The 44,324-nt window shown below is 44.1% G+C and carries 32 protein-coding genes; 25 read left to right on the top strand and 7 right to left on the bottom strand.

What is annotated here, in order from left to right; genetic code table 11:
- Window positions 1-127: 127 nt before the first annotated feature.
- The gene (locus PLE34_RS15625) at window positions 128-2,665 is read right to left on the bottom strand and encodes a TonB-dependent receptor (RefSeq protein ID WP_324558452.1); all 2,538 of its coding nucleotides are present in this window, start codon (window positions 2,663-2,665) and stop codon (window positions 128-130) included.
- A gap of 220 nt (window positions 2,666-2,885) precedes the next feature.
- Window positions 2,886-6,293 carry a HEAT repeat domain-containing protein gene (locus PLE34_RS15620; protein ID WP_324558451.1) on the bottom strand — a complete coding sequence of 1,136 codons (3,408 nt, stop codon included), beginning with the start codon at window positions 6,291-6,293 and terminating at the stop codon, window positions 2,886-2,888.
- Between the two features lie 216 nt (window positions 6,294-6,509).
- Between PLE34_RS15620 and PLE34_RS15615 the strand changes: the two genes are divergently transcribed.
- On the top strand, window positions 6,510-7,277 hold the full coding sequence (locus PLE34_RS15615; protein ID WP_324558450.1) for an EcsC family protein: 768 nt from the start codon (window positions 6,510-6,512) through the stop codon (window positions 7,275-7,277).
- Here PLE34_RS15615 and PLE34_RS15610 read toward each other — a convergent pair.
- Window positions 7,274-7,564 carry an ATP-dependent Clp protease adaptor ClpS gene (locus PLE34_RS15610; RefSeq protein ID WP_324558448.1) on the bottom strand — a complete coding sequence of 97 codons (291 nt, stop codon included), beginning with the start codon at window positions 7,562-7,564 and terminating at the stop codon, window positions 7,274-7,276. The two genes, PLE34_RS15615 and PLE34_RS15610, sit on opposite strands and share 4 nt — an antisense overlap.
- 195 nt (window positions 7,565-7,759) lie before the next feature.
- Between PLE34_RS15610 and PLE34_RS15605 the strand changes: the two genes are divergently transcribed.
- Window positions 7,760-9,904, top strand: a complete 2,145-nt coding sequence (locus PLE34_RS15605) for a cation:proton antiporter (RefSeq protein WP_324558446.1) — start codon at window positions 7,760-7,762, stop codon at window positions 9,902-9,904.
- A 199-nt stretch (window positions 9,905-10,103) separates the two neighbouring features.
- On the top strand, window positions 10,104-10,976 hold the full coding sequence (locus tag PLE34_RS15600) for a cupin-like domain-containing protein (protein ID WP_324558444.1): 873 nt from the start codon (window positions 10,104-10,106) through the stop codon (window positions 10,974-10,976).
- A gap of 8 nt (window positions 10,977-10,984) precedes the next feature.
- Here the strand turns inward: PLE34_RS15600 and PLE34_RS15595 are convergent, their stop codons facing one another.
- On the bottom strand, window positions 10,985-11,920 hold the full coding sequence (locus PLE34_RS15595; protein ID WP_324558442.1) for a transglutaminase domain-containing protein: 936 nt from the start codon (window positions 11,918-11,920) through the stop codon (window positions 10,985-10,987).
- Between the two features lie 207 nt (window positions 11,921-12,127).
- Between PLE34_RS15595 and PLE34_RS15590 the strand changes: the two genes are divergently transcribed.
- The 18 genes from PLE34_RS15590 (at window position 12,128) to PLE34_RS15505 (ending at window position 38,742) form a co-directional block, all read left to right on the top strand.
- Window positions 12,128-12,862 (top strand): (Fe-S)-binding protein, encoded by a 735-nt coding sequence (locus tag PLE34_RS15590; protein WP_324558441.1) that lies wholly within the window; start codon window positions 12,128-12,130, stop codon window positions 12,860-12,862.
- A gap of 35 nt (window positions 12,863-12,897) precedes the next feature.
- Window positions 12,898-14,280 carry a lactate utilization protein B gene (locus PLE34_RS15585; RefSeq protein ID WP_324558439.1) on the top strand — a complete coding sequence of 461 codons (1,383 nt, stop codon included), beginning with the start codon at window positions 12,898-12,900 and terminating at the stop codon, window positions 14,278-14,280.
- Between the two features lie 103 nt (window positions 14,281-14,383).
- Window positions 14,384-14,962 (top strand): LutC/YkgG family protein, encoded by a 579-nt coding sequence (locus PLE34_RS15580; protein WP_324558438.1) that lies wholly within the window; start codon window positions 14,384-14,386, stop codon window positions 14,960-14,962.
- A gap of 12 nt (window positions 14,963-14,974) precedes the next feature.
- Window positions 14,975-15,880, top strand: coding sequence for an alpha/beta hydrolase (locus PLE34_RS15575; protein ID WP_324558437.1), 906 nt, complete (start codon window positions 14,975-14,977; stop codon window positions 15,878-15,880).
- 239 nt (window positions 15,881-16,119) lie between these two features.
- Window positions 16,120-16,650 carry a gluconate 2-dehydrogenase subunit 3 family protein gene (locus PLE34_RS15570; protein ID WP_324558435.1) on the top strand — a complete coding sequence of 177 codons (531 nt, stop codon included), beginning with the start codon at window positions 16,120-16,122 and terminating at the stop codon, window positions 16,648-16,650.
- 16 nt (window positions 16,651-16,666) lie between these two features.
- A complete protein-coding gene (locus PLE34_RS15565; protein WP_324558434.1) occupies window positions 16,667-18,382 on the top strand; it encodes a GMC oxidoreductase in 1,716 nt (571 codons plus the stop codon).
- Window positions 18,383-18,624: 242 nt separating this feature from the next.
- Window positions 18,625-22,158, top strand: coding sequence for a PVC-type heme-binding CxxCH protein (locus PLE34_RS15560; RefSeq protein WP_324558433.1), 3,534 nt, complete (start codon window positions 18,625-18,627; stop codon window positions 22,156-22,158).
- A 189-nt stretch (window positions 22,159-22,347) separates the two neighbouring features.
- Window positions 22,348-23,535 (top strand): FG-GAP repeat domain-containing protein, encoded by a 1,188-nt coding sequence (locus tag PLE34_RS15555; RefSeq protein WP_324558431.1) that lies wholly within the window; start codon window positions 22,348-22,350, stop codon window positions 23,533-23,535.
- Between the two features lie 266 nt (window positions 23,536-23,801).
- Window positions 23,802-24,662 carry a sugar phosphate isomerase/epimerase family protein gene (locus PLE34_RS15550; protein ID WP_324558430.1) on the top strand — a complete coding sequence of 287 codons (861 nt, stop codon included), beginning with the start codon at window positions 23,802-23,804 and terminating at the stop codon, window positions 24,660-24,662.
- A 271-nt stretch (window positions 24,663-24,933) separates the two neighbouring features.
- The gene (locus tag PLE34_RS15545; RefSeq protein WP_324558428.1) at window positions 24,934-26,694 is read left to right on the top strand and encodes an alpha-L-rhamnosidase-related protein; all 1,761 of its coding nucleotides are present in this window, start codon (window positions 24,934-24,936) and stop codon (window positions 26,692-26,694) included.
- Window positions 26,695-26,806: 112 nt separating this feature from the next.
- Window positions 26,807-27,937 carry a Gfo/Idh/MocA family protein gene (locus tag PLE34_RS15540; protein ID WP_324558427.1) on the top strand — a complete coding sequence of 377 codons (1,131 nt, stop codon included), beginning with the start codon at window positions 26,807-26,809 and terminating at the stop codon, window positions 27,935-27,937.
- Window positions 27,938-28,585: 648 nt separating this feature from the next.
- Window positions 28,586-31,678, top strand: coding sequence for a SusC/RagA family TonB-linked outer membrane protein (locus tag PLE34_RS15535; RefSeq protein WP_324558426.1), 3,093 nt, complete (start codon window positions 28,586-28,588; stop codon window positions 31,676-31,678).
- A gap of 32 nt (window positions 31,679-31,710) precedes the next feature.
- The gene (locus tag PLE34_RS15530) at window positions 31,711-33,219 is read left to right on the top strand and encodes a RagB/SusD family nutrient uptake outer membrane protein (RefSeq protein WP_324558425.1); all 1,509 of its coding nucleotides are present in this window, start codon (window positions 31,711-31,713) and stop codon (window positions 33,217-33,219) included.
- Window positions 33,220-33,577: 358 nt separating this feature from the next.
- Window positions 33,578-34,609: a nucleoside hydrolase gene (locus tag PLE34_RS15525; protein ID WP_324558423.1), complete on the top strand. Its 1,032-nt coding sequence runs from the start codon at window positions 33,578-33,580 to the stop codon at window positions 34,607-34,609.
- Window positions 34,610-34,650: 41 nt separating this feature from the next.
- Window positions 34,651-35,658: a class 1 fructose-bisphosphatase gene (gene fbp / locus PLE34_RS15520; RefSeq protein ID WP_324558421.1), complete on the top strand. Its 1,008-nt coding sequence runs from the start codon at window positions 34,651-34,653 to the stop codon at window positions 35,656-35,658.
- A gap of 44 nt (window positions 35,659-35,702) precedes the next feature.
- Entirely contained in the window at window positions 35,703-36,173 is a 471-nt protein-coding gene (locus PLE34_RS15515) for a hypothetical protein (protein WP_324558419.1), read from the top strand.
- An 18-nt stretch (window positions 36,174-36,191) separates the two neighbouring features.
- Window positions 36,192-37,679 carry a sugar ABC transporter ATP-binding protein gene (locus tag PLE34_RS15510; protein WP_324558418.1) on the top strand — a complete coding sequence of 496 codons (1,488 nt, stop codon included), beginning with the start codon at window positions 36,192-36,194 and terminating at the stop codon, window positions 37,677-37,679.
- Window positions 37,680-37,794: 115 nt separating this feature from the next.
- Window positions 37,795-38,742, top strand: a complete 948-nt coding sequence (locus PLE34_RS15505) for an ABC transporter permease (RefSeq protein WP_324558416.1) — start codon at window positions 37,795-37,797, stop codon at window positions 38,740-38,742.
- Between the two features lie 124 nt (window positions 38,743-38,866).
- Here the strand turns inward: PLE34_RS15505 and PLE34_RS15500 are convergent, their stop codons facing one another.
- Window positions 38,867-39,241 (bottom strand): GxxExxY protein, encoded by a 375-nt coding sequence (locus tag PLE34_RS15500; protein WP_324558414.1) that lies wholly within the window; start codon window positions 39,239-39,241, stop codon window positions 38,867-38,869.
- A gap of 263 nt (window positions 39,242-39,504) precedes the next feature.
- Here PLE34_RS15500 and PLE34_RS15495 point away from each other — a divergent pair, with 263 nt between their 5' ends.
- Window positions 39,505-40,437, top strand: coding sequence for a sugar ABC transporter substrate-binding protein (locus PLE34_RS15495; protein WP_324558412.1), 933 nt, complete (start codon window positions 39,505-39,507; stop codon window positions 40,435-40,437).
- Between the two features lie 25 nt (window positions 40,438-40,462).
- A complete protein-coding gene (locus tag PLE34_RS15490; protein WP_324558410.1) occupies window positions 40,463-41,692 on the top strand; it encodes a Gfo/Idh/MocA family protein in 1,230 nt (409 codons plus the stop codon).
- 133 nt (window positions 41,693-41,825) lie between these two features.
- Here PLE34_RS15490 and PLE34_RS15485 read toward each other — a convergent pair whose 3' ends face one another.
- Entirely contained in the window at window positions 41,826-42,425 is a 600-nt protein-coding gene (locus PLE34_RS15485; protein ID WP_324558408.1) for a porin family protein, read from the bottom strand.
- Between the two features lie 262 nt (window positions 42,426-42,687).
- On the opposite strand from PLE34_RS15485, the gene PLE34_RS15480 reads away from it, so the two are divergent.
- Both PLE34_RS15480 and PLE34_RS15475 read left to right on the top strand, forming a co-directional pair.
- The gene (locus PLE34_RS15480; protein ID WP_324558407.1) at window positions 42,688-42,972 is read left to right on the top strand and encodes a type II toxin-antitoxin system RelE/ParE family toxin; all 285 of its coding nucleotides are present in this window, start codon (window positions 42,688-42,690) and stop codon (window positions 42,970-42,972) included.
- 12 nt (window positions 42,973-42,984) lie between these two features.
- Window positions 42,985-43,299 (top strand): HigA family addiction module antitoxin, encoded by a 315-nt coding sequence (locus PLE34_RS15475; RefSeq protein WP_324558406.1) that lies wholly within the window; start codon window positions 42,985-42,987, stop codon window positions 43,297-43,299.
- 95 nt (window positions 43,300-43,394) lie between these two features.
- On the opposite strand, the gene PLE34_RS15470 is transcribed toward PLE34_RS15475, so the two are convergent.
- Complete coding sequence (locus tag PLE34_RS15470) at window positions 43,395-44,108, bottom strand: DUF92 domain-containing protein (protein ID WP_324558404.1); 714 nt, start codon at window positions 44,106-44,108, stop codon at window positions 43,395-43,397.
- Window positions 44,109-44,324: the final 216 nt, after the last annotated feature.

Below are 44,324 nucleotides of genomic sequence, written 5' to 3'. Positions count from 1 at the left end.
GGTAAATACTCAAAAACATAAACAATAACAAACTGATTTTCATTTCCGAACATCCAAAATTCAGATTATTTCACCTATGATCCTTCGCCCGGAAGTTCATCTCACTACCGGATGGATGTGTTAACAGCTATAAAGCATACCGCAGGGTTATGCCAAAGGTCCTGGGGTCTCCGAGTACGGCAGCATAGTGTCCTGCATTGCCTGCTGCGGGCAATAGTTGCTCAAAGTAGTTTTTATCTAATAAATTGCGCCCCCATAAAAAGGCTGATAATCCCCCTGATATCCTGAATCCCAGCCGGGCATTCAACAGGGCATAGCCGTCAATATTCAGGTACTGGGAGGGCGATGCGCTTGAAGAGAAGCCGGAACGATAATAGCCGTCGGCAGCGATAAAGAATTTTCCTGCCTTACCCAGGAATATAGACGGGGTAGCAAATTCGCCGCCCAAAGAAGTGGTCCATTTGGAAATGCCGGGCAGATCGCCTCCTGAAATATCTTTAAATGCGGATGGTCCGCCGGTTTCTTCAAGTGGAACAGGGGCATTTTTAAAAGATACGTATATGCCTTCTGTATAAGCTAACGCGCCGTATAACGAAAAATGACTGTTGAGCCTCGTATTTCCATCAAACTCCACGCCACGTATACGTACTTTTTCCGCATTGGCGAGGTAGCCGCGGTTTACGCCTACCTCAGCGGTTTGTACCTGCGTCTGGTAATCCTTAATGTTGGTATTGTAAATCGTTAAGTTCAGCGTGGTACCTGGCGCCGGTGTGGTTTTTAATCCAAATTCTATATGTTGTACATACTCAGGTTTTATGGTAGCCAGGTCCAGCAATACCTCTCCGCCGGCAGTAGGCAATCCCCCGAGGTTAAGTCCTACAGACTTGTAATTGGTAGAATAGGTAGCGTAGGTATTAACCTGGCTGGCAGCCTTGAATGCAACGGTCAGTAACCCAGACAGGTTAGTGTTGCTGGTATTTGTATTAAAAGCCTGGTTAGTATACACCGCGTTCTTAAGAGCGATCAGGTCTGGATCATCCGTTTCCATTCCTCCGTAGGTTTCCCGGTTAAAATCTACTTTCTTCTTGTCGTAATTATAGCGCAGCCCGCCCAGCAGGTGCAAACGTTCGGTAATGGCAAAATCCAATTGTCCGAAAGCCGCGCCGCTAAAGGTGTTGAGAGATGATGTTGTTCTGATGCCATAGCCGTCAAAAAGCCCGGGTGTATTCCATTTGGGATTCGTTGTATTTTGTGAAAACCGCCATTGTGCAGCGCCGGATTCTTCTGTATGGTAAGGGTTTGTTTTAAGATCCTGGCCTATGGCAAACAGGCCGAATACGCCACTCAGACGGGAAGATAAATCGCCCGCATAGCGTATTTCCTGCGACCAGTTTTTATGTTTGGACGGAGCTTGCGATAAGGTTAGTACCGGAAGTCCGGTAAAGTCGCGGTCATTGGAAGGGTCCCATTTCCAGTAACGCCATGCAGAAGTGGAAGTAAGGGTGCCCGATCCGAGTTTAATATCAACATTCAGGGAAGCGCCACCGAGGTCGTTGCCCGACCGCCAGGTAGTATTGTGATCAATCTTCCTGTCGAAGGGATTGCGGCTGGGCAGATCATAATTCAGGTCGGCTATGATCTGCTCAAACTGGCGGTATGCGGGGCGTTGGGTAGTTACAACACCTGCCACCACCTGTGCATAGCCATCGGGGCGCTGACTGGTTGCATCTCCTGCCAGCGTGATCTCTATTCTGTCCGATGGCACGTATAGCAACTGCCCGCGAATGCCCAGGTTATTAACATCGTTTGTCTTCTTCTGCGTGGCTACGTTTTCAATCAGCCCATCCCGCTGCGTACCTGAAAAGGATAACCGCCCGGCAAGTTTCTTACCCAGAGCGCCTGTAACGGAGCTCTTGGCCTGGATAAATCCATAATTACCGTAGCTCACTTCAAAGTTAGCGCCAGGCTTAAAGCTGGGCTTGCGGGTTATAACGTTGAATGCCCCGGCTGTTGTGTTCTTGCCAAACAATGTTCCCTGGGGGCCACGTAATACTTCAATCCTTTCAATATCTATGAAGTCGAGCGTTGCCGCAGCGGGACGAGCATAGTAAACACCATCTACATAAAAGCCAACGCCGGGCTCTACGCCATCGTTGGTAAGTCCGTAGGTAGTGCCCTGCCCGCGAACGTTGAGCGCCGTGTTACGTGGATTGGAAGAATAGAGCTGAACAGAAGGGATCAGCTCTTTCAGCCTGTTTACATTAAAAGCCCCGGCATCTTCAACAAGCGCGCCGGTTACCACCGAAATAGGAATAGGAACATTCTGTAATACTTCCCTGCGGCGCCTGGAAGTGATGATGATCGTATCCTTCTGGTACAGCGGCTGCAATTGTATCAATACATTATTTACGTTGTTGTTTCTAACAATCAGTTCACGGGTCTCATACCCGGCAGAAGATATGATCAGGGAAAAGGGAAATGATTGCTGGTGGCTGTCAAAAGAAAACCGGCCGGTGGAATCTGTAACGGTGCCTGTGGTTGTTTTTTTGATGGTTACGCTGGCGTAAGGTACGCCCGTATTGTTTTCATTAACTACACGGCCGGTAAATTGTGCGAAGCCTGCCAGGGGCAATAAATATCCTAAAACCAGGAGAATATGTTTCATGTATTAAGTTTTGATTGACGGGTATAAATAATAACAGTAGTCTACTAAATTTGTAGAGTATATAAGCAAAAAAAATTACTTGAAAAGTACGTTGCAATGTAGTGTCAACATCGTTGATCCGTAGTGTGTATATGAGTCATATAATGAGGCTGTTCATTAATTATTATGCAAGATTATCATTTTTTTATTAGTCCACAAAATTTATAGACTTTATTTTTTTTTAATGATCTTCTTTCATTGTTGCCAGAAAGCTTACCACATCGCGTATTTCTTTTTTTGAAAGTATAAGTTTCATGTCGGGCATGCTGGATGGTGCGTTGGTTCTTTTGGCTATTTGATCCTTTTTGATAACACGCAAGGGTTCTCCTCCCATTTTCAGGGTAAGGCTTGTTTTGTCTTCCGCCTCCAGTATGCCCGACAAACTGGTACCATTTTTTAATTCAAGGGAAACGATGCCATATCCCGGGGCAAGCCGGGCGCCGGGGTTAATAAGCGATTCCAGGAGTTGTTGCCTGCTGATCCTCCCGGCAATACCGTTGAGCCGCGGACCGGCATTGCCGCCCCTGTCATCGTAAGAATGGCAGCGCATGCACTGTGCATTCTGATTGCGAAAGAAAACAGCTCTTCCTTTTGTTATATCCCCGCCGTACAAGCTGCCTGCATAGGAAGCGATCTGCTCATCGGGAGAAAATTTTTGGGTAATCGTTTTATACTTCGTCTTTAAGTCAGTTACACCAATACTGTCTATAGCTTCACCCAGTTCAAGATATAAGTCCGGCGACAGCTTTCCGGCGGCCATGGTAAGCAGCAGTGCTTCTATTGGTTTTTGCGCATTTTCTTTTGGCAGCTTTCCTAACGCAAGTATGGCCGCCTGTTTTTCTTCCATGGTTTTGTCCGCTATTACTTTCGATAACAGTGAAACCATAAGCCCTTTAGGAAGATCCATTTGCTGCAGCAGGTGAAGTCCTGCAACCCTTACATTCTTTTCCTTATCGGCAAGCGCCTGGCTTACCGCTTCACCCGCCCGGCTGTTGCCAAGCGCAACCAGGGTATTCAGCGCTTCAACGCGCATGTCGGGCGCCGGATCATTTTTTACCAGGGTAAACAGCAGGGGCAGCGCTTCGCCGGTGTTGAGTAGTTTCACGGCTTTTGCGGCGCTGAGGCGTACCACCAGTTCTTTATCTTTCACTAATTGTACCAACGGTACGGCCATATTTTTTTGCAACATGACGGAATCTCTTTCCACACCACCACGGTAATAGCCATCCACCCGGTCCAGCACCGATGGCTTTGCCCATACGCTCAAGGCGTCAATGGCTTCGGCTCTCATCTTTGCGGGAGCACCTTCTTTTAAAGTATAAGCGATTAATTGTTGCATCGCTTTTCCGGAGCCGGTGCGCAGGTTGGCATTAATGATGCGCCTGATCAATGCTTCGTTTGTAAAATGGGTGCTGCCGAGCAAATCGCCTAATGCGGGTAGCGCGTCTTTAATGGAGTTGTCGTCATTAATGGCCCTTGCCGCTTCCGTTACCACAAACTCATCCTTATCGTTAAGGAATTTTGCAATGCCGGCATTGCCCATCCGCCTGAGTGTTACCACGGCGGCTATCCGTAATGCACGGGAAGGGTTTTGTGCCAGGGCGACAACGGGGTCTGCTTTGCCTATACGGGCCAATGCCAGGCAACCGGCATGACGCAGGTAAACATCTTCATCATTGTTCTCCTCCAGCATAGTAATAACCGCGTTTATGGCAGGCGCGTATTTGATCCTGCCCAGCGCTTCTGCTGCAAAGAACCTGACCCGGCTGGCGGTATCTTTCAAAAGCGGGAGCAGCTTTTCTCCTGCAGCCTCGTATTTCATATCGCCCAGCCATTTGGCCGCCTGCGCTCTTATTTCGGGATCTTTATCCTGTAATAAAGACAATAACGGAACGGCATATTTTTTGTCTTTACGTGCCAACTGGCTCATGCCCCATATGGCGTTTATACGTGCCAGTTGGTTACCCGATATGGAAAATGTTTTCTGGAAAATTGCCGCACCATCTCCGCCACGCTTCACCAGTTCAAACTGTGCCTTTTGACGTACCCGCATATCCGGCTTTTCCAATATTGCTGCCAGCTCTTCTTCTGATTTGCCGGTAAAATTTTCGGATAATAGTTTTTTTGTTTCTATGCGTTCGGGAGAACCTGCCCCCTGCGGAGCATCCAGCCGCCAGATACGCCCATAATCGTGCGTATCCCAGCCGTCAATCCAGTCGGCCAGGTACAAAGAACCATCGGGACCGAAGTCCAGCCCGGTTACCAATACGCCGCTCAGTATTTTTTTGGTTTCACCCAGCTCGAAACCCGCTCCTTTAGGGTTGAGCTTAAAATTATGCACAGCAGAATTGCCGGGATTGCCCACAAACTCCGACACAAAAAATGAATTTTTATATTGCGCGCTTAATGCCGTACCCGGGTTGTATACAAAGCCGCTTGGACCGCTTACAAAATTGCTGATGCAGGGTATAATATAGGCTGCCTGCCCTTCGAACCGCGGCAGATGCATTTTTTCTTCCATCCACACTTTGTAGGTATTATTTTTAGGGTCGCGGTATTTGCCGTATTGCCAGTTGCTTCTCCAGCCCGCATCAGAGCCGTTAACGATATATACCAGCCTTTCTTTTTCACCGGGATGGTCGCCATCGTTGTCTTCGCTGATCAGGTTGCCATATTCATCAAAGGCAAATTCATGTGTGTTGCGGAGCCCGGCGGCAAATATTTCAAAATCACTGCCATCGGGATTGCAGCGGGCAATTACGCCACTGTTCGGGTATGCCCATACCTGCCCGTCGGTACCCTTGCCGTTAAATCCAATATCGCCGATCTGCCAGTAAATCCTCCCATCGGGTCCCATTTCAATGCCCGACATACCGTGCCCGCCAAAGCCGATGTGTACGCCATACCCATGGGATAAGGATACTTTTTCATCGGGAATGCCATCTCCATCCTTGTCCTTTAATTTCCACAGGTCAGGTGCAACGGCAACATACAGGTCATTATCATGTTTAAATACCGAGCCCGCAACATCCGTTACTTCGTCATGAAAATCATCAACGATCAATTGTGTTTTATCGGCAATGCCATCGCCATTTGTGTCCTGCATTTTGTATATAAGTTCCTTTTCTACAGTCAGATCCCGCCAGTCGTGCGAGCTGTCTTTATTCAGATCGGCCAGCCATTCGTTGCGTTTGCTGTTTTCGGGCGACAATTCGCTCCGCAGGAAAGCTCTTCGGTCTTCCACCGTTTGAAACGATATGGAAGGTATCTCCCATTCACGGTGACCCCGGATGTCGAACTCTGAATTTTTTTGCCGGTCGGTAGTAGTATAATAAAGCGTACCATCATTATCTACCTGTATAGCAACAGGTGATATAACTAATGAATCTGTGCCCCATAAGCGGAGCGTTAAACCTTCCGCCAGCTCCGGTTTTACCATGGCTTCGATGGAGGCTGCAAAGCTGGCAACCACGGCCGAATCCATTTGTTTGATAATGGCAACGGGCTTATCCGGTTGCCGGCAGGCAGCACAAAAAACCACAATAAAAAATACCGGCAGGCAGTAAGTGCAAATTTGTTTTCTGGTCATAACAAGGGTAAGCGTTATTTTTCGGGTAATCTGTATCTGTACGGGCAGTGGCCCTATTGAAATCTCATTTCCGTCCAAACACTATTGCTAAATATAGTTACTTTTCGTTTTTCTCCCATAAATTTTGCATAAATTGGTCTGTTGGCAGAAGGTATGACATTCTGGTTTGTGGAAGATGGCATTGCAGATGTTGAGCCTGCTCTAATGATTTAATAAATGAAGCGGTACTACGATCAAAAAGTGTTGCAGGAATTAAAACTGTGGCAGTACCGGATGCTGGCCGGACCATCTTTTTTTGATCGCCTTTCGAAACGTTTTCAGAATAAAGTGAATAGTTTCATTCCCGAGAAAATACACGAGGCCATTACGGTTACCATTAAACAAATGATCAGGGGTGTTTTATACGGTGCAAATATTACTACCCCTAAGTTCAAAAAAGATGTATCCCTTCAGGTAAAAGACGCCCTTGCTGAAGAAAAAATAAGGCTTTACCAGAAAACCGCCGCTGCCGAAGGAGGCATTACCGGCGCGGGTGGAATATTGCTGGGGTTGGCCGATTTCCCCTTACTGATTGGCATCAAGCTCAAGCTTCTTTTTGAACTGGCTGCCATTTATGGATACAACCAGAACGACTACAAAGAACGGCTATATATTTTATACATTTTTCAACTGGCTTTTTCCAGTGCGCAGCATCGTAAAAACATTTACCAGAGAATGGTTAACTGGGAAGAGCAGCAACAGTATTTGCCGGAAGACATTCACCAGTTTAACTGGCGGAGTTTTCAACAGGAATACCGGGACTATATTGATGTAGCTAAAATGGCTCAACTGGTGCCCGTAATTGGCGCGCCGGTGGGAGCAATCGTAAATTACAGGCTGATCAGAAAGCTGGGGAAAACAGCTATTAACGCATATAGAATGCGTTCGCCTGCCTTTGATGTGCTGAAAAATACCAGTGAATCCCGGAAGGAAGAGGAGCGTTAATCAACCATTATTTCTATTGTGGCGCCTATACCTCTTTCGGTAATAGCGTCGCATTGCGGTTTAAGTTCATCGTATTCACCTTGTTTTACCGCGTATTTGCCTTTAAAGTGAATAATATAAGCACATTGTTCTGCCTGTTCGTGTGTATGACCGCAAACTTCTTCCAGGGTTTCAATAACCCATTCAAAGGTATTCACCTCATCATTCCATACAATAAGCTGGAATGGTTTTTCGGTTATGACCAGCGTTTCTTTCTCTTCTGCTGTAGATGTATTCCCAACTGGCATAATTGAAATTATTTTCTTTTCAAAATTAGCATTTACTGATCAATTGCAACCACCCTGTAATAAAAACAACAGCTGCTTTATAAAACAACTTTTTAAATAATATAGTATTGATATTGGTTACAATATAAATTACTGCTCTGCAATATTTTATTATTTTTGACGCAATTCCCGATAAATGCGTAATTGTGTCATATTATGGTATTATTGAATGGATGGACTTTCCCTTTAAATGATCCGATTCCAATTTTCGTTATCGTATTGTTTATTATTCTGCTGGCGCCTATTTTACTTCGTAAGTTACGTATCCCCAGTATCATTGGCTTAATACTGGCAGGCATGGCAATTGGCGATCACGGTTTTAATCTGATAGCCAAGGGTAGCATTGACTTATTTGGCAAAGCAGGGTTGTTGTATATCATGTTCCTGGCCGGTCTCGAACTGGATATGACGGAATTTAAAAAGAACAGGCATAAAAGCGTTGTTTTTGGATTCTTTACATTCATTATTCCGCTGGGACTGGGCTATATATTATGTTATTATCTTCTTCATTTTAATTTTATGGCTTCCCTGCTGGTGTCCAGTATGTTTGCCACGCATACACTTGTGGCCTATCCTTTGGCCAGTCGCATGGGTATTACCAAAAATGAAGCAGTAACCATAAGTGTTGGGGGAACTATTATTACGGATACGGCGGTTCTGTTAATACTCGCGGTAATAACGGGTTCTATTGAAGGCGAGTTGAATCAACAGTTCTGGCTTAAGCTCAGCTTTTCTTTCTTAGTATTTGCTTTAATTGTGCTTGTTGGGTTTCCGTTGATCGGCCGCTGGTTTTTTAAGAAGATCAAGGATGACCAGACAACGCATTTCATCTTTGTATTTGCGATGGTTTTTCTTGGAGCGCTTTTAGCAGAACTGGCCGGGGTAGAAGGCATTATCGGGGCCTTTCTTGCCGGACTGGCGCTGAACCAACTGATACCGCATACTTCGCCATTAATGAACCGGATTGAATTTGCAGGTAACGCTTTATTTATACCCTTTTTTTTAATAAGTGTGGGCATGCTTGTTGATCTGAAGGTTTTATTGAAGGGCAACGAAGCGCTGATCATTGCCGGAGCACTTACCGCCATGGCCCTTTCCACCAAATGGTTTGCGGCGTTTATTACACAAAAAATCCTCAGGTTCTCTGCCATCCAGCGTAATGTGATGTTCGGGCTAAGCACCTCCCATGCGGCAGCTACCATTGCCGTTATTCTTATCGGCTATAATATGAAGATCATAGATGAGCATGTTTTAAATGGCACTATTATTCTGATATTGGTTACCTGTATGGTGGGCTCATTTGTAACGGCGAATGCAGGAAAAAAGCTGGCCATTGTGGATGCCGGTAAGATACCCGATGTTATTAACATACAGGAGCGTATACTTATTCCCGTTATTGATCCAGACAAAACCGATGATTTGCTTGATTTTTCAGTGATGCTTAATACCCAGCAGCAAAAAGCGCCCATATACATGCTTACCGTAATGCAGGATGAAGACAGGCTGAAAGAAAAAGTAGCATTGAACAATAAGAATCTTGAAAAAGCAGTAAAGCATGGTGCGGAAACCGATACTAAAGTGCAAACCATTACCAGGGTAGACCTCAACATGGCAAATGGTATTGCAAGGGCGGTAAAGGAAATGCTTATTTCCGATGTTGTTATTGAATGGTCGAACAAGAGCAGCACGGCAACTGCTTTTTTATTCAATTCTTTATTTGGTACAACAACACAGAATATCCTGAATAGTGTATGGGAAACGGTTTTTATATGCCGGTTCGAATATCCGCTTAACACAACAAGTAAAATTGTTTTGGTGCTAACCAAAAATGCTGAATATGAAATTGGGTTTCACCATTGGGTAAAAAGGGTCGTTGCCCTGTCTAAACAGGCGGGTGCACGTATCCAGGTGTGCTGTACGCTGGCTACACAAAAAGCATTTGCAAAAGAACTAACTAAAAACAGGGGAAGCGCGGAAGTGGCTTACCGGCATTTTGAGGATGTGGAAGACTTTCTGGTGCTGGCGAGAGAAATACACAGCAATGATCTGATTATTGCTGTAAGCGCAAGGAAGGGAACGATATCCTATAATTCCTATATGGAGAATATGCCTGCAAAACTGCTAAAGCATTTTGAAAAGAACAACTTTATCCTTTTATATCCCGAGCAAAGACAGGCAGAGTATATGGAAACGGGTGTGCAGCCGGAGGACCTTGTGCTTACGCCCATACAGGACCAGATAGATAATATTAATAAACTGAGCAGGGCTGTAAAAAAGATATTTAAAGGAAAGGAAAGATAACCTTTGTTATTTTGCAGGCTACCCGGAACTCACCTGCTCCGGGTAGCTGCTAAGGAATTTTGGATATTACGTGTATTTGATGTAGCTTACATACAACGGGAACCTATAGATCTGTAAGGAATTTCAGCCCACTAGTATGATGTTTCAAAAATAATTTTTATCATTGTTTGCTTTTGCATATTAAATTTGATGCCATCATATGAATTTACAACCTATTCAGCGTGTTGAAGGCCTGACGAAGCAGGAGTTTACAGAGCGATTTATCAGAACAAAAACGCCTGTCATTCTCAAAGACTTTGTTAAGGGACCTGCCGTGGATCTTTGGAATTATGATTATTTTAAAGCAGTAGCCGGCGACCTTATTGTTCCGGTACATGGCAGTGAGAACGCTCATCCCGATATGGTACACAGCGCCCCCATGGCCAAAATGAAATTCAGTGAATACCTGGATCTCATTCAACGTGAACCCACGGAATCCCGTTTATTTCTTTTTAACCTGCTGATAGAAAAGCCGGAGATCAGAAAGCAGTTGGTTTTTAATAAAATCGCCGACAATATTCTAACCTGGTTGCCGCTGATGTTCTTTGGTGGAGGGGGGTCCAGCACCCGGAATCATTTTGATATTGATATGTCGCATGTTTTCCTCACCCAGTTCCATGGTGAAAAGAAAGTGACCTTATTTCCCAATAGCAACTCTTCCCTGCTGTATAAGCTCCCTTATAATTTTCATGGTATCGGGGATATGAAGAACATGGATTTTGAAAAATTTCCTGCTTTGAAATATGCTAACGGATGGCAGTGCACCATACGTTTTGGTGAAACCATATTTATGCCTGCCGGTTACTGGCATTATATACAATATGTAACGGGAGGATATTCGGTAAGCGTACGCGCCTTGTCATCGGCCCGCGACAGGGTTACGGGTTTCAGCAATCTTGTATTTACCCGCAATTTTGATAATGCCATGAGAAAGCTGCTGAAGGATAAATGGTATAATTATAAAGTAAAAGAGGCGTATAGCAGGGCTGAAAAAGCCATTCAGCAACTGGAGCAGCAAAACAGCAATATATAACAGTCCGGTTAAAATTCTACCACGGCATACGCTTTGTTATCTACATACGGACCTCCCGGGTGGCGGGCCGTATAGTCGAGGTTGATCCAGTAATTACCCGACTCTTCCCTGTAATATAAACCTGTAAAGTTTTCGGAAGCAAATAAATGGGTGATGGCTTCCTGCAGCTCAGTAAAATTTTTTTTATCGCCACAGTACAACTCCGGGTATACATGGTTTTCGGTTAATACCATCCTGCATTTGGCCCCGATAGCTTTGAGAGCCGAGATCATTAAAATCGTATGATCATCACAGTCTCCCCCCATACCATTTTCAATGGTTTCCCTGGGTGAAGCAAAATACTCGTCGCGGTCCGGGTCGGCCACGTATTTGAAGTTATTATTGATATACTTAAACAGGGAAAGATAGCGAACCTTAGGTCCATATTTTTTATGGTAATCATCAAAATATTCAATAGAGTGATTCACGGCAAAGTTCCTGGTAACAGAATCTTTAGGATTGATCTTTGACTTCAGGCCTTTTACCGCCTTTTCTACCCCGGAATCAAACAGGTCAGGTTTAATGAGGTACAGGTCCTTTTCTTTATTATCTCTGATATCCCAGCTTTTTACTACCAGGTTTTTATAATCAAGGATCATATTACCCAGGTTATAGCCTTCTGTAAACTGGCTGTATATTACGAAGCCCGCCACTAAAATAAAGGAAGGGATAATAAGCGGTCTGAATATCCATAAAACAAGTCTTACCAAAACAAATGCGGCAACAATAGATATTAATAGATCCACATTCCAGTAACCTATAATAACCGGAGGAATAAAGCGATTGATCAAAGGCGCCAAAGGAAGTATGGTCAGTAATCCTATGGTGTTTAATACAAGGCCCCTTGCAAAAAAATGTGTGTTGCCGTTTTCTCCCATGAAATGTAATGATAACGCAAATTGCAATGAGTTATATTATACATCTTGTTAAAAAAATGGCGAAAAGATATGCACATTGACCCCCTGTGGTATACCTGATAAATAAAACTAATAAGTAACATCTCTTCTTTTGGTAACCTTTTCTTTCAGGTAAGTACAGGGAGGTTTCAAAAAGGAATTGTGCTACTTTCGGACATATATTATTCAGCGCCCTCCTATTAATTATTTACACAAATGACAGCAGCATTGTTTGTGCCATGTTACATAGACCAGTTTTATCCGCATGTTGCCATAGCCACCTTACAGGTATTGGAAAAAGCCGGGGTAACGGTTGTATATCCTTCAAAACAAACCTGCTGCGGGCAGCCCATGGCCAATTCGGGCTTTGAACATTTAACCCGGGGTTGTAATGAATTATTCATAAAGAACTTTACCGGGTTCGATTATATCGTGAGTCCTTCAGGCAGTTGCACTTTACATGTGAAAGAACATTTGCATGATGCTGAAAATGAAAAAGAAGCTGAGCATATTAGAACGCGTGTGTATGAGCTAACCGAATTTTTAACAGATATCGTGCAGGTTAAACAGTGGGATGCGAAATTCCCGCATAAAGTAGGCATGCATCAAAGTTGTCATGGACAGCGGGGATTGGGGCTTTCGCAAATGAGTGAACTGGTAGCCGAACCTTTTTCAAAGCCCGGCAAACTCCTGAATATGGTAGAAGGACTGGAAATAGTGGAACTATCCCGAACCGATGAGTGCTGCGGTTTTGGAGGCACATTTTGTGTTGCAGAGGAAGCAGTTAGTGTTAAAATGGGTAAAGACAGGGTAAATGACCACCTGGGCCACGGGGTAGAATATATTATTGGCGGCGATATGAGTTGCCTGATGCATATGGATGGTATTTTACGCCGGCAGAAAAGCAAAGTGCAGGTAAAGCACATTGCTGAAATACTGAACAGTCACTAACTTAACTTATCAGGCATTATATATAATCATATACCATGAACCAAGGAAATAAAGATCATGCAGCGCTGGCCGAACGGTTTAATGAGGATGAGCCGCGGGTAAACTGGCACGATGAAACATTATGGTGGGTACGCGCCAAGCGTGATAAAGCAGCGCATGTGTTGCCGGAGTGGGAACAATTAAGAGAAGCGGCTTCGCAAATCAAAAACAATGTACTCGCCAACCTGAGCGAATACTTATTGCAGTTCGAAGAAAAAGCCAGGGCCAACGGCGTAATTGTACACTGGGCGGCTGATGCAAAAGAGCACAATGAAATTGTTTATAATCTTTTACATGCGAATGGAATAAGCAGGGTTGTTAAAAGTAAGTCTATGCTCACGGAAGAATGCCATCTCAACAGTTATCTGCAAACCCAGGGAATTGAAGTAATTGATACCGACCTGGGTGAACGTATTGTGCAGCTGGCAGAAGAGCCGCCAAGCCATATTGTGCTGCCCTGCATTCATAAAAAGAAAGAAGAGATAGGAGCCATCTTTCACGAGCATCTGGGTACGCCGGCCGGTAATGCCGATCCCCAGTTCCTCACAAATGCCGCCAGGCTGGATTTGAGAGAAAAATTTTTAACCAGGCGCGCAGCTATGACAGGGGTTAATTTTGCTGTTGCAGAAACCGGCGAATTTGTGGTTTGTACCAATGAAGGCAATGCCGATATGGGCGCACATTTGGCCGATGTGCATATTGCCAGTATGGGTATTGAAAAGATCATACCGCAACGAAACCATCTATCTGTTTTTTTACGGCTGCTTGCCAGGAGCGCTACCGGACAGCCGGTAACCACGTACTCCAGTCATTTTAAAAAGCCGCGAAAAGGAAAGGAAATACATATTGTGCTGGTAGATAACGGCAGAAGCGTGCAGTTGGGAAGGGCGGATTTTCGCAATTCCCTCAAATGCATACGCTGCGGCGCCTGTATGAATACCTGCCCGGTGTACAGGAGGAGCGGAGGACATAGCTATCATACGGCCATAGCAGGGCCGATTGGCTCTATACTCGCGCCGAATCTTGATATGCGTAAATATGCCGACCTGCCATTTGCATCTACGTTGTGCGGATCGTGCACCAATGTGTGCCCGGTAAAAATTGATATCCATGATCAGTTGTATAAATGGCGGCAGGTGCTGGTAAAAGAAGGCTACGCTCCCGCAGCAAAAAAAGTAGCTATGCTGGGAATGACCTTTACCTTATCTCATCCGGGCGTATATCAATTTGCGGGTAAGGCAGGCCGTTGGGTGATGAATAAAATGCCATTTATTGTAAATAATAAATTAAATCCCTGGTATAAGCAACGCGAAATGCCTGAGCCTCCAAAGCAATCATTTGGTGAATGGTATAAAAAGAACAGGAAAGATAATGTATGAGTTTGTAGTTTAGTGTTTGTGGTTTATCGTTTGATGCATTTGGCTTCGGATTTCGAGCTTTAGCCTTCGGATTTAATATTTGAACTTTATTATTTATACGATTATGAACAGCAAAGAAAAAATCCTTACCGCAATAAAAAATAATCAACCGGCGCAAAGCGGGCTACCTGAGCTGCAATCCTTTTTGAAGCCGGATACGGAAGTGCTTGAAAAATATATAAATGTATTAACAGCAATTGGTGGTGTGGCAAATGTAGTAAACAGTTATGCCGAAATAGAAAATATTATCCGGCAGGAGTATAAAGAAGTTCAAAGAATAATATCGTTATGCAAAGAACTGTCAATACCGGGTGAGGCGGGAAGGGATGCTGATGCGCATGAACTGGAAACGGTAGGCCTTGCTGTGATACCTGCGCAATTTGGCGTGGCCGAAAATGGGGCGGTTTGGGTAACAGATAATATATTGCCACAAAGGGTATTGCCTTTTATTACACAGCAACTGGCTGTTATTATTAAAAAGGAAAACATAGTGCCAACAATGCATCATGCCTACAAGAATATTGGCAATACAGACTACGGTTTTGGTGTATTTATTGCCGGGCCTTCCAAAACAGCCGATATAGAACAATCGCTGGTATTGGGTGCACATGGTCCTAAAACCATGCGCGTTTTTATATTGTAATATTTTAAGCTTATGTTATTAAAATTACCTGTCTGTTTATTGATTTTGATGATGGCTTGCCAGTTGTCTTTTGCACAGCAAACGATTCCCCTGTACGAAGAAAATATCCCGGGAGCATTAAACGCTCCCAATGAAGAACGCTATGATTCGGTTAATGCGGTTGCTTTTAAGGTGTTTACGCCAACATTAACCGTTTATCTTCCACCAAAAGAAAAAGCAAATGGTGCAGCAGTAGTAATTTGTCCGGGTGGTGGCTATGGCGGCCTGGTAATGGGTAAAGAAGGATTTGCTATTGGCGAATATTTCGCAAAGCAGGGTGTGGCGGCATTTGTATTAAAGTACCGTTTGCCGGATGATAAGATTATGAAAGATAAAAGCACCGGTCCATTACAGGATGCGCAGCAGGCGATCCAATTAATAAAACAGCGTGCCCATCAATGGCATGTAGATACAGGCAGAGTTGGCATTATGGGTTTTTCTGCAGGAGGGCACCTGGCTTCTACTGCAGGAACGCATTTTAATCATCCGGTTATCGTTAATAAACAGCAGGTCAACGTTCGTCCGGGTTTTATGATATTGGTGTACCCGGTTATCAGCATGACCGACAGCCTGGGGCATCGTGGATCAAGAAATAACCTGCTGGGCAAAAATCCATCACCCGAAAAAATAAAATTATTTTCCAATGAACTGCAGGTTACGGCTCAAACGCCACCCGCCTTTTTAATCCATGCGGGCGATGATAAAGCAGTGGATGTTGATAACAGTATTTCTTTTTATGAAGCATTGCGGCACAATAAAGTGCCTGCAGAAATGCATATTTATCCAAAGGGCGATCATGGCTTTGTTTTGAAAATGCCAGTAGAAGAATGGATGGATATTTGTATGAAATGGATGAAAGGTAGCGGGTTTATACAGTAGCAGCAGTGTTGTGCAGGAGTGAAGGCTGGTTTTGTTAGCCACAGATTTAAACAGCGTACAAAACACTTATTCAGATAGATAGGTTTATTAGCAAATATTTTTTTACCTTAACCCACCAATAATAACGGATCAATACCGGTCAGCAATAGGATACATAACAACACGCTATGTGTTCTTTTTTGTGTACTATGTACCTATGTGTAAAAACAAGCATTCATGATCAAAGAAAAGTACCTGTAATGAAACGACGATCTGCTATAAAAAACCTCATGATTTTTGCGGGAGGGATATACCTTCTCCCATCCTGCGCAGGCGATGGCAAGTCATCCATTGAACTTAAGAACTTAGACATACTGGTAGGTGAAGAAGCCCTGCTGGGAGAGGTTGCAGAAACGATGATCCCCAAAACGGCTGATGCGCCCGGCGCCAGGGACCTTAACCTGCACTTATTTACTTTAAAAATGGTAGATGATTGTCATAATGCCGAAGATCAGAAAGCTTTTAAATTGGGACTGGTTTCTCTGAATAAAGTTGCGCTGGAAAAAAACAACAAACCTTTCAACCAGTTAGACGCTACCACCAGAATTCATTTTATTGAAAGTACTCTGGAGGATACTACCAGTGATCCTGCGCTTCATACTTTTTTTGAGATCACCAAACGAAGAGTGATACAGGGATTCACCAATTCGAAATATGCAATGACCGATATGAAGCAATATGAAATGGTTCCCGGCAGGTATAACGGATATTTCCCTGTAGATAAGGTTTAATAAAGTACAAAAAATTATGCCTCAGTTAAATACAGACAGCATTAAAGAACGCACATTCGATGCCATTGTAATAGGCTCAGGGATCAGCGGTGGCTGGTCGGCAAAAGAGCTTACCGAAAAAGGATTGAAAACATTGCTGCTCGAACGTGGCAGGGATGTAAAGCACATCAAAGACTATCCTACCACCAATATGCTTCCTTATGAATTCGAGCACAGGGGCGAAGTACCACTGACAATAAGAGAAAAATCACCTATCGTTAGTAAGTGTTATGCGTTCAGGGAAGACGCCATGCATTTTTTTGTGAAAGATGATGAGCATCCCTACATACAGGAAAAACCATTCGACTGGATAAGGGGCTACCAGGTAGGAGGAAAATCACTATTGTGGGCCCGGCAAACGCAGCGCTGGAGCGATTTTGATTTTGAAGGACCGGCACGCGATGGTTTTGCCGTAGATTGGCCGATCCGTTATAAAGATATTGCGCCATGGTACAGTTATGTAGAAAAATTTGCAGGCATAGCCGGTAATAAAGATGGCTTGAAAGAATTGCCTGACGGTGAATTTCTCCCGGGCTACCCGCTCAATGCAGTTGAAGATTATTTTAAAGAGCAGGTGAGTCAAAAATATAAAGGACGCTATGTGATCAGCGCCCGGGCAGCGCATTTGTCGCAGCCACAGCCTATACATTTGGAGCAGGGGCGCGGACAATGCCAGAACCGAACCCTGTGCCAGCGCGGATGCCCTTTCGGCGGATATTTCAGCAGCAATGCTTCTACCATCCCGTGGGCGCAAAAAACAGGTAATCTAACCCTGCGTCCTTTTTCTGTAGTGCATTCCATTATATATGATGAAAAGAAAGGGAAGGCAACCGGTGTTAAAGTAATTGATACCAACACAAAGGAGGAGATAGAATATTTTGCTAAGATCATTTTTGTAAATGCTTCTGCCATCAATACCAACCTTATCCTGCTCAATTCAAAATCAAACCGCTTTCCCAACGGGTTGGGTAACGATAGCGGCGTATTGGGAAAGTATGTAGCGTTTCATCATTATGGAGGAGGAGTAAGCGGCCGGTATGAGGGACAGTTGGAAAAGTTCCGGACAGATGGACGTAATCCGGCAGGATGCTATATTCCCCGTTTTAGAAATGTATACAAACAGGAAACAGATTTCCTCCGTGGTTATGCAGCAGGGTTTAGCGCGGGCCGTGGCTTTTACAGCGATACATCTGTGATAGGAGAAACGCTGAAAGATAATTTGCTGAACCGGAAGCTGGGTTCATGGCATGTGGGTTCGCACATGATGGGTGAAACCATTCCCAAAGAACAAAGCTATATAAAGCTGGATGCGGATAAGAAGGATGACTGGGGCGTTCCCCTCTTAAAAATTTCTGTAGACTTTGATGACAATGACGCGAAAATGCTGGGTGATTATTTTGAACAGGTTAGTGAAATGTTTACGGCCGCAGGATTTAAAGATGTGAAAACCAGCAAGCGTCCCGGTGCTCCCGGATTGGACATTCATGAGATGGGTGGTGTGCGCATGGGGCATGATCCTAAAACATCTATGCTTAATAAATGGCACCAGTTGCATGCCTGTAAAAATGTATTTGTGACCGATGGCGCCTGTATGACTTCAACTTCTACTCAAAATCCATCACTCACTTACATGGCTTTTTCTGCAAGGGCAGCCAATTTTGCGGTGGAAGAACTGAAGAAGGGAAATATTTAATTTGAAAATTTGAAAATGTAAGAATGCGGGAATGGAGAATGGGTAAGAGCTTCGGGACAAAGTGCTTATAGTTTGAACCCGCGTACCTGAATCCTGCAACCTGATACCTCCATTTTTACCACTGACACCTACACCCTATAACCCTATATCTTCCACCACAAGGTTAGTGCAGGATGCTCATGTAAAAGAAACTGTCTATTTTACACTTACAGGCATAATCTTATTAAACGATTGTATTTCATATGCGCCCCTATTTCTTTGCTATCTCCGGCATTTTTATTTTATGTAATTGTCTTTTATCCTGCGATCAGTCTTCCGGCACAAAACCAGGAAAACGTGATGAGAAAAAATTTTCAGAACATGTACGCAGTACAGCATTTCAAACACCCGAACAGGAACGTGCCGGGTTTATATTGCCGGAAGGGTTTGAAATAACGCTCTTTGCTTCCGAGCCGGATATCACCAAACCTATGAATATTGCCTTCGACGACCAGGGAAGGTTATGGGTTACACAATCATCGGAATACCCGATGGCGGCAGGTTTCGGCAGAGGCGGAGACCGCATCAGTATACTGGAAGACACAAACGGAGATGGAAAGGCGGATAAATTCACTCATTTTGAAGACACCTTAAATATTCCTATCGGCATATTACCCGTAAGCGATGGTGCTATTGCTTACAGCATTCCCAACGTTTATCGCTTTACCGATACCAACAAAGATGGTAAAGCCGACAAGCAAAAAGCTTTATTGGGCCCCTTTGGATTTAAAGATACCCATGGTATGGTAAATAATTTCATCCGCGGATTCGACGGCTGGATTCATTCTTCCCACGGGTTTACCAACACATCTACCATAGCCGGCGCGGATGGGGATTCCATTACCATGACTTCTGGCAATACGTTTCGGTTTAAACCCGATGGAAGCCGGGTGGAACAAACTACTTTTGGAAGGGTGAATCCCTTTGGTTATAGCTACGACGAATGGGGTTATCTGTACTCTTTAGATTGTCATACCAAACCCATCTACCAGCTCATCCCTGGCGGCGACTATCCTCATTTTGGAAAGATCGCCCCCGCCGGAATAGGGTTTGCCCCCGAAATGACCAGCTATGAACTTGGATCCACTGCCCTTGCGGGATTGGATTATTACACCGGTGAACAATTTCCTGAAGCATACAGGAACAGCTTTTTTTCGGGTGATGTGGTAACCTGCAAGGTTAACCGCAATACCATGACATTTAACGGATCTACACCTGTTGCTAAACGTGAGGAAGACTTTTTGGTGAGTAACGATCCCTGGTTTCGCCCGGTTGACGTAAAAACAGGGCCGGATGGCGCCTTGTATATAGCCGATTTTTATAACCGGATTATAGGTCACTATGAAGTGCCTTTAAACCATCCCGGCCGGGACAGGATAAGCGGGCGGATATGGAAAATTACTTATAAAGGAAAGGAAGCGCATAAGGATGTGAAAGCAAATGATTGGTCGAAGGCCAGCCTGGAAGAATTGTTAACCGGTTTGCAAAGTGAACAGTTAACTACCCGCTTTGCTATTGCCAACCGCATTGCAGATGTATGGAAAGAAAGAGCTGTTGAGCCTCTAAAAAAATTACTGACTGCTGCTTCACCGGAAAAAGTATATATACAGGCACTGTGGATACTGAATCGCTTAGATGCCTTGCCCGTTACGCAACTTGATGAAGCGCTGCAGCACCAGGATCCGGTAATAAGGGTGCATGCGCTAAGGATACTCACCGAAATGCATACATTGAGTCTGTCGCATCGTGGTATGGTTGTGAAGGCGATGAATGATCAGAATCCTCATGTACGGCGTATTGCAACCGGTGTGCTCACCAAATTTACCAATGCTGAAAATATAGCTCCATTGCTGGATATGTATAACAGAACAGATGAAAAGGATTCGCATCTCAGGTATACAGCGTTGCTCGGTATTCGAAATAACCTGAGAGACAATGCGGAAATAAAAAGAGCATTGGGCATGCAGTGGAAGGAGGAGCAGTTGGCTATCCTGTGTAAAGTAATGCTGGATGTGCCTTCGGCTGAAGCTGCAGGGTTTGTGCTGAACCATATGAAAAGCCATGAGATGCCCCGGCAGCAGCTTATTCACAGCTTTGAATACGCGGGGCGTTATCTTCCATCTTCGAAGGTAGATGATGCTGTTGCGTTGATCAGACAGCGGTTTGAAAAAGATAAGGATGTGCAGTTTATGCTGTACAATACCATACGGCAGGGTATTGCACAAAAGGGAGCTAAGCCTTCGCATCAAATGCAGCAATGGGGTATCGGGTTAACCAAACATTTTCTTGAAAATATTTCCGAAGCCAGTGATGTTTGGAAAAGTCGTCCGCTCGACAGCACCGGTGAGCCTGCAGATCCGTGGCGGGTGTCTGATGAGTTTTTAACGAATGTTGCGCCGGCTTTCCGTATCATCTTCAGCGAGGCGCATGGTTATAATCCAATGGCAGTATTGTATTCGGTTCCGTTTACATTGCCTGCCACCCTGCATATGAATGTTTTTGATAATGATATACACAACAGTGATACCAAAAAAGGCATCTCAAAAAATGTTGTTCGCATACGCCTGCAGGGTAGTAATGAAGTGGTAGCGGAATACCGGATGGAGCAGAAGGAAACCATGGAATTTAAAGATCTCATCAAAGAAAAAGTGCCTTTTGATCTTTCGGCATGGCAGGGGAAATTGGGCTATATAGAAGTTGTTGACAGCACAAAAACAGGCTCCGTTGGAATAGGCAAGCTGGAACCGGCGGTTGTGCCTATTCCCGGCAAGGGAACAGATGAAATGAATGAACGTCGCATACGGGCGGCCGAAATTGCCGGTGAATATAAAGTAGCAGCGCTGCAGCCTGCTTTGCAAAAAATAGTGGCGGCCGAATGGATAGATTATAAAGTTCGTGCAGCGGCAGCCAATGCGCTCATGCATATTGCTTCCGGTAATAATACAGCATTGGTCGGGAAGCTGTTTAATGATAAAACAGCATTGCCTGCACTCAGGCAAAAAATGGCTGCGGCGCTGGCCCAGCACCCATCCGCCGCTACTTACCATATATTGCAGGAAGGATTAACCGGTAGCAGTTTTTCAGTACAAACGGCTATTATTTCTAATCTCGCCGCTTCACAGGAGGGTATAAATCATATATTAGAGGCATTTAAGGAAAAGCAGTTTAATCCGACGGTATTAACGGAGCCGGTGGTGCGGGAAAGACTGGCTGCCAATAGTACACCAGTTCAGCAAAAGCAATTGGATGCACTTTGGGGCAGCAATAAAACGGATGCGGAAGAAAGACAAAAACTGATGGAAGACCGGATAGCCGGCGTAGGTATTTCTACTGCTACCCCCGAAGCAGGGAAAAACATTTTTGTTCAGAACTGTAGTATGTGTCACCAAATAAAGAGCGAAGGAGGTTTGGTAGGGCCGCAGTTAGATGGAATTGGCAATTGGGGTGTTAAGGCCCTTACAGAAAAAATCCTTGATCCCAACCGGAATATATCGCAGGCTTTTCGTACCTATAACATTACTTTGAAGAATGGAAAGCTGGTGAGTGGATTATACCGCAGAACAGAGGGTGAAGTAATGGTATATGCTGATCCATCAGGCAAGGAATTTTCGGTGGCTAAAAGTGATATCAGAGAAAATAAGCCATCGCAGTACACTTTGATGCCCGACCAGTTCAGGAATACCATTAAAGAGGAAGATTTTTATGCGCTGATGAAGTATTTGCTGAGTGTGAAGTGAGAGGTGAGAAGTGAATGGTGAAGGGTGAAGGGTGAATTCGTTTCACGACATGAAAGGTGAGAAGAGAAACGTGCATTTATTCACTATTGACCATTGATTACTCGCGAATAAGTATCTCCCCCCGGTGCGTGTCTTCACCCCGGAATAAGGATATGTTCGTTAAATTTATAAATGTTTAAAATAAAAATTATGATAGCAGAGATGCGTAAAGTATTAATAAGCGGTTTAGCATTGGGCTTAATGATTGCCGGCTGTAATACGCAGGCTAATCAACAAAAATCCCGTACGGTAACATTCAGCAAACAGGTGCTTAGCAAAGATTTCGTTAGCGAAGGCGCTGCCGTTGGAGATGTAAATAAAGATGGCAGAATAGATGTGATAGCCGGTGCTTTCTGGTTTGAGGCGCCGGACTGGAAAAAGCATGAGATAGCAAAGCCGGAAAAATACGTGGTAGGAGTGGGTTACAGCAATTCATTTTTGAATTTCAGCATGGATGTAAACCAGGACGGGTGGATTGACCAGGTACGGATTGATTGGCCGGGGAAAACAGCGGTATGGCATGAGAACCCTCAGAATAAGCCCGGGCATTGGCCCGTGCATGTTATCCATACATCGGTAGGCAATGAGGCGCCGTTGTTTGTTGACGTAGATGGCGATGGCAGGAAAGATATTGTGTGCAACGATCCTGAAAAGAAGCAGATCATCTGGCTGCAATCGCCGCAAAAAAAGGGTGATACCACCTGGGTGCTGACAGTAATAGATGGTAATGAAGGGATACCCGGCACGCATATGTACACCCATGGATTGGGCTATGCCGATATCAACGGTGATGGAAGAAAAGATGTGCTGATCAGCAAGGGATGGTGGGAAGGGCCTTCAGACCCTAAACAGCCCAACTGGACGTTTCATGCTGCGGACCTGAGCGAAGATTGCGCACAAATGTATGTGATGGATTTAAATGGTGACGAACTGGCGGATATCATCAGTTCTTCTGCGCACAATTACGGTATATGGTGGCATGAACAGCAAAAAGATGCCAACGGGAATATTACATTTACACATCATCACATTGATTCCAGCTTTTCGCAGAGCCATAGTCTGGCATTGGTGGATGTTAATGGTGATGGGCATCCGGACCTTGTTACCGGTAAAAGATACTTCGCGCACAACGGCGGAGATCCCGGTGCACATGAACCCGCGGTATTGTATTGGTTTGAATATAAACCGGGGAAAACACCTGCATGGATAAAACATGAAGTGGATAATGACTCCGGCTCCGGTTTGAACCTTGTGGTGGAAGATATTAATGGCGATAAACTGCCCGATATTATTGTATCTAATAAAAAAGGAGTGTATGTTTTTTTGCAGAAAAAGTAAAGCTACTTGCAAAGCAGTCTGTCCTTCTTATATTTACAAACAATATTCAATGTCGTTTAGTTAGTATTGGGGGGCTACCAAAAAGTAATATTTAGCCACCAAGCCACAAAGAAATAGAAGCGTGAAAAGCATCACTTTGTGTCTTTGTGCCATATCTTTAAACTAAACCTTTTGGTCAGCCTCGGCGAGCCGCCATGGTTGGTGTCTTCACCAACCGCTTAACTGAATGACATTGAATCAACATTCACTAATTAAATATTTGATTCATGAGATTTGGTATCAACACGTTTTTATTTACCTCTCCTTTTACCACAGAAAGCATTTCGTTATTCCCCCAGTTTAAAAAATGGGGATTTGATTCCGTTGAAATTGCGCTGGAAGACGCATCGCATATAGACCCGGTTACTGTGAAAAAGGCATTGGATGATAACGGGCTGGTGTGTGGTTCTATTTGCGCTGCCATGGGCGGCGGACGTGATCTGCGGGGCACTGCCGAAGCGCAGAAAGGAGCGCTGGATTATTTAACAGCGGTAATTGACCTGTCTCCTGTATTGGGTCATCCTACGTTAATCGGACCTTTGTATTCAGAAGTTGGGAGAGCAGACTTGGTTGCTCCGGAAGATTATAAGCAGCAATGGGATACCGTTGTAAAGCATTTGCGTACGCTGGCTGCACATGCAGGCCAACTCAATGTTAAGCTGGCTATTGAACCACTTAACCGTTTTGAAACCGACTTTATCAATACCTGCGACCAGGCGCTAAAGATGGTGAATGATGTTAATGAGAAGGCGCTGTTGATGCACTTAGATACTTTTCACATGAATATTGAGGAAAAAGACTCCGCGAAAGCAATATTGAAAGCGGGTAATAAGCTGGGACATTTTCATGCCTGCGGGAGCGACAGGGGCACACCCGGCAATGATCACATTAACTGGACGGGCATATTCGACGCGTTAAAACAGGTAGATTATGATGGTGATGTAGTCATCGAATCCTTTACGCCCGCTATTGAGATCATTGCACGGGCGGCATGCATCTGGAGGGAGATGGAGCCTTCAAAAGAAAGCATAGCCATTGAAGGCGTGAAGTTTTTAAAGAAGCAACAGGAAGCTGCTGCCGCCAGGTAAGTTTTCCAGATGAAATATTTTAAATAAAAGGCAGTTGGAATAATGTTTCAACTGCCTTTTTCTGTTTGCCGCTTGTAGTGCACGCAGGTTCAGTCATAATGTTCCTATACGTTTTATCCATGCATAGCAACAGTGCTTTTGGTTTCTTTTTTTGCACATGCTCAGGAAGGTACAGGATGAAATTATGCTGTATTGCTGCTACCTTCAGCGCTGAAGGGAACGACTGCTATTGTTATTCCCGCACATCAAAAAACTGATGAAGCACTTACAAATGAAAAAAAGATTATTACCCGCATTGCTCCTTTGCGCTATTGCTTGTGGAACAGCAAATGCCCAGTTGCCGCCTGTATTTAACCAAACCCGGCAGGCACAATCCACCGAAACAGTAATCCGTTACCTGTCGCCGGTTAAAATTTTATGGCAAACAGAGAATGCTCCGGCAAACATTAAAAATGAGCAGAGACTGCTGAAGCCGGGGAACGGCCAGGCTGATCTTTCCAACAAAGATATGTGTGTGCTTAAAAGCGATGCAAAAATAAAACCCGCCTTATTGTTCGATTTTGGCAGGGAATTGCACGGCGGACTACAAATAGTAACCGGCATGTTCCCAGGTGAAAAGCCCATTAAGTTACGGGTACGTTTTGGAGAATCGGCCAGCGAAGCAATGAGCGATATTGAGCCTAAGCAAAACGCCACCAATGATCATGCTATGCGCGATATGATCGTGGAAGTACCCTGGCTGGGCAAGCTGGAAGTAGGCAATACAGGGTTTCGTTTTGTACGCATTGACCTGCTTGATGAAAATGTAGAATTGCAGCTAAAAGAAGTGCGTGCCATTTTTGTGTTTAGGGACATTCCTTATCTCGGATCATTCAACAGCAGCGATACTTTGCTGAATAAAATATGGATGACTGGTGCTTATACCGTGCACCTGAATATGCAGGATTATTTGTGGGATGGCATCAAACGAGACAGGCTGGTTTGGGTGGGCGATATGCATCCCGAAACCTCTACGATCAGTGCCGTTTTCGGCAATAACGAAGTGGTGCCTAAGAGCCTTGATCTGTCGCGCGATATAACCCCGCTGCCCGGCTGGATGAACGGCATCAGCACTTATTCCATGTGGTGGATCATTATTCACCGCGACTGGTATTATCATAACGGCGACTTAAAATACCTGCAACAGCAAAAGGACTACCTTGTAAAATTGCTGGACTACATCATTACCAAAATTGATAAGGACGGTAAAGAACAATTGGACGGCACCCGGTTTTTAGACTGGCCTTCGAGCGAGAATAAAAAAGGCGTGGATGCCGGTTTACAGGCCATGATGGTGTGGTCGTTAACTGCAGGTGCAGAGTTGTGCAAAATTTTAAATGAACCGGCAACTCAAAAAAATTGCGAAGCCGCTGTTGGCCGTTTAAAGAAATACATTCCCGATCATAATCATTCAAAACAGGGGGCGGCGCTTATGGCGCTTACAGATTTGATGCCGGCCGCAAAGGCCAATGAAGAAGTGCTGGCGGTGAACGGCGCACACAATTTTTCTACTTTTTATGGATACTACATGTTACAGGCTAAAGCAAAAGCGGGCGATTACCAGGGTGCTTTAGATGCCATCAGGGAATATTGGGGCGCGATGCTGAACCTCGGCGCAACCTCGTTTTGGGAAGATTTTAATTTGGATTGGCTGCCCAATGCATCGCGTATTGATGAATTGCCAAAACCCGGGCAAAAAGATATTCATGGCGATTATGGCGCCTATTGCTACATCGGCTTCAGGCACAGCTTAAGTCATGGCTGGGCAAGCGGGCCTACACCGTGGCTAACCGAACATGTGCTGGGCATTAAAGTACTGGCTCCGGGTTGTAAGGTAATAGCAATACAACCCCGGCTGGGCGATCTGCAATTTGCAGAAGGAAGCTTTCCCACACCCTATGGTTTGGTTAAAGTAAAGCATGTGAAACAGCCAAACGGGAAAGTGGTTACTACAGTAGATGCACCTAAAGGCATAAAGGTGATACGCATGTAGTTTCGTTTCACTTTTACTGTTTCACTTCCCGCAAAATTAATCACAAAATGAAAACAGTTGCAATACAATAAACTAAATTTAGTCTTTAACGCCTGTTATAAAAAAGAAGCCCATGAAACAATCCATCTTCAACCGGCGACGGTTTATAACAACCGGCTCTAAAGCTGCCGCGGGCATAGCCCTGTTTTCATCATTAGCCGACAAGTCAATTGCTTTGACGCAGAATAAGCCCGGGATCAGGTTTTCGGTGATCAGTATCAACCATTCTCATATATACGGTATGGTTGATGCGGTAACAAGGGGAGGCGGGCAATTGGTTTCTTTTTATGCCAAAGAACCTGATCTGGCGGCTGCTTTTGCAAAAAGGTATCCGCAGGCAAAGTCTGCCCGTAATCAAAAAGAAATACTCGAAGACAATACTGTACAACTCATCCTCAGCTCCGGTATACCTGTGGAACGCGCCCCGTTAGGCATTGAAGTGATGCGGCATGGGAAAGACTACCTGGTTGATAAGCCCGGCATTACCACGCTGGAGCAACTTGAGGCGGTACGCCGTGTGCAAAAGGAAACCCAAAGGCTGTATACGATCATGTATAGCGAGCGGTTAGAGAACCGGGCAACGGTAAAAGCGGGTGAGCTGGTGAAAGCCGGCATCATAGGCAATGTTATTCAAACCATCGGTACGGGTCCACACCGCATGAATCCCGCATCAAGACCGGAATGGTTTTTTGATAAAAAATATTTTGGCGGTATTATTACCGATATCGGCTCACACCAGTTTGACCAGTTTTTATTTTTTACGGGTTCCACCAAAGCGGATATTATTGCTGCGCAGGTGGGCAATGTGCATTACCCCCAGTACCCGCAGTTTGAAGATTTCGGTGATGTAATGATAAGAGGCAACAATGGCACAGGATACATCCGTGTGGATTGGTTTACACCTGATGGATTAAACTCATGGGGAGACGCGAGACTCACCATTCTTGGTACAGAAGGATACATTGAAATTCGTAAAAATATTGATATTGCCGGGCGTGAAGGTGGCAATCATCTTTTTCTTGTAAACCAGGCAGCAACCCGCTATGTTGACTGTAGCAAAGATCCCCTTCCTTTCGGCGAATTGTTTGTGAATGATGTCATCAACCGTACGGAAACGGCTATGCCGCAGGAGCATTGTTTCCTTGCCACTGAACTGGCATTGAAAGCGCAGAAAAATGCGCAGAAGCTGGATTTTAAAAAGTGAATATTAGCGTTTTGAAAAGCGCGCGAAGCTGTCTTAAAACAGCGAGTATCCATTTCCGTTACTACAAGGGAACAGCATATAATCTGCTACAAATAGTAATGCTACATTGTGTAATGGTAAACCATTAAGTATTAATATAGGTATTGTTGTAAGAAAGCTAATGCCAACGGTATACTATTGTTGGCATATGTTCAGTAACATACGTATTTACCATTAGTATGCATTTATTATAGTGAAGATTTGGTCCGCCACTTTGTGCCATAGGTAGTATCACGGGCTGCTTTCTAGCCAAAGAGCAGCATGCTACAGGATGCAACATGGAGGTACAGGACGGGCATGCAAATTAATGGTTTTACTTTCAATAAATGTTTTAGAAACACTTATTTTATTTCTTACATTATTCCAAAATTAATTGCTATGCCAAAACAAAAGCCTCCGGTTAAAAATCCGAATACTTCTTAGTTAGTACATGAAATAGATACCTGTTTACATATACCCCGTTCAGGGTGTTTTAGTAAGATTGATCATCCCTGTTTTCAAAAATGAGAAGGCGGATACAGATCGGGAATTTTACTACCAGAGATCTATTGCCCTTCATTAACTACATATCGGACCAAAACAATTTTCACTTTACTTCAAAAAATTGCTATGCAACAAAAAACAATTTCTTACATCAAATGTTTTTCAACCTTCCTGGTTGTAACATTCTTTTCATTGCACACGCTTGCCCAGCAGCAAACCATTACCGGAACGGTAACGGATGCAGGTTCTTCTGACGGCTTGCCGGGCGTAACGGTTTCCGTTAAGGGAACCAATGTAAGCACACAAACAGATGCTGGCGGCAGATTTTCCATAAATGCAGGAACGGGTAAAACGCTTGTTTTTTCATTTGTAGGCTACGAAACCAAGGAGATAGGCATTGATGGCCGCAACTCCATAAGCATAAGCTTGACTGCCGGTACGAAAGGCCTGGAAGAAGTAGTTGTGGTGGGCTATGGTAATCAGCTCAGGAGACAGGTAACAGGATCTGTACAAAACATACGTGCAGAGGAATTTAAAGATATACCCGTTTCGCAGATGACCCAAAAGCTGCAGGGGCGTTTGGCCGGTGTGCAAATTAATCAAACAACAGGCAAACCGGGGCAGGGTATGTCGGTTAGAATCCGCGGACAATTATCAGTCTCTGCAGGAAGCGATCCTTTATATGTAGTGGATGGTTTTCCATGGACCGGCAATATTTCTGCTTTAAATCCGGACGAGATTGAAAGTATTGCCATTTTAAAAGATGCTGCATCTACCTCATTATACGGCTCGCGTGCCGCTAACGGAGTAGTACTGGTTACTACCAGAAAAGGAAAAAGCGGACGAACCAGTATTAGTTTAAACACCTATGCGGGAATACAGGAAGTGCCGATGCGGGGCAGAATTAAAATGATGGATGCTGTGGAGTTTGCCCAGTTTAAAAAGGAATATTATGAAGATGAAGGGTTGCCTGTGCCGGGAGAGTTTCAAAATCCCCAACAATATGCTGGTAAAAATAATGATTGGTACGATGCCTTACTTCGTAAAGCTCCGTTGTACAGCTATAATCTGATGTTATCTTCAAGCACTGATAAAGTAAACACCTCTGTTGTAGCAGGTATTTTTGATCAGCAGGGCGTAGTACTGAATAATGCATATAAGAGATATTCTTTGAGAATGAACACCGATTACAAGGTATCGGATCAGGTAAAGATTGGATTTAATGTGGCCCCTTCCTATATATTTGATAACACGCCGCGCACAGACGGGGATCGCGGAACGGGCGTTTTGTTCAATGCATTGCATACCTGGCCCATCATGCCTATATATGATAATAACGGGCAATTAACATTGTATAATACTTTCCCGGCAAGTACCGGTAATATTTTTAATTACCCTAACTGGGTAAGGGCCGCTGAAGAGCTGACAAATGAGACCAAAACAATTAATTTATTAGGTAACGCATACGCGCAGTATGAACCAATAAAAGGACTTACTTTAAAATCAACAGTAAATCTCGAATATCAAAGCAATCGCTTTTTCTTTTTTAATCCCTCCACTGCAACGAGTGCGATAAATGTTTCAGTGCCAACGACCGCAGTTTCCATCCGGCAAAGCTGGGAGAATGTAAATTTTCTGAATGAAAACCTGGTCACTTACAATAAGGACATTGGTGATCATAGCTTTGAAATTCTGGGAGGATTTACCAACCAGCGGTATCGTCAAAACGGACAAAGGATACAGGCGGATACTTATACAGACGACAGGCTTCCCACCATTCAGGGCGCTTTAAATATAAGCAGGGGAGGCACTAATAATTTTATAAATGAATGGACACTGGCTTCTTTCCTGTCAAGAATTTCCTATAACTATAAAGGAAAATACCTGCTCACTGCAGCTATACGTTCAGATGGTTCTTCCCGTTTTGGCTCCAATAACAGGTGGGGAACTTTCCCTTCAGTGTCTGCCGGATGGGTATTTAGCGATGAAGCATTTATGCAAGATCAAAATACCATCTCATTTGGTAAAATACGCGCCAGCTACGGTGTAATTGGTAATAATAACATTGGTAATTATACACAATATGCACTTGTTAATAATACCGTGAACACTGTGTTTGGAAATTCCGTTGCTACCGGAGCAGCGGTAACATCATTAGCAAACCCTGCTTTAGGCTGGGAAACGACAGCTCAGTATGATATTGGTTTAGATTTAGGATTTTTTAATGACAGGGTACAGCTAACCTATGATTATTATCAGAAAAGCACAACGAACCTGCTCTATAGTGTACAGGTTCCGCAGGAATCAGGGTTCGGCAGCTTTAATGATAATATTGGCGAAATAAAATTCTGGGGTCACGAATTGGCAGTAACTACCCGGAACATGGTAGGGAAATTGAAATGGACTACCAATGCAAATATTTCATTTAACCGAAACAAGGTAATATCCCTGGCAGATGGTATTGACAGGGTATATGGAACATTTCACATAACACAGGTAGGAAAACCATTCGGCCAGTTTTACGGACTTGTAGCCCAGGGGGTGTATATGAATCAGGATGATTTAGATAAATCTCCTCAAATCCCGGGACGCTCTGTTGTGGGTAGTATTAAGGTCAAAGATGTAAACAACGATGGCATAATTACCTACGGAGGCAATGAGGATGACCGTACCATTATCGGTAATCCTTTTCCGGATTTTATTTACGGTATTACAAATACTTTACAATACGGCAACTTTGATTTTTCCATTATTGGTTCAGGTTCCAAGGGTAATCAACTCCTGGTTCGTCATCTCTATAGTACCGCCAACCTGGATGGCGTATTTAATTTGGTGGAAGAAGTTAAATACAGGTTTCGTTCTCCGGAAAACCCTGGTAAGGGCCGATTTGGAACAACAGTTGGCGGTGGGCAAATAACAGGCGTTGAGAGAGACTGGATGAACAGTAATTTCATAGCTAACGCTTCGTATTTCTCTATCAGGAATATCACTTTAGGGTACAATTTTAATTTTAAAGAAAAGAGCCCTGTTAAATCTGCAAGATTATATGCTTCTGTTCAACAGGTGTACACGTTTACTGATTATTGGGGCGGACCAAATCCTGAAACCAGTGCGCAGGGGAATGGTGACGGAGACGGGGGCAATCTAAGCCAGGGACTTGACCTGTCAAACTATCCCGTTCCGCGTACTTACACGCTTGGAATTAATGTAAACTTTTAAATAACTATTTCTTAGAGACTAAATTAATAGATATGAAAGCAAAAATATTTTTTTTAGTGTTAATGAGCATGGGTTTTGCTTCCTGCGAAAAGTATCTGGACGTTCCTCCTGAAACCAGCTTAAGCTCTACTACTTTTTTTCAGAAAGAAGCCGATTTTCAGCAGGCCGTCAACGCTGCTTATGTACCCTTACGTTCAATATTTAACAACCATAACTGGGTGCTGGCAGAATTACATTCTGACAATACGTACTACGCTCGTAATGTTGCATTTGGGAATGAAGAACAAACCCAAAATGTTGCCGATTTTAATATTCCCACTAACCAGGGCATTACAACCAACACCCGGGTAAGAGATTTATACCGCTTATATTATCAGGTAATAGCCCGCAGCAACCAAATACTGGCAACAATTGATGAGGTTGAATTTGATGCAGATTCAAAAAATAACCTGAAAGGCCAGGCATTATATTTAAGAGCTTTTTCTTATTTCGATTTGGTGCGTTTTTTTGGCTCTGTGCCTATACATCTTGAGCCTGTTATTGACAGGGCCGGTGCTGCGTTACCCCTTGCAACGACGGAGGAACTGTATATACAGATAGAGAACGATGCAAAGGAAGCCGCCAACCTGCTTAAGCCAAAATCGACGCAGGAACCCGGAAGAGCTACCTCCGGATCTGCAAAAACAGTGCTGACCAATCTGTATATTGAGCAGAAGAGATGGAAAGATGCTGAAGATATGGCCAAGTCTATAATTGACAGTGGCGAGTACAGCTTAATTCCTGAATATGAAAATGTATTCTCAACTTCCACCGGTAATAAAAATAACAGTGAATCCATATTTGAGATCCAGTATATGGAAGGCTCTGCAGGATACCAAAGCAATTTTATATACGCCTTTATTCCAAGGCCTATTCTCGCTTCTGAAGTTGCCACTATATTCGGTCCTACACAGAATCAGCAGGGCATATCGGTTGAAGGAAAAAATATACCTACGCCTGATCTGATTGCCGCTTACGAGCCTGATGATGAACGTAAAGATGCTTCTATTGGCTATGTTACACTTTCAGGAAGCTTGTGGGCGCCTAAAACATATCCTTATACAAAAAAGTATGCAAAGCCTCATGCACTAGATAACAACACAGGCATTAATTGGCCTGTTTACCGTTATGCAGAAGTATGCTTATTTTATGCAGAAGCACTGAATGAACAGAATAAACCCGGTGATGCCGCCACATATCTTGACAAGGTTCGTAACCGCGCAGGATTGGGCAATACAACAGCCACTTCTCAAGCTGATATGCGGGAAGCGATTTTTAAGGAAAGAAGAGTGGAGTTGGCTTTTGAAAATAAAAGATGGCATGATATCAGGAGAACTGACAGGATACAGGAAATAATCGCACCCCACGGACAGAAAATTAAATCAAACCCTTTTAATTATTATTTTCCCGAAGGATATGAGCCACCCAGCGATGCGTTCACAAATCTTGACCCATACTACGGTCTCCCTGCTGATGAGTCGGCACTAACACCTAATTTTTAATTTGTTTAAACAATATATGACCCATTTTCAAAAATGATAAAAAACATTAAACAGTAAACTCCGTTTTGGGGCCGTTAACTGTAAGTCCGGTGAAGATCATGGAAGCTGATCTCGCCGGGCTTTTATTTTTAGCTTTCCGGCCACCAGGCTGCAAGGAGCGCTTAACAGTCATGATCGTACAATACAAACCATACGGTAAAGGATGGATATATAATGCATGTTGAATATATTGCCTGCCATTGAAAATACCAGGCGGGTAATTGCACCAGGATGCGCTTGCATTGTACCGAGTAATGGTAATCCGTGAAACTTTCATTAATAATCATTATTTTTCCATCACACATATTAAACGGTTAGGATGACTGAAAAAAAGTACTGTGTATTTCTTTTACTGGTCGCATATATCATTTTTACCGGTTGCAGCAGTGCAAAAACGGCAACCACGGTTAATGAGCCATTACCCGTAATTTTTGAAACCGATATGGGCAATGACATTGATGACGCCCTGGCGCTGGATATGCTGTATAAGTATGCCGATCAGAAAGTGGTTAAGCTGCTTGCGGTGAGCTCTAATAAAAATAATCCCTTATCTGCTGTATATGTTGATATCATGAATACCTGGTACGGCTACCCGAAGGTACCGGCTGGAAAAGTAGTAAATGGCGCAAACTCGGAAAACGATGCCGTTAATTATACCCGGGTGGTAGCCGGTTACCTGCCTGCTTTCAAAAGAACAATGAAAGACACTGCTGCTTACCCGGAATCGGTAAATCTTTACCGCCGGATATTATCGAAAGTTGCTGATCATTCCGTTGTTATTATTTCTGTTGGGTTTTCAACCAACCTGGCCAGGCTGCTCAATTCGCCCCCGGACAGGTATACAAATTTGAGCGGAAAGGAGCTTGTGGCAAAAAAGGTAAAATTTTTATCGGTAATGGCGGGAAGTTTTGAAGGAAAGAAAATGAAAGAGTATAACGTGATTAAAGATGTGCCTGCCGCCCGGGAACTTTTTAAGGAATGGCCAACCGAAATAGTGGTCAGTCCTTTTGAAGTGGGTGAGCAGATCAGGTACCCGTCAACAAGCATCCTCAATGATTTTAGCTGGGCAGCCCATCATCCCATGGTGATTGCTTATAAAAGTTATGCAAAAATGCCCTACGATCGTCAAACCTGGGATTTAACTGCTGTGTTATACGCTGTGGAAGGTGCAAAGGATTATTTTAGTGTGAGTGAGCCGGGTACTATTGAAGTGATGGCTGATGCATTCACTTCTTTTAACCCCGGCACAAATGGGAAACACCACTATTTAAAAGTAAATGCTGAGCAGGCAGAGAGGGTAAAAAGAAGATTTATTGAACTTATTACAACCCCTCCGGCAGCATTGAAATAAAAATGCAGAAGTTAGCTGTTATTACTATTAATTTAAAAAGCATGTCCAGATACCAGAACCTCACTACGTTGGATGAATTCACTATTCAGCAGCTTCGTTTATTTCCGCATGCCACCGGGGAATTATCAGGTTTGCTCCGAGGCATAGGTTTGGCCGCCAAGCAGGTAAACCTTGAAATAAATAAAGCGGCCCTGGCAGATATATTGGGTGCGGAAGGAAGCATCAATATCCAGGGAGAAGTAGTGCAGAAATTAGATGTATATGCCAATAATGTTTTTATTAATGTATTGCGATCCGGGATCAATTGCGCCGGTATTGTTTCCGAAGAGAACGAGGAGATGGTTGTGTTTGATGATGCCAAAAGCAACCAGTCGAAATATGTGCTGCTCATGGACCCGGTAGATGGTTCCGGAAATATTGATATTAATATTTCCATAGGGAGTATATTCAGTGTTTATCGCCGTGTTTCCGAACTGGGTAAACCGGCTATATTGGAAGATTTCCTGCAGCAGGGTACAAAACAAGTTGCGGCGGGCTATGTCATTTACGGCTCATCTACCATACTCGTGTATGCAACCCGCAGGGGAGTGAACGGGTTTACTTTAGACACCGCTATCGGCGAGTTTTACCTTAGCCATCCCAATTTGAAAATGCCTTCGCACGGCCCTTTTTATTCATTCGACAACCGTTATTATAACCAGGTGGATCAGAAGCTGAAGAACTATGTGGATTTTTGTATCTCCGCTACGGAAAATAAGAACGGGCCCTATTCCAACCGCTATTATGGTTGTATGGTGGCCGATATTCACCGTAATTTATTAAAGGGCGGAATATTTTTTTATCCGCAGGTAATGGGCAAGCCCAATGGCAAGCTCAGGCTGTGCTACGAATGCAATCCGATGGCTTTTATAACGGAAGTGGCTGGTGGTAATGCGACCAATGGAAAACAACGGATACTGGATATACAACCTGAACATATTCACCAGCGCAGCCCTTTGTTTATTGGCTCAAAGGAAATGATGGAGGATCTGCAAAGATTTTTGCAGTAATATTTCTTTATAGATCATTTATGCACTCCTATTAACTTTATCTAATGCACACTATTTCCATTTTTTTGGATTCACTTGTATCTGTTCTTTTTGCCCTGTACCTGTTTGTTATTGTTATAAGGATGTTTGCTCTCGTGCGGCTATCCCGCTTTTTTGGTAAGTATGCCCATATTACGCCCGCAAACGAAGCGCCCGATGATGTTACTTTCACTGTATCTTATAGCTGGGCTAATTTCCTGTCGCCTGTTCCGGGAATTACCATAAAGATCCGCCGTTCTTCGGCAAAAGACTCGTTGCATAACGACTGGCACGGATGGTTTACATCTAACATTATTTTCCTGTATTATTTCAAAGGGCGGTATGAACTGGATAATCCCGTTCCCGGTGAAGCGTATGGCTGGCATCATCTCTACCTGTTTGATAAGCCGGATACCCGGATCATCATGAATCTTTTTCATCTGAAAGATAATAAGCAGATCATTTCGGATGAAGGATATTATATTGTGAAGAAATAAATTAAGCAGTTTACATTAATGAGTCCTGTATACCTGCTGCGTGCAGAAAATATATCAAAATCCTTTCCGGGTGTTAAGGCACTCGATAATGTGCAACTGCATGTTGAAAAAGGAAAAGTGCATGCGGTTATGGGAGAAAACGGCGCGGGGAAATCTACCTTAATGAAAATCCTGATCGGCATGTATGCGCCCGATGCGGGACAAATTATTTACAAGGGGCAACCCATCACTTTTAACTCCGTGCACGATGCGCTTAAGGCAGGCTTTTCCATGATCCACCAGGAACTGCTGCCTTTCCCGGAGCTGAGCGTGGCGGAAAATATTTTTATGGGCAATGAGCCCACTATAGCTATTCCCGGGTGGATCAACCGTAAAAAAAGAAATAAGGATGCACAGTTGCTTGTTGATCAATTAGGATTACGGATAAATGTTACCCGGCGTATGAAGACGCTCAGCGTAGCGGAAATGCAGATGGTTGAAATTGCCAAAGCGCTATCCAATAAAGCGGAAGTTATTATTATGGATGAGCCCACTTCGGCGCTGTCCGACAGGGAAACCGCCATGCTGTTTGATATGATCCGTGATCTGAAACGGCAGGGCATTGCTGTTATTTACATTTCACATAAAATGGATGAAATATTGCGCATCGCGGATACCATATCGGTTATGCGTGACGGTAAGTATATCGCCACGCATCCGGCAGGCGCAATAAGCAACGAAGGACTGATCTCACTGATAGTTGGAAGGGAATTGAATGCCATTTTTGAAAAAAGAAATGTTATACTCGGAGCAATAGCTTTGTCGGTTGAGGGTTTAACCGGCGAAAAATTTAGGAGCATTAATTTTTCTGTACGCCAGGGTGAGATATTGGGCATAGCGGGGCTGATGGGAGCAGGACGAACGGAAATTGTAAACGCGATATTTGGACTGGACAAAATGTATAAAGGAACGATTGCTGTAAAGGGCAAGCCTGTTACCATTCGTTCGCCAAAGGATGCTATACGTTATGGAATAGGACTGATTACTGAAGACCGGAAGAGCACCGGGCTTGTGCTGTCGGGAACGGTGAAGCATAATATTACACTGGCTGCATTAAAAAGCTGCTGCAAGGGCCCGTTTATTGAAATGCAACAAGAGCGTAGCATTGCAGAGCAGCAAATTCAGCGGTTCGCTATTAAAACACCATCCGGGAACCAGGTAGTAAATTTTTTAAGTGGTGGCAACCAGCAAAAAATTGTGCTGGCAAAGGTATTGCTCAATGATCCGGATATTATTATTCTTGATGAACCCACAAGAGGTATAGACATTGGCGCTAAAGCAGAGATATACAGGCTTATGAATGACCTGGCAGCAAAAGGAAAAGCGATCATCATGATCTCCTCCGAACTGCCGGAAATACTGGGCATGAGCGACAGGATAATAGTAGTTCATGACGGCAGTATAAAAGCCGAATTGACCGGCGCTGAAGCCACGCAGGAAAAGATTATGCAATATGCGATGATGTGAGTCAGGTAAAGGAAGAATAAGTATCAATTTTTAAAGAAATGTTTTTCTGCAGCCTTGATTTTTTTTGTTACTTTTTTGCATCAGGGTAAAAAAGTAAAAGTTTAAATATTCAAAAATGAACCTGACGAAAATAAAATCATCATCCGGCTACTTCTCTAAGTACGGCATTTTCATAGCTCTTCTAACCATATGCATCATACTGTCTGTTGCCACGCCCTATTTTTTTACGGCGCAGAATATCCTGATCGTATTACGGCAGGTATCCATTAACGGTATACTGGCCATCGGCGTTACTTTTGTTATTATAGCCGGAGGCATTGATCTTTCCCTGGGCTCGGTGCTGGCATTAACCGGAGTTGTTGCCGCCAGTTTTGCCCATCCCGGCACCTATGCGCTCATTGTTCCGGTTATGCTGGGTATACTCACCGGAGTTATTATCGGCGCCATTAACGGGTTAACCATTACGCTGGGAAAGGTTGCACCGTTCATTGTTACATTGGGTATGATGACGATAGCAAGAGGGCTGGCATTGGTATGGAGCGATGGAAGGCCGGTTACGAACCTGTCGCCCGCTTTTAATTATATTGGCGGCGGCGATTTCCTGCATATTCCTGTGCCTATATTGTTGTTTGTGCTGGTGATCATTGTTTCGGCTGTAATTTTAAACTATACCCGTATCGGCCGTTACATTTACGCGGTAGGCGGCAATGAAAATGCCGCAAGAGCTTCGGGCATACGGGTAAGCGGGGTGAAGCTTTTTGCTTATATGATGTGCAGCGGTCTGGCCGGACTGGCGGGCATTATCCTTGCTTCGCGCATAACCACGGGTCAGCCCAATGCGGGCATCGCATATGAGCTGGATGCCATTGCGGCCGTAGTGATCGGGGGCACCAGCTTATTGGGTGGAAGGGGAAGCATTGCCGGAACAGTGGTTGGCGTATTGATCATAGGTGTGATCAACAACGGCCTGGATCTGCTAAACGTAACATCCTACTACCAGCAGATCATTAAAGGTGTGATCATTGTTGGCGCGGTACTGCTCGACAGGAAGAATGCGCAGTAGAAGAGACACTTGTATTCGACAACCATTCGTGCATTCGTGGCTGGGAAAGGGGTTGCCACGAATGCACGAATGTGGTAGCTGTTCATTGGACTTGTGTGCTTATTCATACAAGATAATGACCGGATCAGAGTATTATCCTTTTATAACTCAATTTTAATTCTCCGAAGTTGACAATCAATGCTAATTTGCTGCCCGAAACTTTTAAATAGTTGATAGCCCGGGATACGAATTCATCTGTAATACCCGAACAGCCTTTTACTTCCAGAATAATGTTGTCATAAACAACAAAATCAGCATAGAACTTATGAGGTAATATAGCTCCCTTATAATTTACATCATACATTTTTTCCCGTTCAAAAGGAATGTCTTCTTTCAAAAATTCATAGGTTAAAGCATCTTTGTATACAATCTCCAAAAAACCGGCTCCAAGGTTGTTGTGTACCTCCATGCATATTCCAATGATCTTATAGCTCTCTTCTTTAAAAAAAATTTCTGGCATTTTTACAGGTTTATGACTTTAAAGTTATAACTCAATTTTATATATAAGGACATTCTGTACATTTCACAACAGAAGCTGCCTGTTATACTTAAAATTCATTCGCGCATTCGTGGCTGGAAAAGGGGCTGCCACGAATGCCCGCCTGAACGGACGGGCAGGCACGAATAATGCACAACTGCTATTTGGGGTCATTCGTTTATTCGTGGCTGAAAATCATAAAAAATACATACCTTACCTCCCTTCAAAAAACAACAACAGGTCATATGAAATTTTGTACAATTTTTTCTGTAATTATAGCGGGAGCTATCCTTTCAGGATGTAACCGGGGCGGCAATAAAGATGGAGAAAAGGGCATCGTCATCGGCGCTTCCATGCTCAGCCTGCAGTCTGAATTTGTGGTGAATGTAAAAGACGCTATGGAAGATCATGCCAAAGAGAAAAACGTGAAGCTGGTTGTAAATGACGCGCAGCGCACGGCCGACAGGCAGGTGCAGCAGGTAGAAACCTTCATCTCGCAAAAGGTAGACGCCATCATCCTCAACCCATGCGAAGTGGAAGCCAGCTCACCCGCTATTGAAAAAGCCAAAGCGGCAGGTATACCCGTTATTAATGTAAATTCTGAAACGGCCGCTGCGCCCGATGGATTTGTAGGCTCCCGCGATGAGGAAGCCGGTGAAATAGCCATGGAGCAAATCGCTAAGCTGCTGAACGGGAAGGGTAATGTAGTGATGATAGAAGGCTATATGGGCCAGGCAGCACAGATCAAAAGATCGGCCGGTGCAAAAACGGTGCTTGGTAAATACCCCGGCATACATATCCTGGCGCAGCAAACGGCGGATTGGGACAGGGCAAAGGGAATGAGCCTAATGGAAAACTGGATACAAAGCTATGGCGATAAGATCAATGCCGTATTTGCCCACAACGATGAAATGGGCATGGGGGCCTTGCAGGCATTGGAGCAGTCTAAATTAAAGAACAAGGTTAAAGTAGTGAGCATTGATGCCATAGCCGATGCGTTGCAGGCGGTGAAAGACGGCAGATTAGATGCTACGGTTTACCAGGATGCCAAAGGGCAGGGCGCAGGAGCCATTGATATGGCCATACAACTGGTAAAGAAGGAACCGGTGGAAAAGAAAGAAATCTTCATCCCGTTTCAATTGGTAACGAAGGAAAATGTGGATACTTTTTTGAAATAAAGCATACGATCATTAAATGACCCCCATGTCTAAGTCAACTCCCAATAATATGCTGCTACATCGCCGTAATTTCCTCAGTATAGCTGCGCTTGCCGGAGCAGGAATGGCTTTGAGCCCGCGTTTTGCATTTGCGGGGGAACCTGTTAGTGACCGCAAGATCCGTATAGGCATTGTGGGCGGCAGGTTCGGCGCCGGCTTTTATTTTCATGAACATCCCAACTGTATTGTTGAGGCGGTAAGCGATTTGCGTACCGACCGCAGGGAAGTGCTGCAAAAAACATACAACTGCAAAAAGTCGTATGAATCGCTGGAACAACTGTTGTTGGATAAAAACATTGAGGCGGTATTCATCGCCACAGGTGCGCCCGACCATGCCCGTCATGTGCTGGCTGCACTGCATGCCGGCAAGCATGTATTGTGCGCCGTGCCTGCGGCCATGACGCTGGAAGAATGTGCATCGTTACGTGATGCCGTAAAACGCACAGAACTTACCTATATGATGGCGGAAACCACTGTTTATCGCCAGAATACCATCTCCGTAAAAAAAATGTACCACGAGGGAAAGTTTGGTAATATTTTCAGTGCCGCGGCGGAATACAATCACCCGGGGCTGGAAGTGCTTTTTTGGGAAGATGGAGTACAAACATGGCGGCATGGATTTCCACCGATGCATTATCCTACCCACTGTACCGCTTTTTTAATTGCGGTAACCGGCGAGCGCCTTACAGAAGTGAGCGGCATGGGCTGGGGTGATGGCAGCCCATTGCTGAAAGACAATCCATATAATAACCCGTTCTGGAATGAAACCGCTTTCTTTAAAACCAATAAAGGTAATCCTTTTAGGGTGGAAGTAAACTGGCGTGGTGCTTTAAGAGGCGTGGAACGCGGTGAATGGCGCGGTGATAAGATGAGCTTTTTCTCCGCGCTGCAGGAAGGGCAGGAGCACACGATTGTTCATGCGGCAGATACGATAGGGCGTGATGATGCCGGCTTTCAGCACAAAGAAGCTACCATAGAAACATATAAGCAACCCCAATGGTGGCAAACGGATATGTTGCCTCAATCGCTGCGCCACAACAGCGGACACGATGGTTCTCATACTTTTATTACCCATGAATTTATTGATGCATTGATCAACAGCCGCAATCCTGAAGTAAATATTCATGAGGCATTGGCCTATACCGCGCCGGGTATTGTTGCCCACCAGTCGGCATTAAAAGGCGGGGAATGCATGAAAGTGCCGGGGTTTGATTAGGAGGGAGCTGGATGATGCGGTGTAGCGATTATGATCAATTGCAAAGCAATCCGGGATTTTTTAGAATTCAAAACCCAGTAAAAGCAAAAAACCCCGGTACAGCCGGGGCTTTGATATGTTTGTCTGTCGTCTGCTATTCATTGGCTCCTCCGAATGTGTAAGATAAGCCAAGGTGAAAGCCTCCTACTTTAATTTTGGGGGATTCCCCACCATCCTCATCCGCTATGCTTGTAAGCCCGAGGTTATATCTGGCGCCTATTCCCAGCCCGTTCGAAAGCTTGTACCCGGCGCCAAAGCCCCAGGAAAAATTAATTTTTTTGAAGCCATCTTTTATGTCAACCGAGTTGCCGTCTGCCGAAAGTTTAGCGCTTGTTAAAAAACCAACCTGTGGTCCTGTTTCAGCATAAAAGCCGGAAGGATTATTGTATTGAGCAAGCACCGGTATGTTAACATAGTCTGTTTTGAAATGCACACTTTCCCCCTGGGCTTTGTAAGTAGTCCCTTCCAGGGAATACAGCACTTCCGGCTGAAGACTGAACATTTCGCTGAGTTGGATGTTTACCAGGCCGCCCCCTGCGAAGCCAACTTTATATTTTGGAGATATACCCTCCATCTTAGCGTCGGAACCTGAAAAGGTGGTAAAATTTGCCCCGGCTTTTATCCCGTATTTTATTTGTGCCTGAATGGCAAATCCAATAAAGGTAAACACTGATAGAATAAAGACTTTTTTCATAATGATATTAGTTTTAGCATATAACGTATCAGTTAAAATATATTGTGGCATTATCTGGAATAACGAGGCAATCAATACGTATTTACGTTATCTCAATTTTTTTTGATTATCCCGAATCAAGCCTTTTCAGTTTCCTTCCGTCATTCTGTGGCAGTAAAGGTCGCTTTCCATGGGTGTTAATTACAATGTAAAATAATATTTGTGAAAGCTTGTTGACAAGTGTAACTTTACAATATGCAATAGCGATGGAAATGGTTATAGAATGATAAAAACAATAAAACACAAAGGATTGCGGCTATTGTGGGAGGAGGCTAAACCTAATAAATTGCCTTCCGATCTTGTTTCCAGGATAGAGCGTATGCTTGAAGTTATAGATTCAGCAAATGATGTTCCGCAGGATTTTGGGACATTTCAGAACTGGAATATACATAAGTTGACAGGAGAGCTAAGAGATTATTGGAGTGTGAAGGTTAATAGGAACTATCGCATTATATTCCGCTTTGATGGCCACCATGCTTATGACCTTGATTATATAGATTACCATTAAAAGGAGAATGTTATGTTAAAAAGGAAAATGAGAGTTATTCATCCGGGTGAGGTATTGAGGGAAGAGATAATAGAAGCCAAAGGGCTTACTATTACTGAAACTGCCCGGTTACTTGGTGTTACAAGGACAAATCTGTCTAATATCGCCAATGAAAAATCTGATATAAGCCCGGAAATGGCTTATCGTATCGCGTTGGTTTTCGGAGGAACAGCAGAGATATGGGCAAATTTACAAACGAAGTATAATCTGCACGAAGCTGCACAAAAGGTTAAAGCTTTTAAACTTAAACCATACCGCCCTGGCAGCAGCAAGACTGTTCGTGCTTAACCACAATTCTATATCTGATCCTATAAGTTTTAATCAGGGAACAAACTAAGACACCAACAGGGTCGTACATAAAAGAATTTCGTGGATAGAACCGTCTACAGCTTATACAATACCCCCGCCACCGCCGCCCCAACAGCCGTATTTAAAAAATTCACTGCATTATTGTTCAGCAGGCCTTTGTTTTCCAAAGTTAGCCCCAGTATGGAATCAACTGCATTGCCCGCTGTGCCGGCAATAATGATAACCAGGAAATGCTGCGCATTCCAACCGGTGCCCAAAACATATATTAAAGCAATAATAATGCTTCCGATAATGCCATAAATGCTTCCCTGAAGGCTCACCGCGCCATTAGCACCACGTTGCATTTTTCGGAAAGTGAGCATGTGATAGTAGCTTTTGCCATAAACATTTCCTAATTCCGATGACAGCGTATCCGCAGTGGCAGCAGAAAAACACCCCGCGATCATCAGGTACAGTACTTCGGCCGCCTCCGGGTTGTATTTCGCCAGCAAAGCCAGGATAGCGGCCGCGCCGGCATTGGCAAAAACCTGTCCTGTATTTCTTTCCCCATTACCGCTTTCAGCCAATCCATCCTTCATTTTTGCACTGACTTTCCATCCCGTAGCGCTTACACCCAGAATAAAAAAGGCCGCTAATAATCCTATACCTGTAAAACCTGCTCCTATAAAAATAATAACCGACAGCAAGCCTCCTGTGAGCGCTGCCGCAACCGTTAATTTTTTTTTCAGCATGCTGATCAGCATGCCTGCTGTTATGATGATAAAAGCTGCCAGGTAAGATGCATTCATGAAGCACAAATTATAACAATAAACATAAAGGATACCCGCTTCATATCCTTTATGTTTAGTCGATAGGAGTGTGCTTACGACTGTTGAAAATTGTTATCAGGTGCAGGGGTTTTCTTACCGAACAGGTTTCCCAAACCAAAATTTTCATCTATGAATTTCATGCCTTTTTCTTTCCATGCTTTTTTTTGTTCCGGGGTCATTTTAGAAAACCGGTAA

Origin of the sequence: Agriterribacter sp. (assembly GCF_035445465.1) — a bacterium.
Taxonomy (GTDB): Bacteria; Bacteroidota; Bacteroidia; order Chitinophagales; family Chitinophagaceae; genus Agriterribacter.
The sequence above is the reverse complement of the archived record's forward strand: the minus strand, read 5'-3'. Positions and strand labels throughout refer to the sequence as shown.

Excerpts from the sequence above, each read along its gene's own strand:
- PLE34_RS15530 (WP_324558425.1), top strand. The coding sequence starts at position 31,711 with ATGAAAGCAAAAATATTTTTTTTAGTGTTAATGAGCATGGGTTTTGCT.
- PLE34_RS15600 (WP_324558444.1), top strand. The coding sequence starts at position 10,104 with ATGAATTTACAACCTATTCAGCGTGTTGAAGGCCTGACGAAGCAGGAG.
- PLE34_RS15505 (WP_324558416.1), top strand. The coding sequence starts at position 37,795 with ATGAACCTGACGAAAATAAAATCATCATCCGGCTACTTCTCTAAGTAC.
- PLE34_RS15575 (WP_324558437.1), top strand. The coding sequence starts at position 14,975 with ATGTTATTAAAATTACCTGTCTGTTTATTGATTTTGATGATGGCTTGC.
- PLE34_RS15580 (WP_324558438.1), top strand. The coding sequence starts at position 14,384 with ATGAACAGCAAAGAAAAAATCCTTACCGCAATAAAAAATAATCAACCG.
- PLE34_RS15545 (WP_324558428.1), top strand. The coding sequence starts at position 24,934 with ATGAAAAAAAGATTATTACCCGCATTGCTCCTTTGCGCTATTGCTTGT.
- PLE34_RS15625 (WP_324558452.1), bottom strand. The coding sequence starts at position 2,665 with ATGAAACATATTCTCCTGGTTTTAGGATATTTATTGCCCCTGGCAGGC.
- PLE34_RS15620 (WP_324558451.1), bottom strand. The coding sequence starts at position 6,293 with ATGACCAGAAAACAAATTTGCACTTACTGCCTGCCGGTATTTTTTATT.
- PLE34_RS15540 (WP_324558427.1), top strand. The coding sequence starts at position 26,807 with ATGAAACAATCCATCTTCAACCGGCGACGGTTTATAACAACCGGCTCT.
- fbp (WP_324558421.1), top strand. The coding sequence starts at position 34,651 with ATGTCCAGATACCAGAACCTCACTACGTTGGATGAATTCACTATTCAG.
- PLE34_RS15480 (WP_324558407.1), top strand. The coding sequence starts at position 42,688 with ATGATAAAAACAATAAAACACAAAGGATTGCGGCTATTGTGGGAGGAG.
- PLE34_RS15605 (WP_324558446.1), top strand. The coding sequence starts at position 7,760 with ATGGTATTATTGAATGGATGGACTTTCCCTTTAAATGATCCGATTCCA.
- PLE34_RS15590 (WP_324558441.1), top strand. The coding sequence starts at position 12,128 with ATGACAGCAGCATTGTTTGTGCCATGTTACATAGACCAGTTTTATCCG.
- PLE34_RS15515 (WP_324558419.1), top strand. The coding sequence starts at position 35,703 with ATGCACACTATTTCCATTTTTTTGGATTCACTTGTATCTGTTCTTTTT.
- PLE34_RS15500 (WP_324558414.1), bottom strand. The coding sequence starts at position 39,241 with ATGCCAGAAATTTTTTTTAAAGAAGAGAGCTATAAGATCATTGGAATA.
- PLE34_RS15525 (WP_324558423.1), top strand. The coding sequence starts at position 33,578 with ATGACTGAAAAAAAGTACTGTGTATTTCTTTTACTGGTCGCATATATC.
- PLE34_RS15510 (WP_324558418.1), top strand. The coding sequence starts at position 36,192 with ATGAGTCCTGTATACCTGCTGCGTGCAGAAAATATATCAAAATCCTTT.
- PLE34_RS15535 (WP_324558426.1), top strand. The coding sequence starts at position 28,586 with ATGCAACAAAAAACAATTTCTTACATCAAATGTTTTTCAACCTTCCTG.
- PLE34_RS15615 (WP_324558450.1), top strand. The coding sequence starts at position 6,510 with ATGAAGCGGTACTACGATCAAAAAGTGTTGCAGGAATTAAAACTGTGG.
- PLE34_RS15565 (WP_324558434.1), top strand. The coding sequence starts at position 16,667 with ATGCCTCAGTTAAATACAGACAGCATTAAAGAACGCACATTCGATGCC.
- PLE34_RS15495 (WP_324558412.1), top strand. The coding sequence starts at position 39,505 with ATGAAATTTTGTACAATTTTTTCTGTAATTATAGCGGGAGCTATCCTT.
- PLE34_RS15485 (WP_324558408.1), bottom strand. The coding sequence starts at position 42,425 with ATGAAAAAAGTCTTTATTCTATCAGTGTTTACCTTTATTGGATTTGCC.
- PLE34_RS15610 (WP_324558448.1), bottom strand. The coding sequence starts at position 7,564 with ATGCCAGTTGGGAATACATCTACAGCAGAAGAGAAAGAAACGCTGGTC.
- PLE34_RS15490 (WP_324558410.1), top strand. The coding sequence starts at position 40,463 with ATGTCTAAGTCAACTCCCAATAATATGCTGCTACATCGCCGTAATTTC.
- PLE34_RS15555 (WP_324558431.1), top strand. The coding sequence starts at position 22,348 with ATGATAGCAGAGATGCGTAAAGTATTAATAAGCGGTTTAGCATTGGGC.
- PLE34_RS15585 (WP_324558439.1), top strand. The coding sequence starts at position 12,898 with ATGAACCAAGGAAATAAAGATCATGCAGCGCTGGCCGAACGGTTTAAT.
- PLE34_RS15560 (WP_324558433.1), top strand. The coding sequence starts at position 18,625 with ATGCGCCCCTATTTCTTTGCTATCTCCGGCATTTTTATTTTATGTAAT.
- PLE34_RS15475 (WP_324558406.1), top strand. The coding sequence starts at position 42,985 with ATGTTAAAAAGGAAAATGAGAGTTATTCATCCGGGTGAGGTATTGAGG.
- PLE34_RS15550 (WP_324558430.1), top strand. The coding sequence starts at position 23,802 with ATGAGATTTGGTATCAACACGTTTTTATTTACCTCTCCTTTTACCACA.
- PLE34_RS15470 (WP_324558404.1), bottom strand. The coding sequence starts at position 44,108 with ATGAATGCATCTTACCTGGCAGCTTTTATCATCATAACAGCAGGCATG.
- PLE34_RS15570 (WP_324558435.1), top strand. The coding sequence starts at position 16,120 with ATGAAACGACGATCTGCTATAAAAAACCTCATGATTTTTGCGGGAGGG.